Here is a 57,671-nt window from a genome sequence, read left to right as displayed (position 1 = left end):
CCGCAATTGGAATGGACGGAGGAGGATCTGCTCAAGCCCCCGAATATTATTTTTGTTCTGAGCGAAACCTTCTGGGATGCAACCCGGATGACGAATCTGACGTTCAGCCGGGATCCGATTCCTTTTTTTCGCGCGCTGCAGAAGCGGTTCACCCACGGCACCATGCTGTCACCCATGTTCGGCGGCGGGACGGCAAATGTGGAGCTTGAGGTATTAACCGGGCATTCCATGCGCTTTTTTCCGGAGAACTCCATCCCATACGAATCCGTTATTAAGCATCCGACCGCTTCACTGGCCAGCATCCTGTCGGAACAAGGCTATACGGCTACGGCCATCAGTCCTTTTTACGGATGGTTCTTCAACAGCATCGAAGTGTATAAGCAGCTTGGTTTTTCCCAATTGATCAGCCTGGAATATTTTAACCCCAATGAGTATGTCGGACCATATATCGGCGATTATGCGGTAACAAGGCGCATTATTGAGGAAACCGCCGAAAGTCCGGGCCCCGATTTCATCTTTGCCAGTACGATGGAAAACCATTACCAATACTATCCCGGAAAATTCAAAAAGAATACGATCGATATTAAAGGAAACGGGGTATCGCCGGAAGCGATCGGTATTGCGGAGACCTACGCTCAAGGCTTGACGGCCGCGGATAAAATGCTTCAGGAGCTGGTCAGTCACTTTGGACAGGTCAAAGAACCGACGATTCTCGTGTTCTTCGGAGACCATTTGCCGTCTTTGGAGAAATATTTTGTCTATAAGGAAGCCGGGTATATCAGCGGCGAGGACGATCCGGACTTTCTGGAGAAAATGTACCATGTCCCCGTTCTCATCTGGAACAATTATTTGCCGGAGGAGCAGAAGGATTCCTTGCATATGAGCCCTTCATTCCTCGGTCCTTATGTGCTTCAATTAGCCAAAAGGCCGGGCAGTAGCTATACCGATTATTTAGGCGAGCTGTCCCGGCGTATGCCGATTCTCCCTCCGCCCAGCCATTATGAAGCGATGAATATCGATACCGGACTGGTAAAGGAGTACGAGGCGCGGCAGCATGCCATTCTGGAAGCGGAGAAGCAGGCGGGAGGGGAGCGCAGCGGATTCGTGCTTGGATACGGGGAACCGGCAATTGAGGAGGTAACACCGGGGAAAATAAAGCTTGGGGATAAGACGCGGATGACCGTCCGGGGCGGAAGATTCGGCATCGGCAGCACCGTTTTTGTAAATGGGGAGAAGCTGCAGACCTATTGGCTCAGCGAATCGTCGCTCAGTGTCAAGCTCACGAAAGAGCTGGTTAAAAAACCGGGTCTGCTGGAGATACAGGTTAAGGTCATAGACTCGAAAAACAATATCCTGAATGAGTCCAAACCGGTTTATGTCACGGTGGATTAACAGAAAACCAAATGATTCATGCAGCAGCAGTATAAAAACCCCATCCTCGTTCCGGTGCGGACGAGGATGGGGTTTGTTGAAGCTTGTCGATCCCTGCGCTTGCCCGGGAAATGAGGTTTGCTTCAAAGGCTTATACCCGAACGGAAGCAGAAATAAACAGGCTGCCGATCCTCTCCTGAGCATCCATCGGCTGCCGACGCCGGGCGCCCATCAGCAGCTTATTCCTCCCGGTGCCACAGATTCTGAAGCTCCTCATTGGTCTCCAGCAACTCTTCCAGGCGGCCGGCGGCGTCTACCCTGCCCTGCTTCAGCACGATGATCCGGTCCGCACGCATGAGAGCGGCCTTGCGGTGAGAGATCACCAGGCACGCCGCCCCCTGGCGCTGCTCCTCCAAGCGCTCCCACAGCTTCCATTCCGTATCGACGTCCAGCGCGCTGGACAAATCGTCGAAGACGAGAAGCTCCGCATCGCGCACAAACATGCGGGCCGCCGCCGTTCGCTGCGCCTGGCCGCCGGACAGCTTCACGCCGCGCGGACCGATAACGGTAGAAAGTCCCTGGGGCAATCTCTCCAGATCCTCCTCCAGCACCGCGGACCGGATCGCCCGGCGAAGCCGCTCCCCTTCCGGACGTATGCCGAGCAAAATGTTGTTCTCCAGCGTGTCACTGTACAGACGGGGAATTTGCGGCGTATAGGCGCTGCGCGGAGGAACGAAGAATTCACTTGGTTCCGTCACAGGCTCGCCGTTCCAGAGAATTTCTCCCGCCTGCTTGGGCAGCAGCCCTAACAGCGTCCGGACCAGCGTCGTTTTGCCCGAGCCCACGCGACCGGTAATGACAGTAAAGGACCCGCGCTCCAGACGGAGGCCGATGCCTTCAATCCCCCGCCCTGTCTCCGGATACCTGTACGTCAGACCGTGAACTTCCAGCACATCGAGACGGTCTTTCTTGGTCCGAACCGGCTCCTCCGGCTCCGGCAGCTCTCCGCGGAGATACAGCGGATGATGCTCCGTCAACCGCTGCGGGTCGGCTCCCTGCAGCAGCGCCAGCAGCCTGTCTTTGGCTACCTCGCTGACTTTAAAATACGTCATGAATTTACCGAAATTCTGGATGAATTGCGTCACGAAAGTCAGGTAATAGACGAATAAAGCAAAATCACCGACGGTAAAGCCGCCGCCCCGCATTTTTTCCGCAGCCAGCAAAAGAATCAGCCCCGTACCCAAATTCACGGCGTTGGAGAAGACCGAATCCAGGGAGGCGGTAAACAGCTGGTCTTTCAGCATGGCTTCCCGCCGCTGGGCATTGAGCCGTTTAAAGCGTCCGATCACACGATCTTCCGCACCCGCAACCTGAACGGATTGCACCGTGCTGAACATCTCGCTGATCGCCCCGGTAACCCGGCTGGTCGCTTCCCGGCTGGCGGCGCGATACTTCTGCAGCATGGCCGTAGACAGCTGCGCCACCGTTACGACGATAATCAGCGGCAGAAATACCCACAATGTCATTTGTGCATCGATCCGGATGAGAATAAAACAGGAAACGGCGGCAAATAACATCATCCCCAGCGCATCCGCCGACCAGCTGACGGTTTCCTCCACTTGCTCGACGTCATCCCGAAACGTGCTGATCGCTTCTCCCGACGATCCCGGAATAGCTCGCGCTCCAGGCTCTTTGAGCACATGCTTCAGCAAGTTTCGGCGCAACAGACCGCCGAGCCGAAAACGGAAGTGAACGTCGGTCATGAAGCCGAAAAGAATAAACCCGACCCTGGCCAGCGCGGATAAAAGAAGGAATGCGATCAGCGCCCCAATCCCGAAGCTGTACAGCACATGTCCAGTCAGCATATCAAAAAACTGCTTCATAATCAGACCCGGTACGATCGGCGCCAAATAAATCAACGACCACGCCAAGGCATTCCATAAAAACAAGCCTTTGCGGTACCGGGTAAGCTTCCACAAGAAGGAGAGCGTCGTCATGCCAGCATCTCCTCCATTCCCAACTGCAGCATTCGGCTGTAACGGGAATGAGGGTCAGCAGCCAGCCTTACCCGTTCCCCTTGCTCTGCAACACGCCCATTATCCAGTATCAGAATCCGGTCAGCTCTTTGAACCGTCGTTAGCCGATGCGCAATGATAATGCAGGTGCGGCCGAGAAGCAGACGGTTCATCGCTTGTTCGATCCGCTGTTCGGTTGCCGGATCCAGCCTTGACGAAGCTTCGTCAAGAATAACAAGACCCGGATCGCGTAAAAACACCCTGGCGAACGACAGCAGTTGAGCCTCTCCGGCCGACAAGCCTCCTCCCCCGGACTCCAGCATGGTATCCAGGCCGTGAGGCAGCGAGCGAAGCCACGATGCCAAGCCCAGCTCCCGGAGCACCTGTTCGATTCTCCCGTCGTTCACCGATTCATCATAGAACGTCAAATTATCGCGTACCGTCCCTTGAAAAATCTCGATATTTTGCGTCACCATCCCGACACGGTCCCGCAGCTCATGAAGCTTGGTCTCCCGAATATCAATCCCCCCGATCGCAATCCGTCCTTGCCCCGGATCGTAAAAGCGCAGCAGCAGCCGGGCCAGCGTGGTTTTGCCGCTGCCTGTTCTGCCCAGAAGCCCTAACACCTGACCCTGCTCGAGGCGGAAGCTCACATCCTCCAGCGTTGCGGTCTCCGCATCGTATCCGAATCCGACACGGTCGAATTCAACGGATAGCGGCCCTTCCGGCAGAGCGGCGCCCCTGCCGTCTTGAATCAGTGATTGCGTCTGCAGCAGTTCGCGTATGCGTACAATGCTGGCATCGGCTTTTTGCAGGTCCTCCATTTGCGTCCGAATCTGCTCAATCGGTTTGGCCATCAGCTCGGTATAGTAAAAAATCATATACACCGTTCCGATCGTAATCGAGCCCTGGCGCCACAAATAATAGCTGATGCCCAACGCTACCGCGTTTCCGATCGTAAACACGAGCAGCGTCGTAATCCACATAGAAGCCCAGCCGAGATACGCCCGTATACGGATCGGCAGCCATTCGCGCAGCAGAAGATGAAAACGATGCATCACATACCCTGTCGCTCCGCTGGCGCGCGTGTCCTCCGTACCTTCCAGATGCTCACTAAGGAAACCGTAAAATGAGGCGCTCATCTGCCTGAGCTTCCCCCAGTGGGGCACTGCAAATTTACGGATATACTGGATAGCGGCAATGGCAAAAACCACAAAAAAAAGCATCCCCGTGCCGATCAGCCAGCCTTCCCGGAACAGCAGCACCAGCATGCCTGCAACCAGCACGACATTGCTTACCAGCATGATCACGAAATTGGAGAAAAAATTGGACAAATTGTTGATATCCCCATCTACCCGCTCAATGATGGCTCCGGAGGTTTGCGACTTGTGAAACGACATATCCAGCTTCAAACAGTGCGCCGCCACGGCCTCGCGCAATTGGTTCGTTGCAATCCAACCAACGTTGGCCCCCACATAGGACGCCCCAACCGCCACGGCTTGCTGCACCAAGGTAACGCCAATAAATAACACGGCGGCAAAGACCAGCGGCCTGCTGCTCTCCTGCCATTGCGCCGTATCGATAAAGTAGCGGATGATTTGCGGATTGACGAGCTGCATCACGATGCCGCTTAACAGCAGCACCGCAAGAACGGCCATGCTTTTCATCTGCGGTTTCAGATACTGGCGCAGCAAGCCGGCATATTCTCTGGCCGGAATTTTAGGAATCACCTTTTTCATACTCTCCCGCAGCCCCCTTTGCGTAAAAACATTGCAGCCTGCCGACGAGCCTAATCCACGACAGATCGTAAGGAAAAAATAAAAAGCCGCCGCGTCAATGGAGCGGAAGCTTACAGAATACAGAGTACACGATATAGTAAATAATGATATCCACTTTTGGGACTTCTCAGCCTTAACCGGTCAACTGCTTGCGCATGCGCACGTGCCATATGCCCGCGTCAAGAAAAGGTTCGGGAGAGATCGTTTCATAGCCCAGCTTGCGGTAAAATGGCTCCGCCTGTGTCTGTGCATCCAGGATGACCGCAGGCACACCTTGCGACCGGATATCCTCCTCCATCGCCTGGATGAGCAGGCGGCCGATCCCCCGACCGCGATAAGGAGCAAGCACCGCGATCCGCTGGAGCTTCGCCGTCCGGGAGTCATACATCCGCCAGCGTGCAGTCCCGACCGGCTTCTCGCCGTCCGCCGCGAGAAAATGCCGGCACGCCGACCATGAGACGTCGAACTCATCCATTTCAAGGTCAGGCGGAACCTGCTGCTCTTGTACAAAAACGTTCATGCGAACGGAAAAGCAGTCATTCAGCTGCTCCTCCGTATGTACGGGTATAATGTTCAGATTCAAGCCGAAACCTCCCGGGTCTATGAAAGCGTCCAAACTTCACCCGGACGCAAAGCTTTGCCGGTAATCCCTTTTGACGTGAGGCTGTCGGCGAACGCTTGCGCATTCTGTCTGATCGGCGGGAACGTATTGAAATGCAGCGGCACGACGGTCTTGGCCTTCAGCCATTCTGCAGCAAGAGCCGCATCCTGAGGTCCCATCGTAAACACGTCGCCGATCGGCAGAAACGCCACATCAATTTGGTTGCGCTCGCCAATGAGCTTCATGTCGGAGAACAGTGAGGTATCCCCGCTGTGAAGAAGCGTCAAACCGTTCCACCGGATGATAAAGCCGCCCGGCATGCCTCCATAGATGATCTTCTTCTCTTCTTCGAGCACGATGCCGGAGCTGTGAAAAGCCTGGATCATCTCGATCTCCGCATAGCCCAGAGAGGTACGGCCGCCAATGTTCATAGCAAACGTCTTCGCTCCCTGCCAGCTCATATACGTTGCCAGCTCGAAGGTGGCAACGACGGTGGCATCATTGTTTTTTGCGATCGGCATGGTATCCAGAATATGGTCCGGATGTGCGTGGGTAAGCAGGATGTGCTCCACTTTGATATCCTCCGGCTTGGTAGCTGCCAAAGGATTGCCGGAAATAAACGGATCAATGATCAGAGAGTGTCCTTCGTGACTGAGCTGCACGCAAGAATGCCCATGATAGCGAATTTCCATAATGGTTACTCCTCCTTGGTATGGGAATCGGGTTACTTTAGGACAAGCATCGTATGTACATTGTAACAAAGAACCCGCCATAAACTCAAAAAAGAAAAACGTCCGCAAGATCATCGGACGGTTCATGGGTGCGCTAGCCCCACCCCTCATCTTTCACGATTTCAAAGGCGGACCGTAAACTTTCCATCCCATACCCAACGCCTATTTGAAAAACCGGCCGGTTCATCCGGCAAAAGCCTTCAATAATGCCTCCCTTACACGGTCTTTGCTGAAGGGCTTGACGATAAAATCGATGGCCCCCATAGAAACCGCACGAATCAAAAGCGCCTGCTGCCCCATCGCCGACACCATGATGACTTTGGCATCCGGGTCCATCGTCTTGATTTCCTTCAGCGCCGTAAGGCCGTCCATCTCCGGCATGGTTATGTCCAGCGTAACCAGATCCGGTTTAAGCTCGGAATAAAGCGTCAGGGCCTCCAGCCCGTTGCTTGCCTCCGCCACGATTTCATACCCAAATTCGATCAGGGAATTTTTGAGAATCATACGCATAAATAAAGAATCGTCTACGATAATAATTTTTTTCACGCCGGATTACCCCCACTTGTATGATGTATGTACGCAAGGATAAGTGGCAGCACGGTCCTATAATGGCAAGTGATCAGTCAAGCTGATTTGTAACACTCGAAAAAACTTGAGATGAGATGCCGGGTCACTAAAAAAAGACCTCCCGTTTGCCGTAAAGGAGGCCCGTATCAGACGATTTCCTCCGGTCCTTCGGCAACTGGCTGACGTAGTTTGCACATTAGTCCCTTTAGCATTGCGTCCTTGACTTTTACCAGGGTTGCCTTAGTCGAGTGAACCGATAATCAAATGTATTATAGCATCCTATGGTGAAAATACAAGAGCGAACTCTCGGCCTGAATAAGGTTAAACGGCTCTTCTTTTCTTATCTATAATTATACCTGTTCGCTCCAGGCATTGCCACAATTTTGTCAATTTTTATCAGTAAGCTGTAGAGCGCCATGTTTAATATGAGAATCCCGGATGTCCGCTGCTTATGCTGCCTCTGACGTGCCCGTCCCTCTTCAGCATCCGGTTTCATCTTGAATGGGCAGCTTCCTCGGATCGGTCTGTCGCCAATGGGGGTTCAGGAGATAGTGCGGAAATCTCCTTTCTCCACTCCGGAGTCATGTCTATGTTCAGCGCTCCAAGCGAGGGCTCCAACTGTTCAACACTGCGGGCGCCAATGATCGGGGCCGTGATCCCGGGATGAGACATGACCCATGCCACCGCTAATGAAACCGGATGAACGCCATGCTCATCCGCGTACCGGGTGAAGCGGTCCGCCGTCTCGTAATAGCCTGCATCGGCATAACGAAGCTTGTAATTCGCCTGCTCAACGAGCCGCCCCAGTTCAGGCTTTCGGCCGACACCGTATTTCCCTGTCAACAGTCCGCCTCCCAGAGGGCTGTAGGAGATGACGCCCATCCGCTCGGATTGAGCCATCGGCAAAATTTCGACCTCCGCCTGACGTTTCACCAGGTTGTACATCGGTTGAATGCATTCAAACCGGGCAAGGCTTTCCCTGGCTGAAATCCCAAGCGCCTTCGCGATCTGCCAAGCCGCCCAGTTGCTGACTGCCGGATGCAGTATTTTTCCCTGCCGCTGAAGATCGTCCATAGCCCGCAAAATCTCTTCCATATCCGCTTCCGAATCGAAAGCGTGAACGAAATACAATTCGATCCGGTCCGTTCCGAGCCGCTTCAAGCTTTCCTCTACCGCAAGCATGATGTGCCTGCGTGATAAGCCCCGGTCATTGATGCCCTCTCCGGTCTTCCCGTGAACTTTGCTGGTAAGAATGACATCATTGCGGATTCCGGCAATGCACTTGCCCAATATTTCTTCTGCAAGCCCTTTATTATACACATCGGCGCAATCGAAGAAATTTATGCCTACCTCCCGGCATCTTCGGAACATGGCCATAGAGGCTGCCTCGTCGGCTGCACCTCCGAAGGACATTGTGCCGAAGCAAAGACTGGATACTTTCATTCCTGTTTTACCTAATGTACGGTATTGCATCTAACCTTCCCTCCTCTTCATGAGCCAAAGGCATCGGCCGACAGAATCCGCCTTCTATGCATTCAGCGCACATTGGTTTACGTTCAACGTGTTCATCCGCAAAACTGCACAATTCCAATTCAAAAGCGCTCCCGGGTTATGTATTCGTCATTGAGGGCTCCATCTCCGGCTTGCGCCTGTTTACATCATACCATAAAAGACCGGAATACCTTCACCGCTTTTTGCCTTCCAACGGGTGAACCAAGGGTGAACCAAGATCGTCTAATATTCAAAATCATCACGCATCCGCCTTGGAAGGAGGTGAAAGAAGATGAAAACGGGAACAGCAATTGCCATCGCGATCGCGGGCGCAGCACTGTTGTCCATATCCGTATGGCTCGGGCCCGGAGTGTTCACAAGATCAGACGCGGAGCAACCGCCGACGCCGCCAAGCCAACAAGCCGGCTCCGCTCCAAACAGCCCCTCCGGCAATGAAGTCCAACCGGTTCCGCCTCCTGCTACACAGCCCGTTCCCGAGGTAAAGGCGCCCCAACGCGTACCCTATCATGGTCCGGTGGAGCATATCTTTTTCCATCCTTTGATTGCTTACCCCGAGCTGGCGTTCGATGGAGATTCGATGTCCCGGGGCTACGATGACTGGTTCGTTACCGTCAAAGAATTTAAAGCGATTCTCGAACAGTTATACCAAAGAGGATATGTGCTGATTGACATCCGGTCACTTTATGAAACCCGAGACGATCAAGGGATCCGAAGCGTATCCCGGAAGGAGCTGCTGGTGCCGGAGGGTAAAAAACCTCTGATCTTATCGGTGGATGATCTAAATTATTATGAATATATGATTCGGAACGGTAATGTAAGCAGGCTTGTCGTCGACGGTCAGGGACGGATAGCTGCGGAATCAACGAGAAGCGGCCAAACGCATATAGACTATGATAATGAAATTGTTCCCATCGTGGACGAATTTGTCAAAGCTCACCCCGATTTTTCCCTGGACGGAGCTAAGGGGGTTATAGCATTAACGGGTTACGAAGGCATCCTCGGCTATCGTACGCAAAATAGAAACACCCCCGGCTTCGAAATGGAAGCGCAGAAGGCGCTGACGGTAGTTGAAGCGCTGAAAGCCAACGGCTGGTCGTTTGCCTCACACGGCTGGGGCCATTTGGATGCAAGGAAAACCAGTCTGGACCGCTTTGTTGAGGACACTCAACGGTGGAAGGATGAGGTGGAATCACTCATCGGCCCCACCCCCGTTTATATTTATCCATATGGAAGCAGTGTGCTTCCCGGTGATCCAAAGTACCAGGCGCTGCTGGACTCCGGCTTTACCATGCTGTGCTCCGTTGGTCCGGAGCCTTATATCCGCTTTCAGTCCGACAGTATCATGATGGATCGCCGTCATATCGACGGCATCGCCCTGAAGGGTCAGGCCAAACGGTTATCCGGACTTTTCAATGCCTCGGAGGTGATGGATTCCGTGAGACCAAAGACGGAAACTTCAAAATAGCCTCCGACGCACTTACACACTCATCGTCTCTCCTTTATTGCTTGCCAATTCCTTCCTTTCGCCGAACAGCTTCTTGAGAAGCGGAGGCGTAATTAAGGTAGTCAGAATAACGACGATCACAACCGATGTAAAGAAATCCTGTGGAAGAAGATTCATTTCGAGTCCGATGGCGGCAATAATCAAGGCCACTTCTCCACGGGATATCATTCCGGCGCCGATCCGTATGGAAGAATTCCATGAGAAACCGGTCACACGCGCGCCCAAGCCGCATCCTATGATCTTGGTCAACACTGCCATGATAGTAAGTCCTGCAATGAGAGGCAGCTGCTCCATGATCCCGTTGAATGTGACGGAAACGCCGATACTGACAAAGAATACAGGGACAAACACCGCATAAGCAATCGGCTCCAGCTTGTGCTCGACTTCTTTCTTAAAATTCGTTTGGGCGATGGCAATACCCGCCGCAAACGCTCCGATAATGCCGGCAATTTGCAGCGATTCGGCAAGGTAAGAAAAGCCGAAGCAAATAATCAACGCTGCGCTTGTGACCGTTTCCGACACACGCAATGGCGCAAACCGCTTCATGATCCATGGAACGACCTTCCAGCCCAGAACAAGGATCAGGGCAAAAAACAATACTTTCTTGCCGATCAGCAACCCTAAGCTGACATCTCCGCCGCCTACGAAAAAGCTCATCAGGAACGCGAGCAGAATGACAACCAGAATATCGTCCACGATAGCTGCGCCAAGGATGGTAACGCTCTCCCGGCTCTTCAATTGACCCAGGTCTTTAAGCGTTTGCACCGATATACTGACGGAAGTTGCCGAGAACAGCAGGCCCAGGAACAACGATTCGGCTTGTCCAAGCCCCATGAGCTGTCCTCCCGCATATCCCCCAATCAGAGGAAAAATAATGCCTCCGACAGCTACCGAAACCGATGAATTCCGGTTACGGTTTAACTCCTGAACATCCGTTTCCAGACCGGCTATAAACATCAATAGTAAAACCCCGATTTGACTGAACGCCTGCAGCATATCTGAATTTTGAACCCATCCCAGTACAGCGGGCCCAATCACGATACCCACGATGAGCTTCCCCAGCACCGCCGGCTGACCCAGCTTGACACAAAGATCCCCTGCAATCTTTGTGGAAAGCAAAATGATTAACAACTGAAAGAAAAACAACAAGCCTATCACTCCCGTTAAAAATGGATTTGCAGCACAAAAGGAGCCTGTACAGACATACTGATATCGTCTGTGACAGGCTCCACCTAAGTACTGCTTATATTCTTTTCACTTCTATATTCTATCATGGATAATATAAATAATACAAGAGTTTTTTTGTTTTAAGTACATATCGTTTCACTTTTACACAAGAAGAAGCCCTTACTGATTGGGGCTCCTTTTTCATTCATATTCAACTTCACATCATTTCGGAGGTTCCTTACGTGGCGTAACATCCTGCCGGATCGATTCGCTTTTGTTCTCGGGACGGTCCGGAACATAAGGCAGCGGTGTCCGCTTGATCTGCGGCAGATAAGGCTCCTCCGACGCTTCCAGGCGTGCGCCGCAGTTCGGGCAAAATCGGGTTTCCTCCTTAACGGATTGACCGCAAGCACACTGCTTCTCGTGCTTCAACAGCCGGATCTGGTCTTCCAATTGACGGATCTGCAACTCCAGGGATTGATTTTCCTTGGAATACATGCGCACTGTTTTTTCCGCTTTGCTGAGATCCGCCGCCTTATAAGCTTCATATACCTCTAAACCGATTTGATACAGATTTTGTTCAAGCTGTTTTCGCTTCGAATGAATTTGCGCTGTAATTTTGGTAACTTCAATCGCCTGTTGGGCTTTATCCGCCGCGCGGCTCGCCCCCTTCTTCAATTTCGACAAGAAATGGTTCATGCGCAAGCCCCCTACTCCTAATCAGTTCCCCTACTGTATCATACCGAATTTCCCGCCAGCATATAACCACAATCAAGCAGATTCAAACGACGGTTTAGAAAAAAACTCTGAACAAAGCTTTTGCTGAAGATACGTGTTATCTTTTTCGCTAAAAAAAAACGAAGCCGCCTTTCCGCAGCTTCGTTTAGCGTTATCGTTATCCGGCTTGACCTGCTCTCAGTCTTCCAGCCGCTTTAATGCTGTCATAATAATCAGGGCTGCCGCTGAGCAGCCAGTTCCGGTGGCCTACAGCCGTTTCGTCCCGCTCCGGCTCGCCGTATGGCCATTCCTCGCCGATGCCTTCGACGTAGTCTTTCATCAGCATCAGAAAAGCTGCGCTCCACTGCCGCGTTCCTTTAATGGTCGGAACCAACGGGTAATATTTGTCATATGCCGCCCGAATCAGCGTATGGACGACTTCCTGCAGCACACCCGGAATATCCGCTTCCTCTACCCTTGCGGCAAGCTCGGCCGGGAGCTCCTTCTCATCTGTGGAGGCGTGCCGTTCATATTGCTCGGGCGTTACAAACCCTTTTTTCATAGCTATCCACAGCTTCATCCGGTCAAGCGCAGGCTTGTACGCCTCAGGTACCGATACCGTCAGCTCCGGCTTCGGATCGTCCAAATTAATCACAAACGATTCTTCGAATTTATTCAACTTTACGTTTCCGCGTACACCCAGCCATCTTAAAGCAAGCAGTGCGTGCGTTCTGGCTTTCGGATCGATTTCCTCATTGCGGCAAACTCTGCGAAGCAGCTTTTCGCTTCGAGGATCGGGTACCATGCACAGCAGACGGACCGCCGTGAGCACCGACTCCGCATCTTGTTCGAGCCATACCTTGACCTGCTCAAAAACATTGTCAAGCGGTTCCGACATTAGCCAGTCGAGCTCAATCCTCCGGTCCGCATATTCGGAGAGGCTCAGGATCCCCTGCCGCTTAAGCAGCTCTTCACCGTAGCGTTCGACCAAATCGCGATACGATTGCTCCAATTCCTCAGCCATTTGTGCCAGCGCCTGCTTTTCTTCTGCGCTCAAGCCGCCGCGGGTAAGCATCCTGCGCAGCCATTCCGCCATGGCTCCGGGATTTTGCCGCCACATCATCAAAGCAAAGGATATCATGTCCTTGTCGTAGGCAACGCCTTGCTGCATAGCAAAACGGGCAAGTATCGTTTGTACATCATACTCTTTGCGCATCAGGCTCAAGGCCAGCACAAGGCCGTTCCAGGCGTTCCCGTTCTCCTGATTCTCTACAATCGCACGATAAAAACAAAAGGCAGCCGCCCCGTATGACTCCGCCTGCAAGTATTGTCGGCCCAAATCCCCGAATTGACTCATCCAAATGTTCGCCCCCATGTGAAGTTGGAATATATGACAAGTATACATGACAACCTAGCCTTAAGAAAGCTTAGTTCAGGATTTGAGCATGCTAAATGCGTAACAGCATGATCGGAGGCGAAGACGTTGTCTTATTACTGCGCAGTATGCAACGGTATGGAATCGCTTGAATGCGCTTGTCCCGTTTGCGGGCATCCGGCTCAGGATGAAGGTAAGCTTAGCGATTTTTACGGCCCTTATTCCCCTTACCGGAATATAGATGATTTAAAATTAACGAACGGTTTTATCGACCTGGAACAGCATATTTGCGTCCATTCCATCTACTGCCCGGAGTGCGGCCGGTCATCACCACAACCGGTGCGGGAAACCAATCAACTCCATTAAAAAAAGCTGCAGCTTCCATTAGGCAAGCTGCAGCTTTTTGGCTTTACGTCCGTACTTCATCTTTAACATTTTCTCGAACAGCTGCTTGACCATCCGAATTTCGGAAGCATCCAGCTTCATAATCGAGAAATAAGATTGTACTTTTTCATCCTCTATGAACTTGTCCCATGTCAGCACCACATTTTGGGCCATCGCTTCGTCCAGGCTCGACAAAATCTGTTTTTTAATGCCTCCGGTACATATTTTAAATGGATCCTTGCCATAATATTTTTCAGAAGCGGCCGCCTCCGGCTTCATTCGAAGCAGCTGCACCGCATTGAACGCATCATCGAGCGCGGAATGGTGCTGGCCGATGGGCTGCAGCTCATAATCCGCCAACGCTTTGTGCAGCCCGCCTTCGAAAAACGAGGTCATGTCGATCAGATTGGCAAGCCACTTGTCAGCGACTCCGTTGATTTTACAATCCACGAACAAATGAAAATAATCGTTGCCTCCCCAAGCCAGCATCTTATATTCATCTCCGCAAAAATCAATAAACTTGTCAATCACGGTTCGAAACCCGTCACTTTGAAGCAAGGTTTCCTTAGGAATTCCGGTAAATTGCAAAGCGAATTTATTTAAGCGGAAGTTGGGCCGGATGTAGCTTTGGAATGTATCCACAATCTCCAGGCGTTCGTTCAGCTTTACAGCCCCGATCTCGATAATTTCCATGGGATGTATGTCATAATGCTTTCTGCCGTTAAACTCCAAATCGATCACGATATAATGCATGCTGTGTCTATCACCTCGTCTCTAAGCATACCACGATCAGCCCGTGTTTCCTACCTTCATTCATTGCCATTTCCGAGCAGCTTCCATGATTTTTGCCCTTCATCTCTTTTTGCTCATCCTGTCTCTATGGGGGGCGATTGCAACCATTCACGCTATGGAGCGTTTAAAACCGTCTTAAATAATGAGAAAAATAGAAATAAAAAAGAAGCGCCATGATTTGCAACTGGCGCTTTTAACTCCCTTGAAATAGATGCTGCTTCCTTAGTTGTCTGTTTTTTGACCAACGACCGTTCCTGTCCATTCTTCGTAGCATTTGATTACGGCGCTCATATCTTCGCCGCCCCAGCCGCTGTTGCAGGCGGTTTGGAACACCTGCTTGACCGAAGACAGCACAGGCACGGGAACCTGAAGCGACTCCGCCAGCCGGTTGGCCAGTTTCAGGTCCTTATGCATCAGCTGTGTCATGAATTGGGCCGAGAAATCGCGGCTTAGCATTTTGGGACCCTTCATCTCCGCCATTCCGCTGCGTCCTCCGCCGCCGGCAAGCACCTCCAGAAAACGCTCGGGGTCTCCGCCGGCTTTTTGAATCATCACCAGGCTCTCGGCCAGTGCCAACAAGTTGGCCGCAACCAGCATGTTATTCGCAAGCTTGGTGTTCGACCCGGCTCCGCTGCCTCCCATGTAGACCGCTTTTTTGCCCATAATGTCAAAGAAAGGGGCACATTGGTCGAAGATTTCGCTCTTCCCTCCAACGATGAACGTCAGATTGCCTTCAATAGCTTGCGGCTCGCTTCCCGTCACCGGAGCATCCAGCATTTCTACTCCGTAAGCGGCCAAGGCTTGTGCCAGCTTCTGGCTCGTTTCCGTATAAATGGTGCTGCAATCCACCACAATCCGAGGCTTGCTGCCAGCAGACGAGGCGCATGCGGAAACGATCCCCTGTTCTCCCAGATAGACCTCCTCAACGGCCCGATCATCCGTAAGCATGGTAAAAACAATATCCGCCTGCTGCGCCGCTTCAGCCGGTGATGCCGCGATCCGGACGGACGGGAGACCTTCAAAATCTTTGGTTTTGTCACGATTGCGGTTATAGACCGTGAGAGGATAGCCTGCTTTATGCAAATTCAGCGCCATCGGCTTACCCATTGTACCCAATCCAATAAATGCTAGTTTCAACTGTGATTCCTCCATTTCCCCGAGATTCAGATCAGATATAACGGCAGTCCATAATAAAGCCTGTCCAAGCGGATTTCCAATATTTCCAAAACGAACAATCATTTTTATCATATCATATTGTTGAATGACCAGACAATTTAACAGCTTGGCAGTTGCACCGCTTCTATATCCTTCCTGTATACGGTTTCAATTTGCATGGATCGGTTCGTTGGCGGGCTTATTGTATGTGGTTTTCATTTGGCAGGCAAGGGAGGGGGCTTACCCAATGCCGGGCAGGCCCCTTTGACTTCTGGCATATGATCAAACGGAAGCACGGAACAGGTCGGGCACATACTCGATTTTGGACTGCGCCACGATCGTTAATTGCTTATTCTGGGGATCGTAGGCCACAGGACCGTCCTTGACGTAAAACCATACTTTCTTCGTCGGCTGATCGTCGGATTCATAAAAGACAAACACGTTCAGCTCGCTTTTCCATCTCAGGATTTCCTCTACGTTCGAATCCGGAGGCACACTCAGGGTGAATTTGTAGTTGTCTCCCGATTGCTCCAGTTTATATTCGACGGACTGCTTACCCGTATCGATAAACGTTCTGCCGCCCACCGCATGTTTGACCAAAAGGGTTTCCTTCATGACATATCTCCTCCTTAAGGCAGATCGATCAGCATGAAGAACGCTTCTTCATCCGCCGCGATGGTCATCTTGGACAACGCTTCAATTCTGGCCGTATCTCTGGGTTCCAGTGGGGTGCCGTCTACTGTCAACCGTCCCTCGATGACAAAGAGAAACACACGCCGTCCTTCTTCTTGTTGGAAAATGATTTGTCTGTCCTTCTCCAATCTGCTCAAGTATATGGTCATGTCTTGATGAATGGCCGCCGCTCGATCCGATCCCTGACGGGAAACGACAGGCAGCAGCGTATTGTTCATCCGCTTCGGATCGTAGCTGCTCGTTTCATAGGAAGGAGCAAGTCCCCGCTCGCTCGGCATAAACCACAGCTGCAAGAGCTCCAGCTCCTCGGTCTCCGAAGCGTTATACTCCGCGTGAATCATCCCGCTCCCCGCAGTCATTCGCTGAATTTGGCCGGCAGAAGTCACGGCCACATTGCCCAAATTATCCTCATGCTTGATGGCGCCGCTCAGCACAATCGTGACGATCTCCATATCGCTGTGCGGATGGGGGCCAAACCCGCGGCCTGCCGCTACTACATCGTCATTGCACACACGCATGACCCCAAAGCTTGTATTGTCCGGGTCGTAATACGCGCCAAAGGAAAAACTGGGACGGCTGCGCAGCCATCCGAGATCCATAGCATAGCGGGATTCCGCAGGATATACCTGTATCATTGAGGATCTTCCTCTCCATAGGGGTTGTTGATCAGCTTAACCTCATTGTAAGCGGTAGGACCATTTTCTTCAATCTATAACAACCGGCCGGCTGTCCCTCGACAACCGGCCGGTTTCGCGTTTTGGTATGATATTATAAAACGGCTGCGGCCAATATTTCCGCGATATCCTTTGTTTTGACCTGCTCATCCACATTCTTGAGCTTTGCGCCGTCACTCATCATCGTGAGACAGTAAGGACAGGCGCTGCTGATCAGGGTGGGACTTACCGCCATGGCTTGTTCCACTCTGGCTACGTTCACGCGTTTGCCGGCGGTTTCTTCCATCCACATCATCCCGCCGCCCGCTCCGCAGCACATGCCGTTCTCCCTGGTTCTTTCCATTTCTACCAACTCCACTCCGGGTATGGCTCTCAGAATGTTTCGCGGTTGTTCATATACTTGATTATAGCGGCCCAAGTAACACGAATCATGGTACGTAATCCGTTCTTGGACTTCCCTTACAGGAACCAGCTTCTCTTCTTTGACCAGCTGCTCCAGCAATTCCGTGTGGTGATAAACATCCGCTTCCAGTCCGAATTCCGGATATTCATTTTTCAATGTATTATAGGTATGAGGACAAGCCGTTACTATTTTTTTGACGTTGTATTTTTTAAATATCTCTATATTCTCTTTACATAGCTCCTGGAATAAAAATTCATTGCCGAGCCGACGCGCGGTATCCCCCGAGTTTTTTTCCTCTTCGCCAAGAACAGCAAAATTGACATTCGCTTTGTTTAACAGCTGAACCAAGGAACGAGTCACTTTATTGTTTCTATTATCATAAGAACCCATCGAGCCGACAAAATAAAGCACCTCGAAACCGGGATTTTCTTTCACGGTCGGCACGTGTACATCCTCTGCTTCCTCTTTCCACTGAAAACGATCCTTTTTACTAAACCCCCACGGATTTCCCTGTCTCTCAATATTCTGAAGCGCACGCTGTCCTCCCGAAGGTATGCTTCCCTGCATCAGAACAAGCTGGCGGCGCAGATCGATAATTTTATCCACGTGTTCGTTGCCGACCGGGCATTGATCCTCGCAATTTCTGCAGGTGGTGCATTCCCAAACTTCTTCTTCACTCATGACATCCCCGATCAATTGGACGTCTTCGATTTTTTTGTCCGTCATCGTCCAGCCCAGCTTCTGCCTCTGCATCGTCGGGGCGATATCGGTAACGGCATGCTCCGGAAACGATTCCGAGTGATCCGGAGGCTGGAACGAATGCGAACCCTCGGTACCGAATACAAAGCTTGGAACCCAAGGCGACTTGGAGGTCAAAAGCCGGCCCTTCTCCGTCAAATGATCACGCAGCTTCACGATCATATGCATAGGAGATAAAGACTTTCCGGTATTGGAAGCCGGACAAACATTGGTGCATCTTCCGCATTCCACGCAAGCATAAAAATCCAGCATTTGCTTTTGCGTAAACTCTTCGATGCTCGAAACACCGAACGATTCGGCATTCTCGTCTTCCAAATCAAGCGTTTTCAACTTTCCTGCCGGCTCGCTTTTCTTTAACCATATATTGAGCGGTGCCGTAATAATATGAAAGTGCTTGGATTGCGGGACATAAATCGCAAAGGACAGCAGGATCACAAGATGAATCCACCAAAAGGTGTAGTACAGAACATAAGCCGTCTGCGAGGATCCCCCTTCAAATAGAAGAGAAATGGAAGAAGAGACCGGTGCATACCAGGAAAATCCATGCTGCAGTACGGCTCGCTCTAACGCCAGCGTGAACAGAATGGAAAGCATCAGCGAAAAAATGAACAGGAGCACAATGCTGGGCTTCCATCCTTTTTTGAGCCGCTTCACCTTCTCGATATACCTTCGGTAACCCGCATAGCCTGCAGCCAATAATACCAGCAGCACGGTGATTTCCTGCATCAGGGAGAACGTGTCGTATCCCGGAATGGGCAGCGGTTTCCCGGATAGTCCTTTGTAGATTAAATCGACAGCGCCGAATTGTAATATAATAAAGCCGTAAAAGACAATGACATGCATCCATCCACTTTTTCGATCTTTTAACAGCTTCTTTTGCCCGAAAACCTCGGCTGAAAACGCCTTCAGGCGTTCTTTAGTATTCCGTGGAATGGATGCAGGCTTGCCCAAACGAATATAAGTGTACCGTACATGAACGGCCTTAAATGCCAAATAGAGCGCAATTCCGGTGACCACTAAAAACGAAAAAAAATGAATGGGAGCCCACATAGCAATCTCTCCTAATTTTCCGGTATCGCCAAAATTGGTTTTTTACTTGTTCTCGACCATCTTATGATGGATTTGCCGGACTCAAGATCTGATGTCTGACGTAATTCAGATGCTTCATGAAGGCCTCACAGGCCTCTTCTTTATTTTTCTTTTTGAATGCATCCAGGATGGGCTTGTGCATTTCGGCAAGCTCCTGTAAATCGCGGAAATAAAACTGGCCGGTAAAATACCAGATGCGGCTCATCTTATTCGTGATATCCTCCCACACTTGATACATGAAGGAATGTTCGGCGATTTTATATATTATGCTGTGAAAAGCCACGTCATTCAGTCTCATTTTGTCAATATCGTCTGTTTTGCCCGCCTCAACCATATTGTTATAAATGTCCTCCAAGGCGGCGACATCCTCATCCGTAATCCGCTCAATGGCCCGGCGAATGGCAAATACTTCGATCACTTCCCGAAAGGTGTAGATTTCCTCTATATCTTTCTTGGAAAAATTCGAAACATAGGTTCCTTTATTCCCATGGGTGACAACGAGTTCATCCCTGCGAAGAAGTCCTAAAGCTTCGCGCACCGTGCTTTGGCTGACGCCGTAGGTTCTGGCAATCTCCAGTTCGATGATCCGGTCTCCGGATTTCAGCTCGGATCGGATAATGGATTCCTTGATCGACTCATACACCTGTTCGGCAAGTGATTTGTAAACGACTTTCTTTTTGATCATAGACACATCCTTTACGCGGGATACCGGTCATGGTTGAGCTGTCCCATTCCCAAGCAGCTTATCCAATCGACTATATTTTACCGTATTCCCGCATGATTTCAAATTCTGCGGCCTGATCGGTATCCAACACCGGGTCGGTCAGTTCGCCAATCTTCTCCGGAACTCTTCGGTCAGGAGAGGAACGATTTCAAACAAATCGCCGACGATCCCGTAATCCGCAATCTGAAATATCGGAGCCTCCGGGTCTTTATTGATCGCAATGATGACCTTGGAGTTCGACATCCCGGCCACATGCTGTATCGCTCCAGAGATCCCGCATGCGATATAAAGGTCGGGTGTAATCACCTTTCCCGTTTGACCGATCTGCATCCCATAGTCGCAGTAGCCTTCGTCACAAGCGCCTCTGGAAGCTCCCGTCGCTCCGCCGAGAACGGAAGCCAGCTCATTCAAAGGCCCGAAGCCTTCTTTGCTTTTCACGCCCCGCCCCCCTGAAATGACGATTTTCGCTTCGGCTAAATCGATCGCGCCCGTAGACTTCAGCACAATGTCGCGGATCACGGTTTGTACATCCACATTGTCCGCTTCACAAAAGACGACTTCCTGCACCTTGGGCGACGGTTCCGCCTTGAAGTTGTTCGGACGTATCGTGACGAACATGTTCTCTGTCGTAAACCGTTTTTTCTCGAAAGCTTTACCCGCATAGATCGGGCGTATAAAGCTCAGATCATGGCCATCCAACTCCACATTCGTACAATCTGAGATCAAACCGTATCCGAAACGGGAAGCGATTCTCGGAGCTACGTCCTTCATATTCACGGTATGTCCTGCGAGGATGACATCCGGGTTCGTTGCCTGAATCACTTTCCGGTAGGCATGATAGTAGATGTCGGCCTGATATCTGTCGAATTGGGGATCGGCGAACACCATCACCTGATCCGCACCATGCTGCCCTAATACCTCGGCATACCGGGATGCCTGGCTTCCGAACACCGCCGCAACCAAGCTCCCGTCTCCGGCAATTTTTTGGCCGATGGACAGCGCCTCTAAAGATACCTGACGGAGTACGGAGCCTTTCATTTCCGTAAAAACCAGCACGTTTCTGTTCATCGCTCTTCTTCCTCTCTAAAAGATGGATGTTTTTTCAAACAAGATGTTCACCAAAGCATGAGCTGCACCATTTGAATCCTGATGATCGATGAACCGGCATGCCTGCCTTTTGGGAGGCAGGTAACGGCTCACTGTTTCCGTCTTTGGGGTGCTGTCCAATACGCCAAGCTCCTCGAAGCGGATCGTCTCGATCGGCTTTTTCTTCGCCTTCATAATATTGGGTAGCGACGGGTATCGCGGTTCGTTAAGACCCTGCTGACAGGTGATCAGTATGGGAAGCTTGCTTTCGATTTTATATACGTCGCCCTCTACATCTCTCTCGATGTGAACCCGGTCCGATTCCACCGCCAATTGAATCACGGATGTGACATGAGGGAGCATGAGTTCTTCCGCCAGGCGAACCCCTACTTGTCCCGCCCCGTTATCGATCGATTGATTTCCGGTCAGAATGATATCGATGTCCTTATCCTTTAAGTAATGGGCCAGCGTCTTGGAGATGACATATTCGTCGCCTTCCGCTCCGCTGATCCTCACGGCCTTGTCGGCTCCCATGGCCAAAGCATGCCGAAGGGCGGTTTCCACACGCTCCGGACCGATCGTGACCACGGTTACCTCTCCTCCGAATTGTTCGCGCAGCCTTACCGCTTCCTCCACCGCATATTCATCATATGGATTAATAATCCAATTCGCCTGATCTTCCACGATATTCCCGTTTTCCAGCCTGATTTTCTCTTCCGTATCGAAGGTTTGTTTCAAACATACCCATATATTCAAGCCGATCCCTCCCCGTGCTTGCTTTCTTATTAACGATGCTTAAATACAGGCTTGCGTTTTTCAAAAAAGGCGTTGACGCCTTCTCTCACATCATCGGTTTCATGAACTTGCTGAAAAAGCCCGCGTCCGAACGCATCGAAATCATGCTTTGAACCGAGGTACTGATTTACCGCCCGTTTGGCCGCCTGTACCGCGGCGGCAGGAAGGGAAGCAAGCCGTTGGGCAAGCTCTTCAACCGCTTCGGCCAGACGCTCCGCAGGCACGATTTCCGTAGCCATTCCTATGCTTTTGGCTTCCGCAGCCTGAATCACGCTGCCGGTAACCATCAGCTTCATGGCATGGCCGGAACCCGCAATGTCGATCATTCGTTCCAGCCCGCCATTTCCCGGAAATACGCCTCTGGTGACTTCGGGAAATCCGATTTGGGCATTTTCCGCAAAAATCCTGAAATCGAAGGCCACGGCAAGCTCAGCGCCTCCCCCCAGGGCATTGCCTTGAATGCAAGCGATGGTCGGCTGCGGGGCGTTTAGAATCGAACGCAGCATCAGATGGCCCTCATCCCACGCTTTACCGGACGCCTTGTTTTCAATCCGCTCCGGAAATTCCTTCATGTCGGCTCCACAGCAAAAATGCGGGCCTTCCGCTGCAAACACGATCACACGAACGTTGGAATCCTGGGACACTCGCGAAAACACATCTTTAAGCTCTCTCTTCACCTGATTGGACAATACATTCATTTTGGGATTGGAAAGTGAAATGCGGGCAATCCCGTCAGCCACCGATTTGATTTGGACGTACATGGGATCATCACCCCTGCAATATTCTCCGGGTCGGCCATACATAATAATCCGTTGTCATCTTACCCTCGCTGCATTGAACCCGGATGCTTTTCTTCCAATCGCGATCGTTTTTCTCGGGAAAATCTTCTCTGTAATGACAGCTTCGGCTTTCCTTTCGTTCTCTGGCGGAAAGGACGATGATTTTTGCCGTGATGATCATATGATGCAATTCCTTCGCCTTGGCGAACAGACTGTCATCGATATGATACTTACCGCTCATCAGGTCCGTCTCCAGGCCGCATAAAAAATCCCAGGCTTCCGAAAGCCTCTGCTCGCTTCGGATCACCAGACAATTTCGGTGCATCATGTCTCTCACCGAATCGGCGGCTTTCTCTATGCTTTTCGTTCCATGAACGCTCTTCCGAAGCCATGCCCGATAGCTGTCCATCCGATCTGCCGCTTGAAGCTGCGGATCCGGCTTCGTGGTTTGGCGCTTTGCATATTGCGCAGAAGCCGTACCCGTCCGGTGGCCGAATACCTGCCCTTCCGCCAGGGAGTTGCCTCCCGGCCGGTCCGGTCCACGCAGTCCGCCCGCCGTCTCGCCGGCAACGTACAGTCCCGCAATAGCCGTCTCGCCGTTCATATTCAAAATCTGGACTCCCCCGTTGTTGCACTGGGAAATCAGTCCGATCTCGAATGCATCCTTGTCCAGATCCGTCCCCTTGCTTTTCAGCACGCGTTTGGTTTTGGGCATTTTCGACTCGATCAAATCATCGGTCCCCGGTCTTTTTTTATACCACACCCCGCCTCGGGGGGTCGGATGGTTTTCTGACTCCCGCTGAATCGAGGTATCCAGATAGAATGAAACGTTGGATACGGAGAACGGAAACACTTTTTCCTTATATACCTCTTCAACCGTTACGCCTTCCGGAAGGATATCCTTAAAAATCGATTCCCCCTTCCCGTTCGTAAGCTCGGGATTCGTTTTCCAGACCGGGCCGGAGAGAAGCGTAATGGACGGAAACAAGGAAGCCGGTCCGATCTGCACAAACTCCATATTGATCAAGGGAAGCCCCAACTGATAGGCCATGGCATAACCGTCGCCTGTCATATCCGGGGTACCTACGCCATATTTATAAATACCATGGGAACCCCCGCAAGCAAAGATGACGGCCGGTGTCCGGTAAAGCACGATTTCCTGCGTCTGCCGATGCCAGCCCAAGGCCCCGGTCACCTTTTTATCGGCGTCAGTCAATATGTCAAAGATCATCATATCTTCATCCACGGGCACATCGAGCGCTTTTAGCCTTTTTGCCAAAATGGCAAGAATGTGTCTTGCGGTGACTCCGTTTACCCGGCAGGTTCTGGGATACGTTGCATAGTCGCTCATGCCTTGAACCAATTTCCCGTTCGGCTGTTTATCAAACTCCAGTCCCAGATCGATCAGGTCATAAATCCGGTCCGGCACTTCATGCGCTAATCCCCACACCAGTTCGGGATCAATGAAGCCTTCCCCGGATTCCATCGTATCGGAATAATGAATTTCCGGATGGTCCCGCTCATCCCCGTGACCGATCGCCGCTGCGATGGAAAGCAATTCAGAGAAAGCCGTAGCCGTTGATCCGCTTTTTAACCATTGGGATTTGACCGCCATCCTGACATCGGCCCCAGCCTGTTTGGCCGAAAGCGCCGCACGGGCTGCCGCCCCGCCGCCTCCGACCACAAGGACATCCGCATCAATTTCTTTAGCAATCCTTTGTTTGGACATGATTTGGTCTCCTTACTCAAAAATATGGGAAGACATCGGCCTGACTGCCGGATCAATGGTCACCGGGAAATCGATATAAGGCAAAATTTCCTTCTCTATATCGATTCCCGGAGCGTATTCGGCGAGAACCAGGCCTTCTTCACCCAACCGGAATACGGCTCTCTCTGTAATGTATAAAGGTGCCTGCCCTTTTTGTCTGGCGGCATCGGCATTGAATGTCAAATGCTCTACCTGCGGGATAAACTTCTTATGCCGTCCTTCCTTCACAACAGCCAGCTTCCCGTCGCGAATTCGGACTTCGAGTCCTCCGCTCGTCAGCGTGCCGCAAAACAAGATTTTCTTTGTACGGTGAACGATATCGATAAAGCCGCCCGAACCGCGAAAAATGCCGTTAAACTTGCTGACGTTGACATTGCCGGCTCCGTCAATTTGCGCAAAGCCAAGCAGACTGGCCGACAAGCTTCCGCTATGGTAATAGTCAAAGGCTTGCGGAGAAGTGAGAATGGCCGTCGGATTGATATGTGCTCCGAACACTTCCTCCCCCATCGGAATCCCGCCGACGGCGCCGTGCTCCAGAGAAAACGTAACCTGATCGAAAAAATGCTCTTCGATTAATAACTGCGGCAAGGAAACCGGAATACCGACCCCCAGATTGACAACGGAGCCCGGGGCCAATTCTTCCGCAGCCCTGCGCAGTATAATCTTTCTGGTGTCCAGGGGAAGCGGCTCGGCTATGTCATCGATCGGGGCCTTGATCTCTCCCGTCCAGCTCGGATGATGATATTCGAGCAGACTTTGCTTTTGCTCAGGATCAATCACGACGGCATCGACTAAAATACCCGGAACGGCGATGGAACGCGGATGCATCGAACCTTTGGCGGCAAGCCTCTTGGCTTGAACAATAACGTATCCCCCGTTAGCCTTGGCAGCCATCGCCATCTCTAAGCCGGCCAGCGTCACCGGTTCATGCTCCAGGGAGACGTTGCCGTCCTCATCGGCCGTCGTTCCGCGGATGATTGCAGCATGGACAGGCAGCGGACGGTAATAAAGATATTCTTCTCCAGCCACCTCGATAACCTCATTCAGACTCTCCGTCGTTCTTTCGTTCAGCCTTCCCCCTTCAATCCGGGGATCCACATACGTTTGCAGTCCGACCTGCGTGAACATGCCTTTATTGCCGCCGGCCATGCTCCGGATGAGATGGAATAACGTTCCCATGGAGAAGCTGTACGCTTCAATTTGATTGCTGCGGATCATTTCCGTAATCCTGGGGCTTTCCTTGACATTAAAGCTTCCGCTGATCAGCCTTTTCAGCATGCCGGGCTTTGCCAGATGATCCAGTCCCGTCGTTCGTTCTTTATCCCATCCGACACGAACCGGGGAAATGACCGTCAGGTTGGAAGGACTGCCGCAGCTATCGAACCGATGGCCCAGAGCCGAGATGACTTTTTCCGGGCATAGAATCGAAATCAGGCCCCCGATAGTAATCGTCGAATCATCGGGAATGTTCGCTACGGCTTCTTCCGCCGTCATGACCTTGGAGCGAGTCGTTACGCTTCTCTGGTATGCAGACATTGTCTCTTCCCCCTCCTTTCTTGCTAGATTTCATACTTGCGCAGGTCAAATAAGTCAGCCGTGAGCTTTCCCTGCTTCAATTGTTCGATGACCGTTTTTTCAAACTCGGCCTTCTCTTGAGCCGCCCGCACGATCTCTTCCAGCCGGTTGGAAGGAACCACGGCTACGCCGCTGGCATCGGCAAGAATAATATCTCCCGGATGGACGACCGTACCTCCCGCAACGATCGGAGCATTTAGCCTGCCGGTATTTTTTTTCTCCGCTTTTTTGATCGATACCGAGTGCGTGAATACCGGGAATCCAAAATCGATGATTTGTTCAATGTCCCGGACGCTGCCGTCGATCACGAGCCCCTTAATATTGCGTTCCATAGCTGCAATGGTGAGAATTTCTCCCCAATAGCCCGCTTCATAGTGCTGATTCGTTGTCGCGACCAGCACATCCCCCGGTTTGGCGCTGGCCACGGCCAGATGCAGCATCAGGTTATCTCCGGGGTGGCACTTGACCGTCAGTGCAGGCCCGCAAAGCTTGAAGCGGCGGTCCAGCGGCTTGATATTCGCCGTCATGGCGTGTTCATTGCCTGTCAGGCAATCGGAAACAATCGCCGCATCGAACTGTACCAATTGTTCGGTTAACGCAGCCGCGCTTTGATCAATCATCCTTCTTCTCATCTCCCTGTGAGATTGTCTTTTACTTCCGCTGATCGAATTTTCTTTGGAGTACGGCTGCGGCCAGCATCGTCTTGTGAACCTGCACCGTACCGCCCGCAATCGAGGCCGCACGGACACAGCGGTAGTACCACTCCAGCGGGTATTCTCGTGAAAAGCCGTATCCTCCATGAAGCTGCAGGCAATCGTCCGTAATTTTTTTCGCGGCTTCCGCAACATAAACCTTGGCTATACTCACGGACGTCTTATCGATTGCGCTGTCGAGCACCTCGGCGGCCGCCTTATAAAGCAGAGTCCGGGCAGCTTCCAGCTGCAGATACATGTCGGCAATCATCCACTGCACACCCTGAAACTCACAGATCTCCTTTCCAAACTGCCTGCGCTCTTTCACGTACTGGCAGGTACGATCGAAGGCCGCTTGCGCAATGCCCAGCGTTTGGGCCGCATAGCCGAGACGCACTCCGTTATACACGCCCATTAAGGCTTTAAATGCATTTTTGGTCACCAGTACATTTTCTTTCGGAACAAGCGCTTCATCAAAATAAAGCGCGGTCTGGTATTCGCCGCTCATATTTTCCTCGGCTACTCCGACCGAAAAGCCCGGCGTTCCGCGTTCCACCAGGATGGCCCCGATATCGGACGGTTTGCCCGAATTGCCGAATCGGGCGTACACGACAAACGCATCCGCAAGATGCCCTTCGCTGACAAAGATTTTCGAGCCGTTCAGCTTGTAATAATCGCCGCTTTCCACAGCCGTCGTTTTCAGATCGGTAGCCGCACTCCCCGCATCCGGCTCACTCATGCCCAAAGCGACGTAATATTTACCCGCCGCAATTTTGGGCAAATATTTACTCTTCTGCTCCGGAGTCCCCAGATGATTTATAAAATTGGCGATGCCCGGACCCGTATGATACACCATCCGTCCGCTGGTCGGACATACTTTGCACAGCTCCTCGATAATCAGCATCGCACTGAATAAATCCAGATTCATCCCGCCGTATTCTTCAGGCAGCGTAATGCCGAGAAATCCATGCTCGGAGAGCATCTCCGCGTTTTTCCAGAAATCCTCGCCCTCCAGCCAATGCTTGGCCGGCGTCAGCTTGCGCGAGGCGAATTCCCGCGCAACCGCCTGCCATTCCAACTGCTCTGCTGTCAATTCGTAGCCCATTGGTCAACTCTCCCAAAATATCATAGTAAATTGGCACACGGCGTCATCCGCTTTATTTCGAGCTTGAATATACGACTTTAAGTGCGGTCAAGAAATCCTTGCCTGTCGAACCGATGGAATACGGGCCGACGGCAGAATGCTTCAGCCCCCCGAAGGGAACGTGAGATTCGCTGATCGTTCCATTGTTGATATGGATCATGCCGGTCTCGATTTCTTCCACGGCCTGTTCCGCATACGGCATATGATGCGTAAAGCAGGACACAGCCAGACCGTATTCACTGTTATTGGCCACTTGAACGGCTTCATCAAAGCTGTCCACCGGTATCACGACAAGGACAGGACCAAAGATTTCTTCCCGGGCAATTCTCATGTCCGGCGCTGCATTCGTAAATACCGTCGGCTCATAATAATAGCCTCCGTTCACCCCCGACGGCCTTTTCCCCCCGGCCGCCAAAACGGCGCCCTCCTCTAGCCCGATGCGCACATATTGCTCCACCGTATCCAATTGGTCTTGACTGACCAGCGGGCCCATGTTCACTTTGTCCGACATCCCGTCACCTATGACGTATTGGGCCAGCTTTTCCGTCAAAGCCCGGGTGACCTCTTCGACTCTCGATCTTTGTACGACAATCCGGCTGATCGAGGTGCATCGCTGTCCGCTCGCCGCGAAGGCTGCGGCCAAGATCTGATCGACGGCTCCGTTCACATCCGGATAGTCATAAATAATGCCGGCATTTTTACCGCCCATCTCCAGCTGCACTTCGATCAGACGTTCCGCCGCCAGTTTGTATATACCGGACCCGACGGCCGTTGAGCCGGTGAAGGTTACGCCTTTGACCAGCGGATGCGAGACGAGCGTATTTCCCACGCTTCGGCCCGAACCGACAATCAGGTTCAGCACGCCTGCCGGAAGCCCCGCTTCTTCGAACAATTCAATGATTTTCGCGCCCATCGCCGCCGTCACCGTTGCTGGCTTAAATACAACGGTGTTCCCGGCGGCCAGCGCCGGAACGATTTTACGAAGCGGAGTCACCAGCGGGAAATTCCAGGGAGAAATGGCGGCAATCACCCCTTTGGGGACACGGATCGTCCTGACATGAATCCCCGCACGCTCGCTTGGAAGCGTTTCTCCCGTCAATCGAAGCGCTTCTCCGGCGGAGTAGCGCGCCTCGTTGATCGCTTTCGTAATTTCACCGTGGGCTTCCTTGATCGGCTTCCCCATTTCTCGGGTGAGCAGTTCAGCCACTTCCTGCCTTCTTCTCTCCAGGACATCAATAACGTTGTAGATCTTCTCGGCACGTTTGACGGCAGGCACTTTAGACCAGGTTTGAAAGGCCTCGTGAGCAGACTCCACAGCCTGAATCGTTTCTTCTTTCGTAGCATTGGTTACAACAGCTACGATCTCACTGGTATTTGCCGGGTTTTCTCTCTGGATGATTTCTCCGGATTCGGATGCAACCCAACGTCCACCGATATAATTGTTCACCTGGATAGCGGTTTGCTGTGCGTTTCCCATTGTGGATTCCCCTTATCTGATTTTTTCGATCATTCTCCGTAAGTCCGCCGTTGTGCAATCCTTCGGATTGGCACTCGTCATCCCGGATTCAAAGGCTTCTTTCGCGATCACATCCAGCTCGTCATCGGATGGATGCAGACCCAAAGCGGTTAACGTCGTAGGGATTTCCAAATCGTGAATCAACTGTTCCACCGCAGTAATGGAACGTTCGGCAGCCTCGCGCAAGCTTAAGCCTTCCACATTCTCGCCAAGCGCGACCGCAATATCTCTGAACTTCTCATAGTTGGTGCTTACGTTGTATCTCATGACGACGGGGAGCAGCAGTGAATTGGCAAGGCCGTGCGCAACGCCCAAACGTCCTCCGAGCGGATGCGAGATGGCATGAACCGCTGCGATTCGTCCCCAAATGAACGCCGCACCGGCGATCGTAGATGCGAGCATCATATGCGATGCGGCGTTCAGGTCCGCCCTGCGTGCCACGAATGGGCGCAGATGCCGTCCGATTAACCGGATCGCATACAATCCGAACGCTTCGGTAATCGGCTGCGCCTGATTGGAAGTATACGATTCGATCGCATGGCTTAACGCGTCCATGCCTGTGATCGCCGCCACCCCTCGTGGCACGGTGGTCAGTAATTGAGGGTCGAGAATAGCCGCTTTGGCATGCAGGTGTTGACTTAGAATCCCCATTTTATAATGGCGTTTGTTATCTTTTAGTACGGTAGCATGGGTCACCTCCGATCCGGTGCCTGCCGTCGTCGGTATGGTGATGATCTCAGGGCCCTTGTTCGGAATTTTGTCTTTTCCTTCATATTGAGTCAGGTCTCCGGCATTCACGACGGCAATGGATACCCCTTTGGCCGTGTCGATAGAACTGCCTCCACCCATACCGATGAGTGCATCGCATCCGTTCTCGATATACAGGTTTTTCACATGCTGCACAATCTCGATGGTAGGGTCCGGTTCTACCTCCGTGAAAGTGAAGAATTCAATTCCCGCACTGCTGAGCAGGCTTTCCACACGCTTCAAATTACCGGATTGCACGATCCCTTTATCCGTACAAATCAATACTTTTTTGTAGTTGTACTTACGGATAATCGTCGGCAGTTCGTTAATTTTGTTTACTCCGTAGTAAATTTGCGTATGCAGACCAAATTCAAAGGAATCCAAGACGAGGTTCATCGGTTCACGACCTTTTGTTTATTTTTATCGATTATCGATAATCTATAATGAATTAATCATATCAAAATTGCCGTCATTCGTAAAGATGATTTTTGGCCCTTGCTTTTCATTAATGCGCTCCTAAATAGGCATTTTTAATCTCGTCGAGCAGTTTGGACGCATCGTCGTTGGCCACGATCCTGCCGGCCTCCAATACATATCCGCGATGGGAGATGGCCAGGCTTTGTCTCGCGTTTTGTTCGACCAGCAGCACCGTAGTGCCGCTTTGATTGATTTGCTTAATCGCTTGAAACATATTTTGAACAATGACCGGAGCCAGCCCAAGGGAAGGCTCATCGAGCAGCAGCAGTTTAGGCTTTGCCATCAGTCCTCTTCCGATCGCACACATCTGCTGCTGCCCTCCGGAAAGCGACCACCCCAGCCGATCCATCAACGGGATAAGATCGGGAAAGATCTGGGTAATCTCCTCGATATCCTGATTCACGATATGCATGGGAACCTTCCTGCCGGTTGCTCCTAGGATTAAATTTTCCCTGACCGTGAGCCCGGGGAAAATTTTTCTTCCCTCAGGCACATGAACCAGTCCCCGGCGGACGATTTCTTCCGGTGCGATGTGATCAATCGGTTGTCCCATAAACTCGATCGTTCCGGTTTTCGGGCGAATCAGCCCGGAGATCGTTTTGAGCGTTGTGGACTTGCCGGCTCCGTTCATACCGAGCAGAGCCACGATTTCCCCTTCCCTGATCTCAAGTGAAACATTGCGAAGCGCAACAATCTCGCCATATCTTGTTTCGATCCCGTTAAGTCTCAGCACGCACAAATTCCTCCCCGAGATAAGCTTTAATCACTTCCGGATCATTCAATACTTGTTCCACGGATCCTTCACTGATTTTTTTACCGAAGTCCAGTACCGTAATGTAATCGGCCACTTGCGAAACCAGCTGCATGTCGTGTTCAATCAGCAGCATCGTAATGCCGAGCTCGTTCATCCGTTTGATCAGCTTGATCAGCTCCTGCGTTTCTTCCGGATTCATCCCTGCAGCCGGTTCATCCAGGAAAAGCAAATCGGGTTCCGCTGCCAGCGCTCTGGCGATCTCCACCAGCCTTTGTTGTCCATAGGAGAGATTCTTCACTTTCTCAAAATAGTTATCGAACCCTACAAAAGCGAGCGCTTCTTCCGCCCTGGCCCTGATCTTTCTTTCTTCCTCCCGGGCGGATCTGGAATTCAGCATCACATGGAACAGATTCGCTTTGGTCCGGGTATGCTGGCCGATCATGACGTTATCGATAACCGAAAGCTCGGGAAACAAACGAATATTTTGAAACGTTCTTGCGGCTCCCATTTGTACGATCAGGTGAGGCTTATGATTGGTGATCTCTTTTTCGCGATATTTGACAATCCCTTCGGTCGCCGTGTAGATCCCGCTTAATACGTTAATCACGGTCGTCTTGCCGGATCCGTTCGGTCCGATAAGCACGTGAATATCGCCCTTTTTCACATTAAAATTAACGCCGTCAACCGCTTTGACGCCCCCAAAATGCTTCTTTAAGCCTTTTACCTCAAAAATCACTTGATCCTCTCTTATTGGAGTTGCAGCATTGGCTTGCTCCAGATAAGACAGGCTCTTTCCTTCAACAAACTTGATCGCGCCGGCCTTTTCCGGACTGCCGCCCCTGCTTTTCTTTTTGATGAGCCGGCCATAAAGACCGCTGACCACTCCCCAAATCCCGTTCGGCAAAAAAATCAGGAACACGATAATCAAACCGCCATAAATCGCCAAATAGTATTCTTTAAAAGACCTCAGCCATTCCGGCAGCCAGGTTAACAATATGGTACCTACAAGCGCACCGATAATGGAATCCGCTCCTCCGGTAATCAGCATCGCAAAAAACGTGACCGATTGTTCAAAGATAAAGACATCCGGGCTGATATAGCCGTAGCCCGATGCGTACAAAGCTCCGCCGATCCCGCCCAATGTGGAGCATATGGCAAACGCCAGCATTTTCGTTTTGAACAGGTCCACGCCTGCGACCGATGCGGCAAGTTCATCTTCGCGCAGCGCGAATAATGCCCGCCCCAGTCTTGAATGTTTCAAACGGTAAACAAAGAGGATGCACAGGAATAAAACGGCCAGGCAGAACCAGTAGAACCATTTTGCATCCTCTATGCCGAACGGACGGGGAATGCTGCTTAATCCGTCGGCACCGCCGGTAACCCCCTTCCAGTTATGAAGCACAAGCTGGATAATGATTTGAAATCCTATCGTAACTAACGCCAGATAGTGGGTGACCAGCCGAAGAGAGATCGCGCCCAGGAATAATCCCGTTACGACCGGAATGACTAAGGCCAATACGACTCCGGCCCAATACGGCAAGCCGAACAGCACCGTCGTTGATGCAAGAGAATAAGCTCCCAATCCGAAGAAAGCCGCTTGGGCCAGCGAGATTTGTCCGGCATACCCCATCCCTACCGTCAATCCCAGCGTAGCAAAGCAAAATACCGTTGTCCGCAATAATTCCGTCATATAGTAGTTGCCCAGGCGTCCCCCCGGCAGTAAAAAAGGGAGACAAAAGGCAAAAACGACAAGCACCAGACCCACTACAATGAAAATGGGCTGCGCCGGCTTTAAGCTTTTCAGTTCTTTTTCCATACCGCCACTGCTTTGTATCGATTGGGTTTGCATGGTTTTGGTTTGCATAGACACACTCCCTACTCATGTATTGCATCAGGGCATCAGGCTTTCATTCCGACTTTTTCTCCAAAAATCCCGTAAGGTCTAAAGATCAGGAAAAGGATCAGGAACAAAAACGCAAAGCCGTCTTTATAAGGTCCGGAAATATAGGCGGCGGCAAAGGTTTCCGCGATGCCAATCATCAGGCCTCCGATAATGGCGCCTTTGACATCGCCCAACCCGCCGACGATTGCGGCGGCAAAAGCTTTCAAGCCGATGATCGCGCCCATCGTATGGCTAATCATAAACACCGGAGCAACGAGAATGCCGGCCGCTCCTCCCAAGGCCGCGCTATAGATGAATGTCAGCGCTTGCATATGGGAAACCTTAATGCCCATCAGTTTGGCGGTCTCCGGGTCCTGTGCAGTAGCCTGCATCATTTTGCCCAATCGTGTTTTTTCAAATAACAAGTACTGCAGAATCAGCAGAACAATCGCGCAGCAAAGGATCGCAAGATACTGGACGGATACGACGATGTCTCCGATGTTGATCGTGTCCGTTGCAAATAAAGGCGGCAGCTTCAAAGGCACTGCGCCATAACCGAGCAGGAAAATATTTTGAATGATCATGGAAGCGCCGAGCGTACTGATCATTACCGCCAAGAACGCTTTGTTCCGTTTGGCAAAAGGACGGTAAACGGTCAGCTGAAACAAGTACCCGATTCCGCCGACAATGAGCGTCCCGAGAATAAGGCCAACCCATATTGGCAGATTAAGCGAAACCACAAGGGTAAAAGCGACGAATGCACCCATCATCGTAAACTCGCCCTGGGCGAAGTTCACCACATTCACGGATACATAGATCAACACAAATCCCAGCGCCACAAGCGCATAAATGCTTCCTATCGCCATCCCGCTGACCAGAAGCTGCAGGGGCATATTGAACAGTTCCATAAACTTCCCCTTCCTCGAGTATCGGCCAAATCCGGCGGCATGGGCCGCCTGCCGAATTCAGCCTTTGGTTCGCTTTATTTTACGGTTACAATTTCACCGTTTACGACCTGAACGACAGTGTAGGAGTGCAGGCCGTCGCCGTTTGGATCAAAGTTATATTCCCCTTCAACCCCTTTATGTCCCTTCACGGCTAAAATTCCCTCGCGGATCTGATCGGGAGAAGTCCCTTTTTCCGCCATGACTTTGGCCAGCACATGCAGGGCATCATACACCCAGCCTGAAAATAAATCCGGCACATCCGTATATTTCTGTTTGAAGTTTTCAACGAACCTTTTGGTCTCCTCGCTTTGATCCAGCGCAAAATCATTCACACCATATATCCCGTTTAATTTGTCACCCGCCAATTTGAGCGTCGTCGTCTGGGCCCCCGCCGCTGAAGAAACAAATTCCGCCTGAATGCCAAGCTGTCTCATCTGAACGACCAATTGGGCCACATCCGCGGAAGCCGTCATAAAGCCGTTGATGACGTCAGCACCGGACTTGCGGATGTTTTCCAGCACCGGAGTAAAATCTTTGGTATTCGCGGTATAGCCTTCAATAAGGACCGGCGTAATTCCCTTATTCTTATATTCAGCGACCAGCATGTCTTTGCCCGCCGTGCCGAATGCATCGGTATCATACACAATAGCGACCTTCTTTTTCCCTAATTTGTCCGTCGAGAAATCGACAATCGTCTTGGCGGAATAAGCGTCGCTCGGTCTGAAACGGAAAAACCATTGGTTTTTCAATTCGGTGGTTAAATTGACATTTGTGCCGCCGATCATGACGGGAATGCCTGTTTTCTTGGTGATTTCATTGATGGAGAGCGCATTGGTGCTCGTGATCGGACCGATGATCGCCACGATATCCGGGTCGGAGATTAATTTTTGAAATGCGGATACCGTACCGTCGTTCGTACCGCGATCGTCCTCGACCACCAGTTCTATCTTCTTACCATCTACACCGCCGGCCCCGTTAATCTCGTCTAACGCAATCTGAGCGCCGCGTTTTTTAAACTCGCCGGTGAGTGCGGATTTGCCCGTCAGGTCGGCAACCATACCGATTTTAATCACTTCGCCTTGATCACCTGCGCCTCCGCTACTGCTTCCGCATGCGGATACAATGATCATGCTTGCCGCCAAACACATACCCAGTATTGCGCGAATCCGTTTTTTCAATGGTTACACCCCTTCTGACATCACTTATTTTTTAATCGCCTGCTCCGACTTTTTTTCACAACTGTAGAATATGATAAGTTATACCTCACCACCCTTTGTTAAGCGCTTTCAAATTGGATTTTATAGATTATCGATTAACGATATTATTTAATATATTCCGACTTCAATTTTTTGTCAATTGTTTTTTTACAGCACAATGAAGGCTCTGTTTTTATTCAAATATTCCCTTTTAAGCTAAAATATGCTTTAATTTAATAAAGTAAGGATAAGGAATGCGGTTTGAAGCGGCCAAATATTGGGCGGAAATGGTTCCGCCCTTTTTGCTGTTGGCTATTCGCATCCCGCTTGCGGGAATATTCCTGATTCCATTTGTGCGGAGAAAATATGTTTGGTACCGCCCGAGTCCCAAACAATGACTGCTTCTGATCCTTATTGGAACCACATCCATTTTCTTTCACCAAATCTTAGGGCACAACAAAAAGGGGATGTCCCATAAGTCACCTCGGTGACTTATGGGACATCCCCCTGAGCAGTCTATAACTTTGAACGTTATAGACTGCTCTTCTCTTGCAATCCGACAACTAGACAAGCCTCAAAAAAAGGCTTGCCTTCCGTGGATTCCCCTCTGAAATAAATGCTTCCTTCGCTTAGATCCGACCTTAGCACCAGGATGTCGTCTCCCATTCGCGCTTCATTGTGGTATGTAATCCGAAAGTTGTGCAGCGATAGTTTTAACTCCTCTTCGTCAAGAGCATCCAGGCAAATATCTGCGTAACGGGAATTGTTCAAATGTCCGTTAGCATCAATTCCGCTGTAGCGCACCTGCATCCGATAAGCTTCGGAAAGCGGCACATCCGGCGGAACCTGCACTTTATCGGGCACATCGCCAATGGATTCTTCGGCGTGAACATCCAGCCGATACGGAAACGCGGAGGGACGAAGTATTTTTCTCTTTCCCACATCGACAAGGGCCCATACCGATCTGGATTGGATCATCAGGTTCCCGTCCGCATCCCGCACGCGGTAATCCCGTAACCATAATACCCCCTTCGTTCCCTTATTCCAGGTTTGGATAGAAACCGTCTCCAATATCCGGGGCATTCGCTTGAACTCGATGTCCAAAGTGATCAGCATCCAGCCCATTCCGCTGTCCTTCATCTCCTGCCAAAGAACTCCCATATCGTCCACATGAGCATCCGCTGCTCTTTGCATTAAAGCCAATAAAGAGGACAGGCGGCATTGGGCCCTGAAATCGGTATAATCCGAGCTGATCTTATAGTCGTCCTTCCACGAGCCCCGCATGGTTCATCCTCCCTTTTTCCCAAGCCAGTACAAACAATTCGTACCGACGGTTTTCCGGAAACGAATCCAGCTTCCCAAAGTAACGTTCAATCGCAAACATTTGAGACTTGTGCGCTTTTAGCGCCTCCGCCTTCATGGGCCACTGTTGTTCGGTATCTATGACGATGGAGGGCTTGTAACCGTTCTCCATTAACGTACTGGACATGGCATAATAAAGCCGGCCTACCGACGGGCATCTTCCGCTTAATACGGCGGCCGTTGTCATTTTGGATATGGTCATATGATCAGGATGGAAGTTTCCGCCGTCTGCCGGAAAGGTGAACAGCATCGACGGTTCATATTTATTTACGAAGTTGACGATGCCGTCAATAAATATGTTTTCATCCACGGTATTCGATTTGCCGTCGGGAAACCCTAGATGCTCGACTGCAGACAGTCCCAGGATTTCGGCAGCCTTCTCCATTTCTTTGACCCTGACCTCAGCCAATTCCCCGTTGCTTAAATGGCTGGCGTAACCGTTCTTTTGACCGGCATCCCCTTTCGTGGCCAGGAGAAGAACCGTACGATGACCTTGATCCGCAAGCTGCCTGATCAGGCATGCACTCAGAAAAGTTTCATCGTCGGGATGAGCATAGATAAACCCTACGGTTTGACTCATTTCATCAGCCTCCTTACATTATTATATTCCATGAAGGCGTTGAAGTCATGCTACGAAAAAATCCGCCCCTTTCCAAGATAAGCCGGAGCCTCTCTTTAAAGCAGGGCGGATCGTATATTTTATACCTCAAGAAGATAACGGGCTGCCGGTAAAGTCGTTTGAGGCGCTACCCGCGGGTGAAATAGGGCACCCGTTTAAGGAAAATGCTTTCCAGCTTCTCTACGATCGGGCCGTCTTTCTCGGAATCGCTTTTGACCTTCTGCCATTCGGGATCGCTTTGGAAAGCGCTAAATGCCGCTTCGCGTGCTTCCTTATCCGCAAATTCAAGGACATAATAAAGCCGGTTATGCTCAGGGTTGATATCCTCCCAAAAATCGATAACCTTGATACCGTGCTTTGCAAAAATACGCAAGGTGTGATTGGAGAACCGGTCGTTGATTGCCTGCATTTTTCCTGGATGAATATGGTAAATACGGAGTTCATAAAGCATATCACATTTCTCCTCTCAATAATAGGTCCGGCCAAATCACGTTGTTTGCGCATTCCAGGTCAGGTCATCAGGATTTGTCCTTACTTGTTTTATTATAGACGACTTTCTCCGCCGGGCAAATAACCAAAATTCATAGAAGCTGCAGCGCCTTACACAAATTTTCCGTTACGGTAATCCTCGTAGGCTTGACGAATTTGCTCCATCGTGTTCATGACGAACGGGCCGTGGGCGACGACGGGCTCGTGCAGCGGTTGTCCCGCGTACAACAAAGCACGGAGCCTGGTAACGGCCGTGATCTCAACCTCGCTCTCGCGGCTGCTCCCTGCAGAACCCAGCCACAGGACCTGGCCCTCACTGGCTTTTGTACGTTCCTTCCCGAACAACCCTTCCCCTTCCAGAATATATATAAAACCATTATAGGAGCCGGGCAGATCCTGCTTTACGGAGGCATCCGGTTCTACATTCAATTCCACCATCGTAATGGGAACAACGTTTTTCGTCGGGGACGCTACACCGCCCGATGAGCCCGAGAATACGCGGATCGTCGCTCCTTCCTCCACCCGCAAGGGCATATCCGCGCTTCGAAGGTTCTGATATCGCGGCTCCATCATTTTATCCCCGCTGGGCAGATTAACCCAAAGCTGAAGGGAATGAACGGTTTCACCCTCGGCAGGATCTTCATTATGAATCACTCCGCGCCCGGCCGTCATCCACTGTGCGTCGCCGGGGAGCAGCTCGTCCTTTCCTGCGGTTTGGCTATCGTAATGCTCAAGCCTTCCCTGTATCACATACGTAACGGTTTCGATGCCGCGGTGTGGATGGTTATTGAATGAGCCTCTTTGAAACCAGTCCTCGGCAAGCATCAGGAATGGATCATATTCCTGCCAATGCCCCGGCTCCAGGATGAAGCTGTTCTGATGAGTCGGACTAATCCGGTTTTTCTTCGCAGTCCAGACACGGTGAATATCCCGCTGGAATACATGAGCTTGATCGTTCATGAACGGATGCCTCCCTTGTTTGTTCGCATTAGTGGTTGATCGAAAGCAAGGTGTTAGGATCATTATAAAAATATTACTTACTTTTATCAAGTGACTATATAATATTCTGCTAATTGGATGGCGTTCTTAGGAGAAGATGCTCTCTCCGCCCGGAAAAGGAAGAAGCCGAACGGGCAGCATGCCGTCGGCTTCTTCGTTATGTATTAAGATAAGTGCTAGAATCTTCTTTTTCCCATAATAAACGTTTTTCTCACTTTTTTAACGGCCAGCGGAACCTGTTTTTTACTTTGTTCCATCATGCTGCTGCATAGCGGACAGCTGGGAGCGGCCTCCGTTACAAATTCATCCCGGATCCAGGCGTTGCATTCGCTGTCTTTGCATTTCCAAATCTGGATTTCCTTCATTTCTTGTGTCTGTGCCTCAGAAGTCGATGTTGACATACTTGTGATTAACCCACCTTCCCAAAAATGTTGACTATTTATTATGGTACACATGAGGGCCAAAATGCAAGTCCCTTACCCATTTATTTCACAAGTGCGATCATAACAGGCAATACGATAAAGGAAGCAAGCGTGGTCCATAGAATGCACTTCGAAACGACCCTGGGCGAGGCGTTAAATCTCTCCGCTAAAATCACCGCATTGACGGCCACGGGCATCGAAGCCAAAAGCAGCATAACCGAAAACAAGATGCCTTCGATGTTCAGTACATATAACACGAAGCAGGCCACAACCGGGGCCACGAGCAATCGTACCGTCATCCCCATCCAGAACGGGGTCTGCAGCTTTGCATCCATCTCGGCGCTCTTTACGCTGACCATTTGCGCCCCTAATATGACCAATACCACCGGGGAATAAGCCGCAGCAACCAGCGAGACCCCTTTTTCAATTCCCGCCGGCAAATCCACGTCTAAAGTCCGCAGTGCGACTGCCAACATCGCCGCATAAATCGCCGGAAGTGAAAATACGGATTGAATGGCATTTTTCACAGAAAACTGGGAACGGGCGGCAAAATAGATCCCTATCGTATTCACGATAATCATTTGGATAATGACGTAAATCGATGCTTTTTCCAATCCGAGCGTTCCAAAAGCGAGCAAAACGAGCGGAAGCCCGTAATTCACAGCATTCGTGAATGTAGAGATTAAAGTCAGGCCTGCGATTTCAGAGGAGGACCATTTCAGAATTCTGCCTAATCCATTGGCAACGGCCCACATCAATATCAGATTGAGAATACAGAAGGCAAGCGTCTTGTAGATGTCGTCAAAAGAAAGATTCGCACGATTCAACGTATCCAAAATCAGAGCCGGACTTAAAAAATATAAATACAGGGTCATGAGGGGCTTCGTTTCCAGATTTCTGTACCGTCCCAGGAGGGCTCCCGCAATAACGGGAACGGACAGCGGCACAATAACTTGAAACAGAGTTGAAACAACCGTCTGAAACATGCCGGGCATCCTTTCTATTAAGTTCAATTCCTACTCAATATAATACCACTAACAAGCGTTCGTCTAAGATGAATTTTCAATAAGCCCGATAGCTGCGTCCTATAAGAAAGAGCTTCAAGAATAATAATTTCATTTAAAGAACACATTAATATCCGTTAATTAAAATAAATGGAGGTTAGGACGATGAACAAATCGCGAGCCAGTGAGATTGCTTCTTCTCCTGTTATGGCCAATGTCACTTATCAGGGGGTTCCCATTTATATTCAACAAGTAGATGAGCAGACAGAAACAGCCAGGATCTACCCCCTCAACGAGCCTGAAAATGAACAAAGTGTTCCATTAGACCTTTTGGAAGAGCATGAGGAATAAAACCTTGATTTGAATGGGCAAGGAAGAAGCCGAATAAAACAGCAAAATAAGCATAGCCACGCCGGAATCACGGCTTACTGGCTATGCTTGCTTTTTATCCTGGGGGTTCAGAATGGATTATGGACTTTTGGGGACAGATGCCGGTTTAGGCGCAGATATCGGATGCTTCATAGCATTCGCTTTATCTCTTTTGCGGGATGTGGCCAGCACAACGCCCCCGACTATAAATATAGATCCGAAGATTTGAATGGCGGTCACCGGTGTGCCCAGGAGAACAAAACCGGCGATCATGGCTACAAAGGGTTGCAGATTCAAAAATATGGATGCTTTGCCCGCACCTACACGCTTGAGCTGCATGTTCCAGATTAAACCGCACAAGCCCTGCATCACAATAGCCGTTGCGATAAGCATCACCCAAGCCCAAAGATGGGGACTGACATGGTTTAAGGGCTCCTTGATGACCGCTACCGGGATCACCATACCGGAACCGATCACAGTCGAATATACCGTAGCAACAAATGGATCGATCCGCTCTGTCAATTTACGCATCATGATGATGGATACGGCAAAAGTAAGCATAGCAAATAGGATGTATACAGTGCCTATAGAAACATTCAACCCGTCGGATTTCCCTACTACAAAGAATATGCCCAGAATCGCCACGATGGACCCTGCGATCATGCGCCCTGTAATGGCTTCCTTTAAAAACACCGACGCCAACAAAGCGATCGTAATCGGTGCAAGGGACAGGATCAGTGAGGCTGTTGTAGCGTTAACCGTTTCAAGCCCAGTAAAAAAAGCTGCCTGATTGAGCAGCGTTCCGATAAAGCCCAGCGGAATGAGCAGCAAGTAATCCCGCGGATTCAGGTACTTCAGCTTTTTGGTGCTCCATGCATAAGCGACAAGAAATAAGGACGTCATGGTCAATCGAAGTGCCGCTAGAAGCAGGGGCGGAAATTCATTCACCAATATCGAACCGAATACAAAATTGCTCCCCCAGCAAGTAACGCAAAAAAGCAGGAGTAGATATGAACGAATCATGAACCGTTTCGTCTCCTCATCTAACAAGAAATAAACCGACACTCCGAATCATACTCCCGTTTCCAGGTCCTGTCGAACAAGGAAAATGACTCGGAAAACGGATTTAGCCTTGGATTGGTTCATAAATCTTCATTATCTCCCCTAATCGGCTTATTGCTAGCTTGTATGCGTTAAAATATATGCAGCCCGTTTCCCCTGCCATTTCAGCTTTGTTTTGGTCTTCGGTACAGCTTCTTAAAGCTGGTCCAAAAAAGAGAGGCGAGGAGGATCACCAAACCTGCGGCAGCCAATACATCATAGGCGGAAGTTCCATGCATTTCAATGTGCGGACCCTCCGGCCAAACATGTCTTCCGGCAAGCTCTAACCCGATAAAAATCATAATCGACCAGAGAGCAAGGCCGAAAATCATCCAGACCGCCGCCTTGTTCGGCTTGAATGCCGTTTTGCGAAGTACAATCCACATGACACCGATGACGGCCAAGGATGCGATAACGTATCCGACGAGGTCGTAGAGCGATAGCAGAAGCGTACCGCCGAAGCCTTCAATCAGCTTCCATTGGAGCAGCAGGAGCGGAATCAGAAACATAAGCTTGACCCGCTCCCGCATCGTGCGTTTGGGAATTTCCTTCATTAACTCGTCGCAATAGGATTTGGGATTTGTTCCAAACACATCTTCAGAGGATTTTATAATAGAACACAGTTGATGCCGGAGGTGCCTTACTTGAACTCGTCGGCTTTTTCCGAGTCCTCCTAACGTTATTCCACCGTGTTTACGTTTGCGATCGCCGTATCGAACGTATCTTTTTTGGGAATTGCCGCTCCGGTGTGGTCTCTGGTGTTCGGCGTGTTTTCGGCGAAAATATTGGGTGAGGGTATATATTTTAGAGAAGCGAAAAAACGTTAGAAAGACCGCTGGAAGGAAAATAGGGATTACCCCAAGCTGCAAAGGCTGAGGGGCATCCCCTTTTTTGCTGCGATATTAGTGATGCAGAGCCGCATGACGCTTAAAGTGGTCTTCGATGACAAGGCAGGCCATGGCTTCGACTACAGGGACAATTCGCGGGCAAATGCACGGGTCATGTCTCCCCTTCGTCACAATGACTTGTTCTTCTCCGCTGGTACGGATCGTTTGCTGTGGGACAGATATCGAGGAAGTCGGCTTAACGGCAACCCTGAAGATGATTTCTTCCCCGGTGCTGATTCCTCCGAGAATGCCCCCCGAGTGGTTGCTTAAGAAACCGGACGCGTTCATCTGGTCGTTATGCTCGCTGCCCAGCATTCCGGCTGCCTCAAATCCGGCTCCGAATTCGATTCCTTTTACAGCGCCGATCGATAGCATCCCTTTGGCAAGATCCGCATCAAGCTTGTCAAACACCGGCTCTCCCAAGCCGGGGATCATCCCCCGAATCCTGCATTCCACAATGCCGCCGCAGCTGTCCCCGATCGCCGCCAAAGCTTCAATTATCTCTATCATCCGAACCGCCGCTTCCGGGTCGCAGGCTCTGACCGCATTGCGTTCGATTTGATCCTCAATAAAGGCGGCGCATTCGATTCCGCCAATGGCCTTCGTATAGGCTACGACGCTGACGCCTCTGCGCTCAAGCAGCTTGCGCGCCACGGCACCCGCAGCCACTCTCGCGGCCGTCTCTCTGCCCGATGCTCTGCCGCTTCCCCGATGATCCCGGATGCCGTATTTTTTCAAATACGTAAAGTCGGCATGCCCCGGCCGGAAGGAATGCTGAATATCGCGATAAGCCTCGGGTCTCATATCTTTATTGTATAACGTGATAAAAAGCGGCGTTCCTGTCGTTTTGCCCTCGTAGACCCCGGATTGAATATATACCTGGTCATATTCCTTGCGGGGAGACGTTACGGAGGACTGCCCCGGTTTTCTCCGGTCCATTTGAATCTGAATGTACTGCTCGTCTATTTCCACTCCGGGCGTAACCCCGTCAATAATCACTCCGATCGACTCTCCGTGAGATTCCCCAAACGTCGTGATTTTCAGAAAATCACCGAACGAACTTCCTGCCATCGCCTTTCCCCCTTGGTATTTTGAATCCTTTTGACACCTTCGACTGGTTCCATTATAATTTCACTCATGAAATAAATGAAATCACAATATTTTAATCATGTCATAGAGGTGTTCTATATCAAAACAGTAGCGATGGAGTGGTATCGCATATTTCTGTATACCGCCAAGCTCGGTAATTTGACCAAAGCCGCACAAGCGCTTCACATTACCCAGCCTTCGGTTAGTTATGCGATCAAACAATTAGAAGAGACTCTGGGAGTAAAGCTGTTCGATCGTCTTTCCAAAGGGGTGAATTTAACATCGGAAGGCCGCGCTCTGTTCGAATATGTGGAACAGTCCTTTGCCCTGCTGGATGCCGGAGAGAAACGAATTCAGTCTCTCAGGCGCCTGACAGCCGGCGAGCTGCGGATCGGCGCAAGCGGACCGTTCATTAGGCATCTGCTGCTGCCCGCACTCGATCAGTTCCATGCCGATTATCCCGGAGTACGTATCCGTCTTTCCCAAGGCAAAACCGCCGATATCGGAAAAAGATTAAAGGACGGGCAAATTGAATTGGGTCTCGTCCATCTTCCCGTGGATGATCCCGGCCTGGAGGTGAAGCCGCTGCTGGACATCCAGGATTGTTTTGTCGTAGGGAATGCCTATCGTGCGCTATCCGGACAGCCGATTACAACCGGACAATTAGCGGAAATCCCGCTTCTCCTGCTGTCTTCGGAAAGCAGCACCAGACTATTCGTGGAGCAGTGGCTGTACGCACAGGGCTATAAGGTTGAGGCGGACATAGAATTGAACAGTATGGAGATGCTGCTTGAGCTGGCCCGGCGCGGCTACGGCACCGCCTTCGTGACCCGGTCCTTTGTCCAGCAAGAACTGGATGCCGGACAGCTGTTCGAGCTGCAAACGGTCGAGCCGATCCCGCCCCGTGCCGTTGGAATAGCCATGCTGCGCGAACATTCCCCGTCTCTCATTGCCGCACGGTTTATGGAGCTGCTTACGGCTTCTTGATTCGCTCGCGCCGCTATACACAACAAATCCCGACCATTCAACAAATGAATGATCGGGATCACGTTAACGATTTATAAATCAAGCGTTCTGTACAGCGATCTTCGCCTTAAATTCTTTGCGGCGGCGGTGCAGGATCGGCTCCGTATAACCGCTTGGCTGGTCGTATCCTTTAAACACCAGCTCGCAGGCAGCCTGAAATGCCACGGAGTGTTCAAAGTCGGCAGCCATCGGACGGTATGCGGGATCACCGGCATTCTGCTCATCCACCACCTTGGCCATACGTTGCATGGTCTCTACGATCTGCTCCTTCGTACAAATCCCGTGGTGCAGCCAGTTAGCCATGTGTTGACTGGAAATGCGCAGAGTGGCACGATCCTCCATCAGCCCCACGTTATTAATATCCGGTACCTTGGAGCAGCCAATCCCCTGCTCTACCCAGCGAACTACATAGCCCAGAATCCCTTGTGCATTGTTGTCCAGCTCCTGCTGAATTTCTTCTGGGCTCCATTCGGGGTTTTCGGCTACGGGAATGTCCAAAATATCATCCCGGAAATCTTTAATCGCTTGCTTCAATTGATTTTGAACTTCCGTTACATTCACTTGATGGTAATGGAGGGCATGCAGGGTAGCCGCTGTAGGGGAAGGCACCCACGCCGTATTGCAGCCGGCCTGCAGCTGGCCGATTTTTTGCTGCAGCATATCCTTCATCAGGTCCGGCATGGCCCACATCCCTTTGCCAATCTGGGCACGGCCCTGTAATCCGGTTGCCAGTCCGATGCTCACATTCGATTTCTCGTAGCTTTGCAGCCACCGGGATGATTTCATCGCGTTTTTCCGAATCATAGGTCCCGCTTCCAGCGAAGTATGAATTTCGTCTCCCGTACGGTCCAAAAACCCGGTATTGATAAACACAACGCGATCCTTTACTTCGCGAATACACGCCTTCAGGTTTAGAGACGTGCGACGCTCCTCGTCCATCACCCCGATTTTCAGCGTATTGCGTTCCAAATCGAGCAGATCTTCCACACGGTCAAAAAGCTCATTGGCAAATGCCACTTCCTCGGACCCGTGCATTTTCGGTTTGACAATATAGATGGAGCCCTGGAGCGAATTCCGGTACAGGCTGTTTCTTAAAAGATCATGCTTGCCGATGAGACCCGTTACAACCGCGTCCAAAATCCCTTCGGGAATCTCCTCGCCATTGCGGTCCAGGATCGCATCAATCGTCATCAAGTGTCCCACGTTACGGACAAACAACAGGGAACGGCCGGGCAAGGTGAATTCCTCTCCTGCAGGAGACGTGTATGACCGGTCGGGATTGAGCGTCCGTGTGACGGTTTTATTTCCTTTCGGGAAGGTAGCGGACAAGTTCCCCTTCATCAGCCCCAGCCAATTGCCGTATACCAATACCTTGTCCTCGGCGTCGATAGCGGCAACCGAGTCTTCACAATCCATGATCGTCGTTAACGCAGCTTCCAGGAGAATGTCTTTCACGCCAGCCTGATCGGTTCGGCCGATTGGATGGTTACGGTCGATTTGAATCTCAAAATGCAGCCCGTTATTTTGAAGCAATACGGCCGAAGGGTCCTCGGGACTTCCCTGATACCCCGCAAGCTTGGAAGCATCCTGGAGTCCGGTAGTCTCTCCGCTGCGAAGCGAAACGGCCAATTGCCCCTCAACGATCGAATACCGGACGGCTTCCCGATGTGAAGACTTTGCTAACGGAGCCGCTTGATCGAGAAAATCTCTGGCGTAGGCGATGACCTTCTCGCCACGAACCGGGTTGTAATCCGCTGTACGCTGAGCTCCTCCTTCGTCATCAATCGCATCCGTTCCGTACAGAGCGTCGTACAGGCTTCCCCAGCGCGCGTTCGCAGCGTTAAGCGCATATCTGGCATTATTGACCGGCACAACCAGCTGCGGACCCGCCTGCCGCGCAATTTCATCGTCGACCTTTTGGGTGGTAATCTGAAAATCCTCTGCTTCCGGCTCCAGATAACCGATTTCCTGCAAAAACGCCTTGTATTTTTCGAATTCAAACTCTGCTTTATGTTCCTTATGCCATTCATTTATCAATCGCTGGATTTCATCACGTTTTTTCAATAACGCCTTGTTTTTGGGTGCCAAATCATGGATCAAGGATTCAAAACCGGACCAGAACCGCTCCTGATCCACCCCGCTGCCGGGTAAAGCTTCGGAATTAATAAAGTGATAAAGGGCCGGAGCAACTTGAAGATTTCCTGTTTTCACATATTGTACCATCATTCATTCTCCTTTACTTATCAAATGATTGATTAGCTCTCACTTGAATCCTCGGCCTTCCAACGGCTCGTGAAGATCTCTCCCGTCGATTCACGAACGAAATCGTTTGCAGCTGTGCCTTGTCAAATCCCGGCATCATCACTATCCGCCCTCCTTGTTCATTATTTTGAACAACGTTCTTTATTTAGCCTTGACATCATCTTCCCACAGTTTTTAGTTTGTGTCAATGAGTTTTCAGCAAAAAAAAAACAATCATCCCTTTCCCTCTCTGGCTTGGGATCGGAATGATTGTCAGACTGTGGCTTGATCTGATCATTCATCTTACATACTTGTTGACAACCGCTGCCCTAATGCGCGAATTTCACGGATCGCCTCTTCTCTCTTTCCTTCCCAGTGATGGATGGGCATGGAGCAGCTGACCGCCGCGATAATCTCGCCGCTGCGGCGGCGAACGGGTGCAGCCACACAGCAAAATCCCATTACCCCCTCCTGAATGTCCAAGGAATATCCGTTGCGGCGGACCGTTTCCAGCTCCTGCAGGAACGCCTCCCGGGAGCCGATGGTATGCACGGTAACTTTATGCAGCGTTTCCTGCGGAAATATGCGGCGGACCTGTTCGGCATCCATGTCGGACATCAGAATTTTTCCCAAGCCCGTCGCATGTGCCGGGAACCGGACCCCGGGCCCGGATACCATTTGTACCGGAGACGGCGCTTCTAATTTGGCCAGATACAGTACATCGCTCCCATCTAAGCGAGCCAGCTGAACCGATTCCTGAAGCTTGCGCATCACCGGCTCGGCGGTTCGCCGGAATTCTTCAACAAGGTCGTACTGGCGGAAATAAGCACTCCCGAAATCGCCCAAGGCGCTTCCAAGGGCATAAGTCTCGTTGCGGTCCCGGTGGATCCAATGCAAACGTTCCATGGTCAGAAGAAGAGAGTACAGCGTGCTCTTGCTGATGCCCAAATGCTTGGACAGGTCGGACAGCTTCCATTTGTAGGGCTCCTCGGTTAGCAGCGTCAGTACCGCATGCGCCCGATCCAGAGCCGGAACGGCATATTTTTGCTCCATGAGTTCACTTCCTTCGATATAATAAACGTTATTCGGTATTTTAACTTGTATGATGTTAAGCCTATCACGGCTTCGGGCAACAGTCAATGTACTGATCTTTATAACGAATGCCCGGGGCGTGATGGGTGCGGCCGCCGCAGAAGACAGTTTGTGCAACAGGGTAATGCTGTCCCGAAAGAGTCGAATGGGTATGGAACTGCAGAGGGGAAACGTATGGGGAGATCCGGAGGAATGGTACCTTTTCTTGGCTGGCATGAACAAGCTTATACACAACAGACATAAAGAAATGAGAAAACTAATCCATTTCAATAAAGGATATGAAGCCGTCTTGGCGGCAGGCCGGCCAATCGTCCGACTCTCTGCACAAAGCCACAAAGCCCGACAGAGGATGCCGCTCCACCGGGCTTTGGTCTCCGTTATCTTTGAGCGACGGCCGCCGCTCGTTTAAGGGCCATGATATAGCCTGCATGCATCGCCTCATGACAGGTGCCAAACAGCAGCGCTTCGTCATGCCGCTTGAAGTCTTTAAACGGAACCGTGATTTGCTGCTCCAGCCTTCCTTGCAGACGCTGCCGGATTTGGCCTGGCTGTTCCTGCAAGAGCTTGATGAGAGACGGCAAATCCGGAGGGGCGGTTTGCCAGTCAGCCGGTTTCGTACCGTTGAGGAACATGTTCATCAACTCCTCCGGTAACCCGAGCGGTTCTCCGATTAAACGGTATGCAAACCTCTCCTGAGTGGTCAATATGTGCCCCAAATGCCAGCGGATGTTGTTGTTGAAGCCTTCCGGTATGATATCCGCCTGACTCTCGGACAACCCGGTAACGAGCTCTAATGTACGGCTTCGATGTAGTTATATCTGGTTGAAAACGATGTGCTCCATTCGATTCTCCCCCTGAACCGCCAAATTGGATGATGCTTCTTTACCATAGTAACCTGCCGCAGACTGAAGGGCAAGCTGTTTTCTTCCGCCGCTTACGGTTTTATTCCAATCCGGCCGAACGCCGGCGCGAAATCTTCATGCCGGTCAATTTGTTCTCCGTAACCGCCGAATAATTGGGCCAATTCCGCGAAGTTCGGATTCGTCAGCAGCGTTCCGGCAATTCGCCTGGGATACTCCCGTTCCTGATGATCCGGATGGTACCGTACATACTTTTTCATTTCGATCCCACTCCTTTTTCATTCGAAGTATGATCCGTAAGCTTCTTTTCATAAACGAAGGAAACAACCGGTTATATCCCCCCGTTGTTTCCTTTATCATTTAAGACTCGATTTCAATAACGATATAATCTTTTTCCAAAGAAACCGGGAACGTCTCCGCTATATATGGCCCTTCCCGCATTTCCGTTCCGGCATGCTCCGCCAGCGAACATCCCGCCTCTACCTTGGCCTCGTACGTGCGAACCCGGGTTTTTACCGGATCGAACCAGGATTGGCCGGTTTTGACGTCGAACTCCCATTGGTGCCAGGGGCAGCGGAGTATTTCTCCTTTTCGGGAATAGCTGTAGTTACCCCGGCCCCGTGATTGAACAAATCCGCTCAAAACCCCTTCACAAAGCGGTGCGCCCCCATGCGGACAGCGGTTGCGCAGAGCGAAAAATTCGCCGTTCACATTGAAAACACCGATCGAGCGCCCTCCTGCATTCACGATTTTTCGTTTTCCGGGAGGAATTTCATCTACCGTTGCAACTACATATTTTTGTACTTTAGTTTGCATCGTCACGGTCCTCCTTATCGGAAAGTCGGTAGAACGAGCGGGCGTTATCATAAAAAATCTTTTGCTTTAACGCCTCCGGGAATTTGGGCGGGAACGTCAGATCCGGCGCATCATAATCCCAGTGGGGATAGTCTGTCGCAAACATCAGCATCTCGTCCGAGCCCAAATGCCTGATGACCTGAAGCAGATATTCGGACACCGGCGGCTCCTCCATCGGCTGCGTCGTAAAACGCATATGTCCGCGGATATATTCAGACGGCTTACGCGTTAGGAAAGGCACTTCCTCGCGCAGACGCTTCCAATGCTTATCCAGCCTCCACATCAGCGAAGGCACCCAGGCGAATCCCCCTTCCAGCATCACCGTCCGCAGGTTCGGGAAGCGTTCAAAAACCCCTTCGCATACCATGCTGATCACCTGGCATTGAAATGCCTGCGCCATATTGGTATGGTCCTCGATGTAGTACGAAGGAAACCCGGAGGAGGTCGTTGCGTTACCGCCTAATCCGCCAAAATGAACGGCGATCGGCAGACCGTGGCTTTCCGCGACTTCATAAATTTTCCAATATTTCCGCCGGCCCATCGGCTCCCGGGTACGCGGCATAATCAGAACCTGGACAAAACCGGGATGGCCGGCGACCCGGTTGATTTCTTCCACCGATAGTTCGGCATTCTCGTACGGGATGACAATGGAAGCGCGCAGCCGCGGCTCCTTATCGAGCCATTCGGCAATCTGCCAGTCGTTGACCGCACGGGCCAGCGCAGCGCCGTATTCGTCGTTAAGCTGCTCCCCGACCCGGTACAGGCAGTTGAGAATGCCGCACTCCAAATTCAAGGGATCAAGCAGCTGCTCCCGCATGAAGTTGAGGTCGGAGCCGGGGATCTGACCGTTAGGAGGCCAGGAGTCCGTCCGCGTTCCGCCCGGATTGCCCTTGGGATAAGGGATATTGTTGGTGAACCCGTGGTAGCTCCGCAGGCCGACCATGTCCATATAATTTCTCCAACGCAGAGGAAGATATTGCTTCAGCACTTCATTGGAGGGAACCTCATTATGAATATCGCAGTCGATGAAACGGGCCCCGGTTTTGCGTTTGGGCTCTTTCACCAAGGAATTGAACATCGTCATGCTTCTTCCTCCTTACGGTTCATACTCACTTGACAGGATCAGAAACGGTACACCGCACGGGCGTTTTCCGTCAAAATCTTCTTCGCCACTCCCGGCGGAAGCTTGGCCGGAAGCGCCTCTTCCTTCGTATCGAAGTGCCAGTGCGGATAATCGGTGGAAAACAGCAGCATGTCATCGGATCGCAGTTGGGCCATGGTTTGCAGCAGGTGCTCGGGCACCGGCGCTTCATCAAGCGGCTGGATCGTCAGACGGAAATGTTCCCGGATCATCTCCGAAGGGAGGCGGTCCACCCACGGCACCTCCCGGCGCAGGCCCTTCCAGTTCTTGTCGAGCCGCCACATCAACGCCGGCAGCCATGTGAAACCGCTTTCTAACAGCACGACCCGAAGTGCGGGGAACCGTTGAAACACGCCTTCGGTGATCAGACTGACGATCTGCGACTGGAAGGCTTGCGCATGGCTGACATAATCCTCAAGGTAATACGAAGGCCAACCGACCGGCATCGTCGGGTAACCGGTCATCCCGCCGGCATGAATCCCAACCGGCAGCCCATACTGCTGGGCCGCCTCGTAAATCGGCCAAAAATGCTTTTTGCCGTAAAGCATCTCGGAGCGGACGAGCAAAAGCACCTGGACAAAACCGGGGTGCCGGCCCAACCGGTGAATTTCCTCCGCCGCCTGTTCCGGATTTTGGCTGGCGACGACCATCGAGGCGCGCAGCCGCGGCTCTTTATCGAGCCATTCGGCAAGCTGCCAATCGTTAACCGCCGACGCCATGGCTTGCGCCCAATCCTCATTGTGGATCATCTGAACCCCGTAAAGACAATTAAGAATGGCATACTGTACATTCCACGGATCCAGCACCTGGCGGCGCAAGGTATCCAGATCCGAGCCCGGCGGGTGGCCGGAGGACAGCTCTGAGCCCGGTCTGGCCGAAAGGGCTGCCCCCTTCGGATAATAATTGGGCTCCAAGCCTTTGATTCCATGCTCCACGATATAATCGCGCCAGCGGTCCGTTAAGTACGGGAAAAGGGCTTGTATCGAAGGGACCGCATGGTGAACGTCGCAATCAATGACCCCCGTTTGGATGAAATGGGTAGGATGTTCCCGCATCATAAGTTCATCCATCGTATACGCTCCTTTGCTTTTGAGAATCATCATCGTACTACATTCAGTATATATGATTTATTGTATACTTGTATACAATCAAATGCGGTTTTTCTTTCTGTTTTGTATGCGGATCAAACGGTTTCTGCATTAACCCAACTTATCGATTAACACGATCAACAAACTGTAAGTTGCCCATAAGCCGATACATCCAACAATACCAAGAATGAGATTTTCCCACCATTTATTCACATAATCCGGTAACATCATGCTTTTACGGGAGGTCATAAAAATAATTCCCAAAATAATGATCGGCGCGGTAATGACAGCCAAGCTGTTGCCTACGATCGTTAGAGTGACTAAATTGGGAGCAAAAGGCATGGAGAAAATAAGCGGCACAAGAAGAAGTCCCCCAATCGAAAACCATTTAAACCGGGGATCCTGTTCGGGTTTTTCATATTTCTCTCCCCGTTTGGTCGAGAGATGTACGCCATGCATTAACAGCTTAGTGAATCCGACAGAAAACGTGGGATAAGAGGTGAAGCAGACGAGAAACACGGTGATCCACAACAGAACCGGTCCAATGGGCCCCACCGCTTGTGCCATCATTGCAGCCAGGTCGACTTCGTTATGAATGACTTGCCCTTGACCGTACATGGTTTCGGCAGCTACAATCCAGATAGCCAAATTAATCACGATGATTGCAACGATACCGGTAAGGAGATCCATGATTTGCAGTTTACGCTGCCGAGGTCCTTTCCACCCTTTGTCGTTCATCAAATAGGGATACAGCAGGTTTGCAGCGGAGCCTCCGACAGCCCCGATAATCGAAACGGCGATAAGCAATGCGCCAAACGCATCATTATTGGCCGGTATCCCGAAGCTCAGACCTTCGATAAAGGCTTCCGCATTAATGCCGGTGTTCCATATGGCGTAAATAAAAGAAAGAATAATAACAATGCAAGCAGTGCGCGCTATAAATTCAAGCGCTTTCAATTGACGCTTCCGGGTTGTCACATAAATGGCCAGACCCACTCCGACAAGAGACCAAAGAAAACTGTTACCCGCCTGGCCGAACAAGTGATGTAAAGCTACACCCGCTCCACGAATCATATAAGATACGTAAACGAAACCCATGATATAAGCCGAGACGCCCAATACAATCGGAAACCCTTTCCACACGCGGTAAAAACCGTGAAAGATCGTTTCGTCTCCATGACGATTACACAATTGATACTTAGCGAGTGCATTAACAAAGAAATAGCGGCAGAATAACGCAAGGCAAAGCACCCACATCAAGTCATATCCGTAGTTGGCGCCGGATACGGACGAGTCAACCAAATCCCCTGTTCCAAGCCAAGCGAATGCAACGACTAATCCGGGCCCCATGCTTCTCAACGTTTCCAAAAAGCCTCCGCCCTTCGGCTGAAGCTCCAATTTTTCCACAGGTTTTGCCATACGCTATGCCCCTTTAACCAGTTATTGGTATTTTCCATGATACTGTGCATACAAATTATTGGCAGTAAGCGTTTCCATTTTTTTTGTTACCTGTTGGATCAGCCTTAAAATTCAAGTTCATTAGACCCAATTCCGTAACCGCTTTCACTTCAAAACTCAGGTTTTCTCCTTTCTCTAGTCTTTTCAAAACGCAAACAATCCTGCTGAAAATTTAAAGCTCCCAAATGAATGCTTATATGGTTTGATCTATATATATGCACCTCCCAACACAATAGTATACTTGTATACATGAATATAACTTTCCCTTTCTGTGCTGTCAACAATGATTGTGAGATCATAGGCAAGTTGTGCAATAGTATTTCATGGTGTAAAATATTAACACAATTTGATTAGGAAGAGGTATGACTATGGATAGCCATTTAACTCTCATCACATCCGATTTTACTCTCGAGCCTTTGGATTATTCCTCATCTTACATCCCTCTTCGTGAGGCGGTATATCAAAAACTCAAAACGGCCATCTTGGACGGTACGTTAAAACCGGGACAGCTGTTGAGCGAAAACCAGATCGCCGATAAACTTTCCGTCAGCCGCACGCCTGTCCGTGAAGCGATCCGGATTCTGGAGACGGAAAACCTGGTCACGTTTTTGCCTGGAAGAAAAGTTGTTGTCACGATGCCTACGCTCCAGGATATCCATGAAGTGTATGAGATTCGCTCCATCGTCGAAGCGGAAGCTCTACGAAGAATTACATCCAGTCATCCCGTGATCCGGCAAATGGAAGAAGCGATCGAGCGTGGGGAAGAATACCGCATGCAAGGGAATCTGCAAAAGCGGGGAGAAATGAACACCTATTTTCATCTCTCGATCATCTCTGCCCTTGAAAACCAACGGGTTCAGCAGTTCATTGATTCCCTTCACGATACGATTTCCCGTTTTCGCGTGTATTATCTGACTTTAGAGTGGGCTGTCGAGCGTGAAGACGAGCACAAAGAAATCGTTTCGCTCATCAAGCAAGGGAATACGGAACAAGCCGTAACGGTCTTAAAAAAGCATTTAGCCGTCTCCAAGGAAAATTTGGTTAGCGTATTTACCCAAAAATAAACATGGATCTCTGTCGAACCGGCTGATGAAAAACGATAACGGAAAACAATTTGTATTTTATTGTATACAAGTATACACATCTTTGTGTATACTGAGAATTAATTATTTTACATCCTATCAAGCGAGCAATTCGTTCTATCGGCTTCTGACAAGTAATTTCATTATCGGTAGAGGTGGGAACCATATCACGCTATAGTCAGATCGCTCGTTCTATCGTCTTCACCTTGGCTGTTATCATCTTTTTGGTATATAAGATCGGGGACTTTCATCAGCTGGCCCCGATGATTTCCATTTTGTCCATCATTGCGATTCTGTTATCGATCCCTGCTTCCAGTTTAACCACCAAAATTTTTGCACTATTGTTTTTGGTGACGGGGACTTGGCTTGTGATGCAAAAAGGGATCGATCCTTATAATTACCTATACATTTATGGCGATATGCTCTACTTGCTTTCTTTGTTCGCCATGCTCCCGTTTCTCGCCATTCCGTTGAAATTAGGCCGTTACGACCAGTCCATTGAAGAGATCTTATCCAAAAAAACGCGAAGCGTCACTTCATTACACCGTACCATTAGTTCCATTTCGTTTTTGCTCAGCAGCATTTTGAATTTGGCCACGATTCCGATCATGTATTACAGTATTAAAGGCGCAGTAGAAAAGATCGGATTGAAACATACCGACAAATTCATGTGCTTGGCCATCCTTAACGGTTATGCGGTATCCGTCGCCTGGTCCCCATTCTCCGGCGGGGTTGCCATCGCTTTGGAAACGACGAAGGTTCCCTGGTCCAGTGTCTTCTACAAGCTGTTTATCATTGGCCTTTTGGGGTTATTCCTTAACTGGTTGATTTTTTGGTTAATTGAAAGGCGTTCAGGAAGCCGTCGGCCGGAAATTCCATCGGACGAACACCATCAGACCCTATCCGAAATGGCTTCGGCTCAAGAGTCTGAAAAAGCTGTACATCAACCGTTCATTCAAAAGCCCATCGCCAAAATATGGCAGATCGTGCTTGTCATTCTTCTGCTCATTTCCGTTAACGTGGGACTAACCGGCCTATGGTCTCTGGGGCTCGTAGTGACCACATCGATTTTGGCCTTTCCCTGTGCTTTCCTTTGGGCGTTGGCTCTAAAGCAGGGAACCGCTTTTTTGGGGGAAGCCCGTTCTTACGTCATCAATAAAATGCCCGGTATGGCGGATCAGTTTGCGATTTTCCTCAGCACCGGTTTTTTTGTTCAAGCGCTCCAATATTCCGGATACAATCATTACGTTATCGAATCTATGCTGCAATTCAATCACGCAGTTGGTTCCAGCCTCTTTTTGCTCATCGTCCCTTTGATCACACTCGGGTTCGGCTTCATGGGAATGCATCCCATCACAGCGATCACCCTTTTGGCGGAAGCGATGAATCCCCTGGCGTTGGGAATTTCGGCCGAGCACTTGGCCATTGCTTTGGTAGGGGGCGCCGTTATGACGTTTTCCATCGGCCCTTTTAGCGGAACGCTGAATATGTTTTCCGTTATTATCCGACAAGGCACATTTCGAATCGCAGCATGGAACCTTCTATACACCTTAGTTTTTTTTCTCTTTTTGGCACTGGTTCTGCTGGTTATTTAAACGCCCGACCTCCAACGGTAAATGCCCAAAGGAGTTCCTGCTCCCTTGGGCTTGTCTTATGTCCTGTGCCCTGTCCGCCAAAGCACTGCTCCTGCAAAACTATGCATTGTTATAAAGAGCGCTTCTCAATTTCCCTTTAGCCCTTTTCAACGCATTATCGATAGATTTATTACCCACGCCATGCAAGTCAGCTATTTCTTTATAGACCAAACCATCCAGCAAACCCAAAACCGCTGCCCTCTCCAAATGCGTTAAATGCGTTTTTATCAAATCGAACAACTCATTATTCCTTGCCTTATTCATAAATATTTCTTCCGCCGATGGCGTGAAATGGGGGATGAGTTCATAACGGCTGGTCCTTTCTTGATCGCAGAAAGGAGTTTCATCCAACGACACGCTTTGATTTAAAATCTGCTGTTTTTTTCTTAAGGCTGCTTTTACGGCGTTGATGATATAATGCTTGATATGCATCTTCGCGAAACCCGAAAACGCCATTCCTTTGGCGGGGTTATACCTTTTACAAGCGATAAATAACCCGATACATCCGGCTTGATTCATATCTCCCCGCATGAGACCTGGAGCATAATACTTCTTGCTGCAATAATAAATCATCGGAAGATAACGACTTAGCAGAGAGTTGAATGCGCTCTGGTCGCCTTGAATTACACAAGCGGCCAACTCGGCATCCGTGAATTCATCCATAATTGAAGTCATCCTCCTGTTCTTTTGTTGATTTTATTTGCAACCGGATATCATGATCATTGGACGAACCGCCGGAGAGAAGAGAGATTTTCTCTAGCGCTTACGAGGTCGTCCTTTTGGTCTTGAATGTCGGAAATGGATAAAAAAGGACCCCAAAGGGTCCTGTGCTACCCATTGGCAACCCGGCTGTCATAGCTTATGCCTTAGACCCGTGGCTTTGCGTCCTTATCTTTCGATAAGTATGCCTTTATCAATGTCAATATATATGAAAACATTTTTCCCGAATAAAAACCGGATAGGGAATTAATACCATGTCCAAAGTAACATGTTATCAAAATAATTGTCAATAAAAACAAATTATCTTTTTAAAAATTATACAAATTTCTTATCCGTCATTTGTCCGGCAACAATTAAATAAGACAAGTTGACGGATCTCATTGCCTTATGTAATATAATCGTAATTAAAACAACCCGGGGAGAACCATGACATGGATCAACACATTGAATTGTTAATTGACTTATTCGACAAATATACGGACGAGCAAATCGCCGATTTATCCGACTTTTCTTATGAAGGCCGGAGCATGACCCGGGAGGAGACTCTGGTTGTCGTTTCTACCTTTCGGGCCTCACGCATCGCAAGAGGATATATCAACGGCGGCCGCACAAGACAAAATCAATCCGGCTAGTTTTAATAAACCGGCAAAGGCTGTTCGCAGCTCGTGTCGGTTTATTTTTTAGCAGAAAAATGTCAGCTTAGTCAGCAAAAAAAAACTACGGCGGCATGAATAACTAACAGGATCTTCCTAACGGTTTGTCGA

Annotated in this window: 53 protein-coding genes, 1 pseudogene and 2 riboswitches (1 of these 56 running past the window's edge); of the genes and pseudogenes, 8 read left to right on the top strand and 46 right to left on the bottom strand. The window is 50.5% G+C overall.

Features of this window, described 5'->3' with window-relative positions:
- Positions 1–1,392, top strand: partial view of an LTA synthase family protein gene (locus NR121_RS16305; RefSeq protein ID WP_137670292.1) — the 3' portion only. Its footprint begins 123 nt before the window's first position; the window shows 1,392 of its 1,515 coding nt (coding positions 124–1,515); the start codon falls outside the window, past its left edge; its stop codon occupies positions 1,390–1,392.
- A 218-nt stretch (positions 1,393–1,610) separates the two neighbouring features.
- Here NR121_RS16305 and NR121_RS16300 read toward each other — a convergent pair whose 3' ends face one another.
- The 6 genes from NR121_RS16300 to NR121_RS16275 all read right to left on the bottom strand — a co-directional run bounded on the left by NR121_RS16300 (position 1,611) and on the right by NR121_RS16275 (position 8,536).
- Positions 1,611–3,368 carry an ABC transporter ATP-binding protein gene (locus NR121_RS16300; protein WP_256831480.1) on the bottom strand — a complete coding sequence of 586 codons (1,758 nt, stop codon included), beginning with the start codon at positions 3,366–3,368 and terminating at the stop codon, positions 1,611–1,613.
- Positions 3,365–5,125, bottom strand: coding sequence for an ABC transporter ATP-binding protein (locus tag NR121_RS16295; protein WP_054817938.1), 1,761 nt, complete (start codon positions 5,123–5,125; stop codon positions 3,365–3,367). The genes NR121_RS16300 and NR121_RS16295 overlap by 4 nt, the downstream gene beginning before the upstream one ends.
- A gap of 172 nt (positions 5,126–5,297) precedes the next feature.
- Positions 5,298–5,747: a GNAT family N-acetyltransferase gene (locus tag NR121_RS16290; protein WP_054817937.1), complete on the bottom strand. Its 450-nt coding sequence runs from the start codon at positions 5,745–5,747 to the stop codon at positions 5,298–5,300.
- Positions 5,748–5,764: 17 nt separating this feature from the next.
- Positions 5,765–6,457, bottom strand: a complete 693-nt coding sequence (locus tag NR121_RS16285) for a metal-dependent hydrolase (RefSeq protein WP_137670289.1) — start codon at positions 6,455–6,457, stop codon at positions 5,765–5,767.
- 222 nt (positions 6,458–6,679) lie between these two features.
- Positions 6,680–7,042, bottom strand: a complete 363-nt coding sequence (locus NR121_RS16280) for a response regulator (RefSeq protein ID WP_074727549.1) — start codon at positions 7,040–7,042, stop codon at positions 6,680–6,682.
- A 188-nt stretch (positions 7,043–7,230) separates the two neighbouring features.
- Positions 7,231–7,313: riboswitch (cyclic di-GMP riboswitch) on the bottom strand.
- A gap of 242 nt (positions 7,314–7,555) precedes the next feature.
- The gene (locus tag NR121_RS16275; protein WP_137670288.1) at positions 7,556–8,536 is read right to left on the bottom strand and encodes an aldo/keto reductase; all 981 of its coding nucleotides are present in this window, start codon (positions 8,534–8,536) and stop codon (positions 7,556–7,558) included.
- Between the two features lie 310 nt (positions 8,537–8,846).
- Here NR121_RS16275 and NR121_RS16270 point away from each other — a divergent pair, with 310 nt between their 5' ends.
- Positions 8,847–10,040, top strand: coding sequence for a polysaccharide deacetylase family protein (locus NR121_RS16270; RefSeq protein ID WP_074727547.1), 1,194 nt, complete (start codon positions 8,847–8,849; stop codon positions 10,038–10,040).
- Positions 10,041–10,052: 12 nt separating this feature from the next.
- Here NR121_RS16270 and NR121_RS16265 read toward each other — a convergent pair whose 3' ends face one another.
- The 3 genes from NR121_RS16265 to NR121_RS16255 all read right to left on the bottom strand — a co-directional run bounded on the left by NR121_RS16265 (position 10,053) and on the right by NR121_RS16255 (position 13,320).
- Positions 10,053–11,234, bottom strand: a complete 1,182-nt coding sequence (locus tag NR121_RS16265; RefSeq protein ID WP_137670327.1) for a cation:proton antiporter — start codon at positions 11,232–11,234, stop codon at positions 10,053–10,055.
- 234 nt (positions 11,235–11,468) lie between these two features.
- On the bottom strand, positions 11,469–11,945 hold the full coding sequence (locus NR121_RS16260; RefSeq protein WP_054817934.1) for a zinc ribbon domain-containing protein: 477 nt from the start codon (positions 11,943–11,945) through the stop codon (positions 11,469–11,471).
- A 196-nt stretch (positions 11,946–12,141) separates the two neighbouring features.
- A complete protein-coding gene (locus tag NR121_RS16255; protein WP_256831478.1) occupies positions 12,142–13,320 on the bottom strand; it encodes a HEAT repeat domain-containing protein in 1,179 nt (392 codons plus the stop codon).
- 126 nt (positions 13,321–13,446) lie between these two features.
- Here NR121_RS16255 and NR121_RS16250 point away from each other — a divergent pair, with 126 nt between their 5' ends.
- Complete coding sequence (locus tag NR121_RS16250) at positions 13,447–13,704, top strand: hypothetical protein (RefSeq protein WP_062409025.1); 258 nt, start codon at positions 13,447–13,449, stop codon at positions 13,702–13,704.
- 18 nt (positions 13,705–13,722) lie between these two features.
- Here NR121_RS16250 and NR121_RS16245 read toward each other — a convergent pair whose 3' ends face one another.
- The 25 genes from NR121_RS16245 to NR121_RS16125 all read right to left on the bottom strand — a co-directional run bounded on the left by NR121_RS16245 (position 13,723) and on the right by NR121_RS16125 (position 40,246).
- Entirely contained in the window at positions 13,723–14,475 is a 753-nt protein-coding gene (locus NR121_RS16245; protein WP_137670284.1) for a 3'-5' exonuclease, read from the bottom strand.
- A 261-nt stretch (positions 14,476–14,736) separates the two neighbouring features.
- Positions 14,737–15,651: an NAD(P)-dependent oxidoreductase gene (locus NR121_RS16240; protein ID WP_160327378.1), complete on the bottom strand. Its 915-nt coding sequence runs from the start codon at positions 15,649–15,651 to the stop codon at positions 14,737–14,739.
- A gap of 300 nt (positions 15,652–15,951) precedes the next feature.
- Positions 15,952–16,284: a hypothetical protein gene (locus NR121_RS16235; RefSeq protein ID WP_054817929.1), complete on the bottom strand. Its 333-nt coding sequence runs from the start codon at positions 16,282–16,284 to the stop codon at positions 15,952–15,954.
- A 14-nt stretch (positions 16,285–16,298) separates the two neighbouring features.
- The gene (locus tag NR121_RS16230) at positions 16,299–16,997 is read right to left on the bottom strand and encodes a pirin family protein (RefSeq protein ID WP_062409029.1); all 699 of its coding nucleotides are present in this window, start codon (positions 16,995–16,997) and stop codon (positions 16,299–16,301) included.
- Between the two features lie 133 nt (positions 16,998–17,130).
- Positions 17,131–19,248 (bottom strand): (Fe-S)-binding protein, encoded by a 2,118-nt coding sequence (locus tag NR121_RS16225; protein ID WP_074727542.1) that lies wholly within the window; start codon positions 19,246–19,248, stop codon positions 17,131–17,133.
- Between the two features lie 61 nt (positions 19,249–19,309).
- Positions 19,310–19,972: a GntR family transcriptional regulator gene (locus NR121_RS16220; RefSeq protein WP_062409031.1), complete on the bottom strand. Its 663-nt coding sequence runs from the start codon at positions 19,970–19,972 to the stop codon at positions 19,310–19,312.
- Between the two features lie 138 nt (positions 19,973–20,110).
- Positions 20,111–21,079, bottom strand: coding sequence for an electron transfer flavoprotein subunit alpha/FixB family protein (locus tag NR121_RS16215; protein ID WP_137670279.1), 969 nt, complete (start codon positions 21,077–21,079; stop codon positions 20,111–20,113).
- A 15-nt stretch (positions 21,080–21,094) separates the two neighbouring features.
- Complete coding sequence (locus NR121_RS16210) at positions 21,095–21,853, bottom strand: electron transfer flavoprotein subunit beta/FixA family protein (RefSeq protein WP_137670278.1); 759 nt, start codon at positions 21,851–21,853, stop codon at positions 21,095–21,097.
- A 29-nt stretch (positions 21,854–21,882) separates the two neighbouring features.
- Positions 21,883–22,653 (bottom strand): enoyl-CoA hydratase/isomerase family protein, encoded by a 771-nt coding sequence (locus NR121_RS16205; protein WP_171005898.1) that lies wholly within the window; start codon positions 22,651–22,653, stop codon positions 21,883–21,885.
- 7 nt (positions 22,654–22,660) lie between these two features.
- The gene (locus NR121_RS16200; protein WP_062409035.1) at positions 22,661–24,400 is read right to left on the bottom strand and encodes an FAD-binding protein; all 1,740 of its coding nucleotides are present in this window, start codon (positions 24,398–24,400) and stop codon (positions 22,661–22,663) included.
- Between the two features lie 12 nt (positions 24,401–24,412).
- Positions 24,413–25,975, bottom strand: a complete 1,563-nt coding sequence (locus tag NR121_RS16195; RefSeq protein ID WP_074727541.1) for an acyl CoA:acetate/3-ketoacid CoA transferase — start codon at positions 25,973–25,975, stop codon at positions 24,413–24,415.
- 23 nt (positions 25,976–25,998) lie between these two features.
- A complete protein-coding gene (locus NR121_RS16190) occupies positions 25,999–26,634 on the bottom strand; it encodes an RraA family protein (protein ID WP_256831476.1) in 636 nt (211 codons plus the stop codon).
- Positions 26,635–26,665: 31 nt separating this feature from the next.
- A complete protein-coding gene (locus NR121_RS16185) occupies positions 26,666–27,811 on the bottom strand; it encodes an acyl-CoA dehydrogenase family protein (RefSeq protein WP_062409038.1) in 1,146 nt (381 codons plus the stop codon).
- Between the two features lie 52 nt (positions 27,812–27,863).
- A complete protein-coding gene (locus NR121_RS16180; RefSeq protein ID WP_062409039.1) occupies positions 27,864–29,327 on the bottom strand; it encodes an aldehyde dehydrogenase family protein in 1,464 nt (487 codons plus the stop codon).
- A 12-nt stretch (positions 29,328–29,339) separates the two neighbouring features.
- Positions 29,340–30,509: an iron-containing alcohol dehydrogenase gene (locus NR121_RS16175; protein WP_062409040.1), complete on the bottom strand. Its 1,170-nt coding sequence runs from the start codon at positions 30,507–30,509 to the stop codon at positions 29,340–29,342.
- Positions 30,510–30,618: 109 nt separating this feature from the next.
- Positions 30,619–31,323 carry an ABC transporter ATP-binding protein gene (locus tag NR121_RS16170; RefSeq protein ID WP_082660787.1) on the bottom strand — a complete coding sequence of 235 codons (705 nt, stop codon included), beginning with the start codon at positions 31,321–31,323 and terminating at the stop codon, positions 30,619–30,621.
- Entirely contained in the window at positions 31,310–33,208 is a 1,899-nt protein-coding gene (locus NR121_RS16165; protein WP_201023614.1) for a branched-chain amino acid ABC transporter ATP-binding protein/permease, read from the bottom strand. Before NR121_RS16165 ends, NR121_RS16170 begins: the two co-directional genes overlap by 14 nt.
- A 35-nt stretch (positions 33,209–33,243) precedes the next feature.
- Positions 33,244–34,134: a branched-chain amino acid ABC transporter permease gene (locus tag NR121_RS16160; RefSeq protein WP_062409041.1), complete on the bottom strand. Its 891-nt coding sequence runs from the start codon at positions 34,132–34,134 to the stop codon at positions 33,244–33,246.
- A 74-nt stretch (positions 34,135–34,208) separates the two neighbouring features.
- Positions 34,209–35,351 (bottom strand): ABC transporter substrate-binding protein, encoded by a 1,143-nt coding sequence (locus NR121_RS16155; protein ID WP_062409042.1) that lies wholly within the window; start codon positions 35,349–35,351, stop codon positions 34,209–34,211.
- 549 nt (positions 35,352–35,900) lie between these two features.
- On the bottom strand, positions 35,901–36,653 hold the full coding sequence (locus NR121_RS16150) for an acyl-[acyl-carrier-protein] thioesterase (protein WP_062409043.1): 753 nt from the start codon (positions 36,651–36,653) through the stop codon (positions 35,901–35,903).
- Positions 36,625–37,311, bottom strand: coding sequence for a PIG-L deacetylase family protein (locus NR121_RS16145; protein ID WP_054817913.1), 687 nt, complete (start codon positions 37,309–37,311; stop codon positions 36,625–36,627). Before NR121_RS16145 ends, NR121_RS16150 begins: the two co-directional genes overlap by 29 nt.
- 166 nt (positions 37,312–37,477) lie before the next feature.
- Positions 37,478–37,801, bottom strand: coding sequence for an NIPSNAP family protein (locus NR121_RS16140; RefSeq protein WP_054817912.1), 324 nt, complete (start codon positions 37,799–37,801; stop codon positions 37,478–37,480).
- Positions 37,802–37,950: 149 nt separating this feature from the next.
- Positions 37,951–38,799, bottom strand: coding sequence for a pirin family protein (locus NR121_RS16135; RefSeq protein WP_054817911.1), 849 nt, complete (start codon positions 38,797–38,799; stop codon positions 37,951–37,953).
- A 215-nt stretch (positions 38,800–39,014) separates the two neighbouring features.
- Positions 39,015–39,239 (bottom strand): cold-inducible protein YdjO-related protein, encoded by a 225-nt coding sequence (locus NR121_RS16130; RefSeq protein ID WP_062409044.1) that lies wholly within the window; start codon positions 39,237–39,239, stop codon positions 39,015–39,017.
- 83 nt (positions 39,240–39,322) lie between these two features.
- Positions 39,323–40,246, bottom strand: a complete 924-nt coding sequence (locus NR121_RS16125; protein ID WP_054817909.1) for an AEC family transporter — start codon at positions 40,244–40,246, stop codon at positions 39,323–39,325.
- A 183-nt stretch (positions 40,247–40,429) separates the two neighbouring features.
- Here NR121_RS16125 and NR121_RS16120 point away from each other — a divergent pair, with 183 nt between their 5' ends.
- The gene (locus tag NR121_RS16120) at positions 40,430–40,615 is read left to right on the top strand and encodes a small acid-soluble spore protein H (RefSeq protein WP_054817908.1); all 186 of its coding nucleotides are present in this window, start codon (positions 40,430–40,432) and stop codon (positions 40,613–40,615) included.
- Positions 40,616–40,732: 117 nt separating this feature from the next.
- Here the strand turns inward: NR121_RS16120 and NR121_RS16115 are convergent, their stop codons facing one another.
- The 3 genes from NR121_RS16115 to aroC form a co-directional block, all read right to left on the bottom strand.
- Complete coding sequence (locus NR121_RS16115) at positions 40,733–41,656, bottom strand: DMT family transporter (protein WP_062409045.1); 924 nt, start codon at positions 41,654–41,656, stop codon at positions 40,733–40,735.
- A 203-nt stretch (positions 41,657–41,859) separates the two neighbouring features.
- A complete protein-coding gene (locus tag NR121_RS16110; RefSeq protein WP_256831473.1) occupies positions 41,860–42,327 on the bottom strand; it encodes an HAAS domain-containing protein in 468 nt (155 codons plus the stop codon).
- Between the two features lie 309 nt (positions 42,328–42,636).
- Positions 42,637–43,692, bottom strand: coding sequence for a chorismate synthase (gene aroC / locus NR121_RS16105; protein WP_062409047.1), 1,056 nt, complete (start codon positions 43,690–43,692; stop codon positions 42,637–42,639).
- 75 nt (positions 43,693–43,767) lie between these two features.
- Here aroC and NR121_RS16100 point away from each other — a divergent pair, with 75 nt between their 5' ends.
- Positions 43,768–44,697 carry a LysR family transcriptional regulator gene (locus tag NR121_RS16100; protein ID WP_054817906.1) on the top strand — a complete coding sequence of 310 codons (930 nt, stop codon included), beginning with the start codon at positions 43,768–43,770 and terminating at the stop codon, positions 44,695–44,697.
- Positions 44,698–44,775: 78 nt separating this feature from the next.
- Here the strand turns inward: NR121_RS16100 and NR121_RS16095 are convergent, their stop codons facing one another.
- The 8 genes and pseudogenes from NR121_RS16095 to NR121_RS16060 all read right to left on the bottom strand — a co-directional run bounded on the left by NR121_RS16095 (position 44,776) and on the right by NR121_RS16060 (position 53,432).
- Positions 44,776–46,959, bottom strand: coding sequence for a malate synthase G (locus tag NR121_RS16095; RefSeq protein ID WP_256831498.1), 2,184 nt, complete (start codon positions 46,957–46,959; stop codon positions 44,776–44,778).
- Positions 46,960–47,280: 321 nt separating this feature from the next.
- Positions 47,281–48,030 (bottom strand): IclR family transcriptional regulator, encoded by a 750-nt coding sequence (locus NR121_RS16090; protein ID WP_054817905.1) that lies wholly within the window; start codon positions 48,028–48,030, stop codon positions 47,281–47,283.
- Positions 48,031–48,446: 416 nt separating this feature from the next.
- A pseudogene (locus NR121_RS16085) lies at positions 48,447–48,866 on the bottom strand (DinB family protein); the annotation flags it as partial.
- Positions 48,867–49,003: 137 nt separating this feature from the next.
- Positions 49,004–49,189: a hypothetical protein gene (locus NR121_RS16080; protein ID WP_054817903.1), complete on the bottom strand. Its 186-nt coding sequence runs from the start codon at positions 49,187–49,189 to the stop codon at positions 49,004–49,006.
- Between the two features lie 100 nt (positions 49,190–49,289).
- Positions 49,290–49,745, bottom strand: coding sequence for a Rieske (2Fe-2S) protein (locus NR121_RS16075; protein ID WP_054817902.1), 456 nt, complete (start codon positions 49,743–49,745; stop codon positions 49,290–49,292).
- On the bottom strand, positions 49,735–50,868 hold the full coding sequence (locus tag NR121_RS16070; protein WP_074727530.1) for an amidohydrolase family protein: 1,134 nt from the start codon (positions 50,866–50,868) through the stop codon (positions 49,735–49,737). Before NR121_RS16070 ends, NR121_RS16075 begins: the two co-directional genes overlap by 11 nt.
- 38 nt (positions 50,869–50,906) lie before the next feature.
- On the bottom strand, positions 50,907–51,995 hold the full coding sequence (locus tag NR121_RS16065; RefSeq protein ID WP_256831472.1) for an amidohydrolase family protein: 1,089 nt from the start codon (positions 51,993–51,995) through the stop codon (positions 50,907–50,909).
- 129 nt (positions 51,996–52,124) lie between these two features.
- Positions 52,125–53,432, bottom strand: a complete 1,308-nt coding sequence (locus NR121_RS16060) for an Nramp family divalent metal transporter (RefSeq protein ID WP_054817901.1) — start codon at positions 53,430–53,432, stop codon at positions 52,125–52,127.
- A gap of 407 nt (positions 53,433–53,839) precedes the next feature.
- Here NR121_RS16060 and NR121_RS16055 point away from each other — a divergent pair, with 407 nt between their 5' ends.
- The gene (locus tag NR121_RS16055) at positions 53,840–54,535 is read left to right on the top strand and encodes a GntR family transcriptional regulator (RefSeq protein WP_256831470.1); all 696 of its coding nucleotides are present in this window, start codon (positions 53,840–53,842) and stop codon (positions 54,533–54,535) included.
- 173 nt (positions 54,536–54,708) lie between these two features.
- Positions 54,709–56,148: a hypothetical protein gene (locus NR121_RS16050; RefSeq protein ID WP_256831468.1), complete on the top strand. Its 1,440-nt coding sequence runs from the start codon at positions 54,709–54,711 to the stop codon at positions 56,146–56,148.
- A 99-nt stretch (positions 56,149–56,247) separates the two neighbouring features.
- Here NR121_RS16050 and NR121_RS16045 read toward each other — a convergent pair whose 3' ends face one another.
- Entirely contained in the window at positions 56,248–56,850 is a 603-nt protein-coding gene (locus tag NR121_RS16045; protein ID WP_054817895.1) for a sigma-70 family RNA polymerase sigma factor, read from the bottom strand.
- 173 nt (positions 56,851–57,023) lie between these two features.
- A riboswitch (cyclic di-GMP riboswitch) is annotated at positions 57,024–57,106 on the bottom strand.
- Positions 57,107–57,338: 232 nt separating this feature from the next.
- Here NR121_RS16045 and NR121_RS16040 point away from each other — a divergent pair.
- Positions 57,339–57,539 (top strand): hypothetical protein, encoded by a 201-nt coding sequence (locus NR121_RS16040; protein ID WP_054817894.1) that lies wholly within the window; start codon positions 57,339–57,341, stop codon positions 57,537–57,539.
- The last annotated feature ends 132 nt before the right edge of the window (positions 57,540–57,671 follow it).

The organism is Paenibacillus sp. Pae15, assembly GCF_024519685.1.
GTDB classification, from domain to species: domain Bacteria; phylum Bacillota; class Bacilli; order Paenibacillales; family NBRC-103111; genus Paenibacillus_G; species Paenibacillus_G naphthalenovorans.
The sequence above is the reverse complement of the archived record's forward strand: the minus strand, read 5'-3'. Positions and strand labels throughout refer to the sequence as shown.

Bases quoted from the DNA above. Each gene is read 5' to 3' on its own strand.
- NR121_RS16070 (WP_074727530.1), bottom strand. From the start codon at position 50,868: ATGACGATGTTCAATTCCTTGGTGAAAGAGCCCAAACGCAAAACCGGG.
- NR121_RS16100 (WP_054817906.1), top strand. From the start codon at position 43,768: ATGAAATCACAATATTTTAATCATGTCATAGAGGTGTTCTATATCAAA.
- NR121_RS16300 (WP_256831480.1), bottom strand. From the start codon at position 3,368: ATGACGACGCTCTCCTTCTTGTGGAAGCTTACCCGGTACCGCAAAGGC.
- NR121_RS16130 (WP_062409044.1), bottom strand. From the start codon at position 39,239: ATGTCAACATCGACTTCTGAGGCACAGACACAAGAAATGAAGGAAATC.
- NR121_RS16230 (WP_062409029.1), bottom strand. From the start codon at position 16,997: ATGATACAGGTATATCCTGCGGAATCCCGCTATGCTATGGATCTCGGA.
- NR121_RS16200 (WP_062409035.1), bottom strand. From the start codon at position 24,400: ATGTCCAAACAAAGGATTGCTAAAGAAATTGATGCGGATGTCCTTGTG.
- NR121_RS16175 (WP_062409040.1), bottom strand. From the start codon at position 30,509: ATGAACCTCGTCTTGGATTCCTTTGAATTTGGTCTGCATACGCAAATT.
- NR121_RS16185 (WP_062409038.1), bottom strand. From the start codon at position 27,811: ATGGGCTACGAATTGACAGCAGAGCAGTTGGAATGGCAGGCGGTTGCG.
- NR121_RS16095 (WP_256831498.1), bottom strand. From the start codon at position 46,959: ATGGTACAATATGTGAAAACAGGAAATCTTCAAGTTGCTCCGGCCCTT.
- aroC (WP_062409047.1), bottom strand. From the start codon at position 43,692: ATGGCAGGAAGTTCGTTCGGTGATTTTCTGAAAATCACGACGTTTGGG.
- NR121_RS16255 (WP_256831478.1), bottom strand. From the start codon at position 13,320: ATGAGTCAATTCGGGGATTTGGGCCGACAATACTTGCAGGCGGAGTCA.
- NR121_RS16260 (WP_054817934.1), bottom strand. From the start codon at position 11,945: ATGAACCATTTCTTGTCGAAATTGAAGAAGGGGGCGAGCCGCGCGGCG.
- NR121_RS16140 (WP_054817912.1), bottom strand. From the start codon at position 37,801: ATGCTTTATGAACTCCGTATTTACCATATTCATCCAGGAAAAATGCAG.
- NR121_RS16090 (WP_054817905.1), bottom strand. From the start codon at position 48,030: ATGGAGCAAAAATATGCCGTTCCGGCTCTGGATCGGGCGCATGCGGTA.
- NR121_RS16270 (WP_074727547.1), top strand. From the start codon at position 8,847: ATGAAAACGGGAACAGCAATTGCCATCGCGATCGCGGGCGCAGCACTG.
- NR121_RS16245 (WP_137670284.1), bottom strand. From the start codon at position 14,475: ATGCATTATATCGTGATCGATTTGGAGTTTAACGGCAGAAAGCATTAT.
- NR121_RS16135 (WP_054817911.1), bottom strand. From the start codon at position 38,799: ATGAACGATCAAGCTCATGTATTCCAGCGGGATATTCACCGTGTCTGG.
- NR121_RS16040 (WP_054817894.1), top strand. From the start codon at position 57,339: ATGGATCAACACATTGAATTGTTAATTGACTTATTCGACAAATATACG.
- NR121_RS16275 (WP_137670288.1), bottom strand. From the start codon at position 8,536: ATGCAATACCGTACATTAGGTAAAACAGGAATGAAAGTATCCAGTCTT.
- NR121_RS16045 (WP_054817895.1), bottom strand. From the start codon at position 56,850: ATGGATGAATTCACGGATGCCGAGTTGGCCGCTTGTGTAATTCAAGGC.
- NR121_RS16150 (WP_062409043.1), bottom strand. From the start codon at position 36,653: ATGCGGGGCTCGTGGAAGGACGACTATAAGATCAGCTCGGATTATACC.
- NR121_RS16295 (WP_054817938.1), bottom strand. From the start codon at position 5,125: ATGAAAAAGGTGATTCCTAAAATTCCGGCCAGAGAATATGCCGGCTTG.
- NR121_RS16190 (WP_256831476.1), bottom strand. From the start codon at position 26,634: ATGATTGATCAAAGCGCGGCTGCGTTAACCGAACAATTGGTACAGTTC.
- NR121_RS16235 (WP_054817929.1), bottom strand. From the start codon at position 16,284: ATGAAGGAAACCCTTTTGGTCAAACATGCGGTGGGCGGCAGAACGTTT.
- NR121_RS16145 (WP_054817913.1), bottom strand. From the start codon at position 37,311: ATGAGTCAAACCGTAGGGTTTATCTATGCTCATCCCGACGATGAAACT.
- NR121_RS16195 (WP_074727541.1), bottom strand. From the start codon at position 25,975: ATGTCTGCATACCAGAGAAGCGTAACGACTCGCTCCAAGGTCATGACG.
- NR121_RS16075 (WP_054817902.1), bottom strand. From the start codon at position 49,745: ATGCAAACTAAAGTACAAAAATATGTAGTTGCAACGGTAGATGAAATT.
- NR121_RS16065 (WP_256831472.1), bottom strand. From the start codon at position 51,995: ATGGATGAACTTATGATGCGGGAACATCCTACCCATTTCATCCAAACG.
- NR121_RS16125 (WP_054817909.1), bottom strand. From the start codon at position 40,246: ATGTTTCAGACGGTTGTTTCAACTCTGTTTCAAGTTATTGTGCCGCTG.
- NR121_RS16180 (WP_062409039.1), bottom strand. From the start codon at position 29,327: ATGGGAAACGCACAGCAAACCGCTATCCAGGTGAACAATTATATCGGT.
- NR121_RS16225 (WP_074727542.1), bottom strand. From the start codon at position 19,248: ATGTGGGCTCCCATTCATTTTTTTTCGTTTTTAGTGGTCACCGGAATT.
- NR121_RS16160 (WP_062409041.1), bottom strand. From the start codon at position 34,134: ATGGAACTGTTCAATATGCCCCTGCAGCTTCTGGTCAGCGGGATGGCG.
- NR121_RS16205 (WP_171005898.1), bottom strand. From the start codon at position 22,653: ATGTACGTCCAAATCAAATCGGTGGCTGACGGGATTGCCCGCATTTCA.
- NR121_RS16080 (WP_054817903.1), bottom strand. From the start codon at position 49,189: ATGAAAAAGTATGTACGGTACCATCCGGATCATCAGGAACGGGAGTAT.
- NR121_RS16165 (WP_201023614.1), bottom strand. From the start codon at position 33,208: ATGCAAACCAAAACCATGCAAACCCAATCGATACAAAGCAGTGGCGGT.
- NR121_RS16120 (WP_054817908.1), top strand. From the start codon at position 40,430: ATGAACAAATCGCGAGCCAGTGAGATTGCTTCTTCTCCTGTTATGGCC.
- NR121_RS16285 (WP_137670289.1), bottom strand. From the start codon at position 6,457: ATGGAAATTCGCTATCATGGGCATTCTTGCGTGCAGCTCAGTCACGAA.
- NR121_RS16215 (WP_137670279.1), bottom strand. From the start codon at position 21,079: ATGAACAGAAACGTGCTGGTTTTTACGGAAATGAAAGGCTCCGTACTC.
- NR121_RS16055 (WP_256831470.1), top strand. From the start codon at position 53,840: ATGGATAGCCATTTAACTCTCATCACATCCGATTTTACTCTCGAGCCT.
- NR121_RS16220 (WP_062409031.1), bottom strand. From the start codon at position 19,972: ATGATCAAAAAGAAAGTCGTTTACAAATCACTTGCCGAACAGGTGTAT.
- NR121_RS16060 (WP_054817901.1), bottom strand. From the start codon at position 53,432: ATGGCAAAACCTGTGGAAAAATTGGAGCTTCAGCCGAAGGGCGGAGGC.
- NR121_RS16115 (WP_062409045.1), bottom strand. From the start codon at position 41,656: ATGATTCGTTCATATCTACTCCTGCTTTTTTGCGTTACTTGCTGGGGG.